The organism is Streptomyces sp. NPDC059850, assembly GCF_042731515.1.
GTDB lineage: Bacteria > Actinomycetota > Actinomycetes > Streptomycetales > Streptomycetaceae > Streptomyces.
The window spans coordinates 74970-116779 of the sequence record NZ_JBHWJI010000027.1 but is presented as its reverse complement, the minus strand read 5'-3'; the positions used below and the strand labels follow the sequence as shown (position 1 = coordinate 116779).

The 41810-nt window shown below is 71.0% G+C and carries 44 protein-coding genes, 1 pseudogene and 1 riboswitch (1 of these 46 only partly in view); of the genes and pseudogenes, 26 read left to right on the top strand and 19 right to left on the bottom strand.

Annotation, left to right across the window (positions count from 1 at the left end; genetic code table 11):
* The first annotated feature begins 176 nt into the window (after nt 1–176).
* Nucleotides 177–1661 carry a glycosyltransferase family 87 protein gene (locus ACFV9T_RS23150; protein WP_385443342.1) on the top strand — a complete coding sequence of 495 codons (1485 nt, stop codon included), beginning with the start codon at nt 177–179 and terminating at the stop codon, nt 1659–1661.
* A gap of 34 nt (nt 1662–1695) precedes the next feature.
* On the opposite strand, the gene ACFV9T_RS23145 is transcribed toward ACFV9T_RS23150, so the two are convergent.
* The 3 genes from ACFV9T_RS23145 to ACFV9T_RS23135 form a co-directional block, all read right to left on the bottom strand.
* Nucleotides 1696–2727, bottom strand: a complete 1032-nt coding sequence (locus tag ACFV9T_RS23145; protein WP_385443341.1) for an alanine racemase — start codon at nt 2725–2727, stop codon at nt 1696–1698.
* A gap of 78 nt (nt 2728–2805) precedes the next feature.
* The gene (locus tag ACFV9T_RS23140) at nt 2806–3924 is read right to left on the bottom strand and encodes a lipid II:glycine glycyltransferase FemX (protein ID WP_385443339.1); all 1119 of its coding nucleotides are present in this window, start codon (nt 3922–3924) and stop codon (nt 2806–2808) included.
* Nucleotides 3925–4041: 117 nt separating this feature from the next.
* A complete protein-coding gene (locus ACFV9T_RS23135; RefSeq protein ID WP_385443337.1) occupies nt 4042–4359 on the bottom strand; it encodes a hypothetical protein in 318 nt (105 codons plus the stop codon).
* 229 nt (nt 4360–4588) lie between these two features.
* On the opposite strand from ACFV9T_RS23135, the gene rpsF reads away from it, so the two are divergent.
* The 4 genes from rpsF to rplI all read left to right on the top strand — a co-directional run bounded on the left by rpsF (nt 4589) and on the right by rplI (nt 6361).
* Nucleotides 4589–4879 carry a 30S ribosomal protein S6 gene (gene rpsF, locus ACFV9T_RS23130; RefSeq protein ID WP_009716508.1) on the top strand — a complete coding sequence of 97 codons (291 nt, stop codon included), beginning with the start codon at nt 4589–4591 and terminating at the stop codon, nt 4877–4879.
* 81 nt (nt 4880–4960) lie between these two features.
* Nucleotides 4961–5563: a single-stranded DNA-binding protein gene (locus ACFV9T_RS23125; RefSeq protein ID WP_385443335.1), complete on the top strand. Its 603-nt coding sequence runs from the start codon at nt 4961–4963 to the stop codon at nt 5561–5563.
* Between the two features lie 96 nt (nt 5564–5659).
* Nucleotides 5660–5896: a 30S ribosomal protein S18 gene (rpsR, locus tag ACFV9T_RS23120; RefSeq protein WP_003978893.1), complete on the top strand. Its 237-nt coding sequence runs from the start codon at nt 5660–5662 to the stop codon at nt 5894–5896.
* A gap of 18 nt (nt 5897–5914) precedes the next feature.
* Nucleotides 5915–6361 carry a 50S ribosomal protein L9 gene (gene rplI, locus ACFV9T_RS23115; protein WP_385443333.1) on the top strand — a complete coding sequence of 149 codons (447 nt, stop codon included), beginning with the start codon at nt 5915–5917 and terminating at the stop codon, nt 6359–6361.
* Nucleotides 6362–6490: 129 nt separating this feature from the next.
* Here rplI and ACFV9T_RS23110 read toward each other — a convergent pair whose 3' ends face one another.
* Nucleotides 6491–7831 (bottom strand): MATE family efflux transporter, encoded by a 1341-nt coding sequence (locus ACFV9T_RS23110; RefSeq protein WP_385443331.1) that lies wholly within the window; start codon nt 7829–7831, stop codon nt 6491–6493.
* A 460-nt stretch (nt 7832–8291) separates the two neighbouring features.
* On the opposite strand from ACFV9T_RS23110, the gene dnaB reads away from it, so the two are divergent.
* The 3 genes from dnaB to ACFV9T_RS23095 all read left to right on the top strand — a co-directional run bounded on the left by dnaB (nt 8292) and on the right by ACFV9T_RS23095 (nt 11356).
* Nucleotides 8292–9785, top strand: coding sequence for a replicative DNA helicase (gene dnaB, locus ACFV9T_RS23105; RefSeq protein WP_385443329.1), 1494 nt, complete (start codon nt 8292–8294; stop codon nt 9783–9785).
* Nucleotides 9786–9879: 94 nt separating this feature from the next.
* Entirely contained in the window at nt 9880–10497 is a 618-nt protein-coding gene (locus ACFV9T_RS23100; RefSeq protein WP_385443327.1) for a TOPRIM nucleotidyl transferase/hydrolase domain-containing protein, read from the top strand.
* Between the two features lie 136 nt (nt 10498–10633).
* The gene (locus ACFV9T_RS23095) at nt 10634–11356 is read left to right on the top strand and encodes a VOC family protein (protein ID WP_385443325.1); all 723 of its coding nucleotides are present in this window, start codon (nt 10634–10636) and stop codon (nt 11354–11356) included.
* 12 nt (nt 11357–11368) lie between these two features.
* Here ACFV9T_RS23095 and def read toward each other — a convergent pair whose 3' ends face one another.
* Nucleotides 11369–11944: a peptide deformylase gene (def, locus tag ACFV9T_RS23090; RefSeq protein ID WP_385443323.1), complete on the bottom strand. Its 576-nt coding sequence runs from the start codon at nt 11942–11944 to the stop codon at nt 11369–11371.
* 93 nt (nt 11945–12037) lie between these two features.
* Here def and ACFV9T_RS23085 point away from each other — a divergent pair, with 93 nt between their 5' ends.
* The 3 genes and pseudogenes from ACFV9T_RS23085 to ACFV9T_RS23075 all read left to right on the top strand — a co-directional run.
* Nucleotides 12038–12598, top strand: a complete 561-nt coding sequence (locus ACFV9T_RS23085) for a winged helix-turn-helix domain-containing protein (protein WP_385443321.1) — start codon at nt 12038–12040, stop codon at nt 12596–12598.
* 82 nt (nt 12599–12680) lie between these two features.
* Nucleotides 12681–13283: a class I SAM-dependent methyltransferase gene (locus ACFV9T_RS23080; RefSeq protein WP_385443319.1), complete on the top strand. Its 603-nt coding sequence runs from the start codon at nt 12681–12683 to the stop codon at nt 13281–13283.
* A gap of 18 nt (nt 13284–13301) precedes the next feature.
* Nucleotides 13302–13847 (top strand): annotated as a pseudogene (locus ACFV9T_RS23075) (class I SAM-dependent methyltransferase); the annotation flags it as partial.
* A 12-nt stretch (nt 13848–13859) separates the two neighbouring features.
* Here ACFV9T_RS23075 and trxA read toward each other — a convergent pair.
* Nucleotides 13860–14198: a thioredoxin gene (gene trxA / locus ACFV9T_RS23070; RefSeq protein ID WP_385443317.1), complete on the bottom strand. Its 339-nt coding sequence runs from the start codon at nt 14196–14198 to the stop codon at nt 13860–13862.
* Between the two features lie 5 nt (nt 14199–14203).
* Nucleotides 14204–14650 carry a MerR family transcriptional regulator gene (locus ACFV9T_RS23065; protein WP_385443316.1) on the bottom strand — a complete coding sequence of 149 codons (447 nt, stop codon included), beginning with the start codon at nt 14648–14650 and terminating at the stop codon, nt 14204–14206.
* Nucleotides 14651–14749: 99 nt separating this feature from the next.
* On the opposite strand from ACFV9T_RS23065, the gene ACFV9T_RS23060 reads away from it, so the two are divergent.
* The gene (locus ACFV9T_RS23060) at nt 14750–16141 is read left to right on the top strand and encodes a serine hydrolase domain-containing protein (RefSeq protein ID WP_385443314.1); all 1392 of its coding nucleotides are present in this window, start codon (nt 14750–14752) and stop codon (nt 16139–16141) included.
* 77 nt (nt 16142–16218) lie between these two features.
* On the opposite strand, the gene ACFV9T_RS23055 is transcribed toward ACFV9T_RS23060, so the two are convergent.
* The 3 genes from ACFV9T_RS23055 to ACFV9T_RS23045 all read right to left on the bottom strand — a co-directional run bounded on the left by ACFV9T_RS23055 (nt 16219) and on the right by ACFV9T_RS23045 (nt 17821).
* Entirely contained in the window at nt 16219–16674 is a 456-nt protein-coding gene (locus ACFV9T_RS23055; protein WP_385443312.1) for a GNAT family N-acetyltransferase, read from the bottom strand.
* A 22-nt stretch (nt 16675–16696) separates the two neighbouring features.
* Complete coding sequence (locus ACFV9T_RS23050) at nt 16697–17161, bottom strand: MarR family winged helix-turn-helix transcriptional regulator (RefSeq protein WP_385443345.1); 465 nt, start codon at nt 17159–17161, stop codon at nt 16697–16699.
* A 135-nt stretch (nt 17162–17296) separates the two neighbouring features.
* Entirely contained in the window at nt 17297–17821 is a 525-nt protein-coding gene (locus ACFV9T_RS23045; RefSeq protein WP_385443310.1) for a DUF2269 domain-containing protein, read from the bottom strand.
* 113 nt (nt 17822–17934) lie between these two features.
* On the opposite strand from ACFV9T_RS23045, the gene ACFV9T_RS23040 reads away from it, so the two are divergent.
* The 3 genes from ACFV9T_RS23040 (at nt 17935) to ACFV9T_RS23030 (ending at nt 21437) form a co-directional block, all read left to right on the top strand.
* On the top strand, nt 17935–18567 hold the full coding sequence (locus ACFV9T_RS23040; protein ID WP_385443308.1) for an HAD family hydrolase: 633 nt from the start codon (nt 17935–17937) through the stop codon (nt 18565–18567).
* A gap of 352 nt (nt 18568–18919) precedes the next feature.
* Nucleotides 18920–20509 (top strand): globin domain-containing protein, encoded by a 1590-nt coding sequence (locus tag ACFV9T_RS23035; protein ID WP_385443306.1) that lies wholly within the window; start codon nt 18920–18922, stop codon nt 20507–20509.
* Between the two features lie 49 nt (nt 20510–20558).
* Complete coding sequence (locus ACFV9T_RS23030) at nt 20559–21437, top strand: pyridoxamine 5'-phosphate oxidase family protein (protein WP_385443303.1); 879 nt, start codon at nt 20559–20561, stop codon at nt 21435–21437.
* A 56-nt stretch (nt 21438–21493) separates the two neighbouring features.
* Here ACFV9T_RS23030 and ACFV9T_RS23025 read toward each other — a convergent pair whose 3' ends face one another.
* From ACFV9T_RS23025 to ACFV9T_RS23005, 5 genes are all read right to left on the bottom strand, one after another.
* Entirely contained in the window at nt 21494–21982 is a 489-nt protein-coding gene (locus ACFV9T_RS23025) for an NUDIX domain-containing protein (RefSeq protein WP_385443301.1), read from the bottom strand.
* 60 nt (nt 21983–22042) lie between these two features.
* Nucleotides 22043–22939, bottom strand: a complete 897-nt coding sequence (locus ACFV9T_RS23020) for a LysR family transcriptional regulator (RefSeq protein WP_385443299.1) — start codon at nt 22937–22939, stop codon at nt 22043–22045.
* 229 nt (nt 22940–23168) lie between these two features.
* Entirely contained in the window at nt 23169–24293 is a 1125-nt protein-coding gene (locus ACFV9T_RS23015) for a cystathionine gamma-lyase (RefSeq protein WP_385443296.1), read from the bottom strand.
* Entirely contained in the window at nt 24290–24823 is a 534-nt protein-coding gene (locus ACFV9T_RS23010) for a low molecular weight protein-tyrosine-phosphatase (protein ID WP_385443294.1), read from the bottom strand. The genes ACFV9T_RS23015 and ACFV9T_RS23010 overlap by 4 nt, the downstream gene beginning before the upstream one ends.
* A gap of 24 nt (nt 24824–24847) precedes the next feature.
* Nucleotides 24848–25228, bottom strand: a complete 381-nt coding sequence (locus ACFV9T_RS23005; protein ID WP_385443292.1) for a phage holin family protein — start codon at nt 25226–25228, stop codon at nt 24848–24850.
* A gap of 66 nt (nt 25229–25294) precedes the next feature.
* On the opposite strand from ACFV9T_RS23005, the gene ACFV9T_RS23000 reads away from it, so the two are divergent.
* From ACFV9T_RS23000 to ACFV9T_RS22990, 3 genes are all read left to right on the top strand, one after another.
* Nucleotides 25295–25612: a cupin domain-containing protein gene (locus ACFV9T_RS23000; RefSeq protein WP_385443289.1), complete on the top strand. Its 318-nt coding sequence runs from the start codon at nt 25295–25297 to the stop codon at nt 25610–25612.
* Nucleotides 25613–25770: 158 nt separating this feature from the next.
* Nucleotides 25771–25983 carry a DUF5326 family protein gene (locus ACFV9T_RS22995; RefSeq protein WP_385443286.1) on the top strand — a complete coding sequence of 71 codons (213 nt, stop codon included), beginning with the start codon at nt 25771–25773 and terminating at the stop codon, nt 25981–25983.
* A 366-nt stretch (nt 25984–26349) separates the two neighbouring features.
* Nucleotides 26350–26784: an SsgA family sporulation/cell division regulator gene (locus ACFV9T_RS22990; protein ID WP_385443285.1), complete on the top strand. Its 435-nt coding sequence runs from the start codon at nt 26350–26352 to the stop codon at nt 26782–26784.
* Nucleotides 26785–26811: 27 nt separating this feature from the next.
* Here the strand turns inward: ACFV9T_RS22990 and ACFV9T_RS22985 are convergent, their stop codons facing one another.
* Nucleotides 26812–28287 carry a YibE/F family protein gene (locus tag ACFV9T_RS22985; RefSeq protein WP_385443282.1) on the bottom strand — a complete coding sequence of 492 codons (1476 nt, stop codon included), beginning with the start codon at nt 28285–28287 and terminating at the stop codon, nt 26812–26814.
* 69 nt (nt 28288–28356) lie between these two features.
* Nucleotides 28357–28473: riboswitch (TPP riboswitch) on the top strand.
* On the opposite strand from ACFV9T_RS22985, the gene thiC reads away from it, so the two are divergent.
* The 4 genes from thiC (at nt 28466) to ACFV9T_RS22965 (ending at nt 31680) form a co-directional block, all read left to right on the top strand.
* Nucleotides 28466–30229: a phosphomethylpyrimidine synthase ThiC gene (gene thiC / locus ACFV9T_RS22980; RefSeq protein ID WP_385443280.1), complete on the top strand. Its 1764-nt coding sequence runs from the start codon at nt 28466–28468 to the stop codon at nt 30227–30229. Its footprint overlaps the riboswitch before it by 8 nt.
* Nucleotides 30230–30279: 50 nt before the next feature.
* Nucleotides 30280–30750: a hypothetical protein gene (locus ACFV9T_RS22975; protein ID WP_385443278.1), complete on the top strand. Its 471-nt coding sequence runs from the start codon at nt 30280–30282 to the stop codon at nt 30748–30750.
* A 138-nt stretch (nt 30751–30888) separates the two neighbouring features.
* On the top strand, nt 30889–31488 hold the full coding sequence (locus ACFV9T_RS22970; RefSeq protein ID WP_385443277.1) for a YdcF family protein: 600 nt from the start codon (nt 30889–30891) through the stop codon (nt 31486–31488).
* Nucleotides 31489–31518: 30 nt separating this feature from the next.
* Nucleotides 31519–31680, top strand: coding sequence for a hypothetical protein (locus ACFV9T_RS22965; protein ID WP_385443274.1), 162 nt, complete (start codon nt 31519–31521; stop codon nt 31678–31680).
* Here ACFV9T_RS22965 and ACFV9T_RS22960 read toward each other — a convergent pair.
* The 3 genes from ACFV9T_RS22960 to ACFV9T_RS22950 all read right to left on the bottom strand — a co-directional run bounded on the left by ACFV9T_RS22960 (nt 31677) and on the right by ACFV9T_RS22950 (nt 35151).
* Entirely contained in the window at nt 31677–32525 is an 849-nt protein-coding gene (locus ACFV9T_RS22960) for a hypothetical protein (RefSeq protein WP_385443273.1), read from the bottom strand. The two genes, ACFV9T_RS22965 and ACFV9T_RS22960, sit on opposite strands and share 4 nt — an antisense overlap.
* 199 nt (nt 32526–32724) lie before the next feature.
* Nucleotides 32725–33834 (bottom strand): metallophosphoesterase, encoded by a 1110-nt coding sequence (locus ACFV9T_RS22955; RefSeq protein WP_385443271.1) that lies wholly within the window; start codon nt 33832–33834, stop codon nt 32725–32727.
* A gap of 216 nt (nt 33835–34050) precedes the next feature.
* Nucleotides 34051–35151 (bottom strand): LacI family DNA-binding transcriptional regulator, encoded by a 1101-nt coding sequence (locus ACFV9T_RS22950; protein WP_385443269.1) that lies wholly within the window; start codon nt 35149–35151, stop codon nt 34051–34053.
* A gap of 405 nt (nt 35152–35556) precedes the next feature.
* Here ACFV9T_RS22950 and hisC point away from each other — a divergent pair, with 405 nt between their 5' ends.
* From hisC to cydD, 4 genes are all read left to right on the top strand, one after another.
* A complete protein-coding gene (gene hisC, locus ACFV9T_RS22945; protein ID WP_385443267.1) occupies nt 35557–36636 on the top strand; it encodes a histidinol-phosphate transaminase in 1080 nt (359 codons plus the stop codon).
* Between the two features lie 221 nt (nt 36637–36857).
* Complete coding sequence (locus tag ACFV9T_RS22940; protein ID WP_385443265.1) at nt 36858–38471, top strand: cytochrome ubiquinol oxidase subunit I; 1614 nt, start codon at nt 36858–36860, stop codon at nt 38469–38471.
* Nucleotides 38472–38496: 25 nt separating this feature from the next.
* The gene (cydB, locus tag ACFV9T_RS22935) at nt 38497–39498 is read left to right on the top strand and encodes a cytochrome d ubiquinol oxidase subunit II (RefSeq protein WP_385443263.1); all 1002 of its coding nucleotides are present in this window, start codon (nt 38497–38499) and stop codon (nt 39496–39498) included.
* 31 nt (nt 39499–39529) lie between these two features.
* On the top strand, nt 39530–41810 hold the 5' portion of the coding sequence (gene cydD, locus ACFV9T_RS22930; RefSeq protein ID WP_385443261.1) for a thiol reductant ABC exporter subunit CydD. It continues 1703 nt past the right edge of the window; only the first 2281 of its 3984 coding nucleotides appear in the window; it begins with the start codon at nt 39530–39532; its stop codon lies beyond the right edge, outside the window.

Genomic DNA, 41810 nt, shown 5'->3' with positions numbered 1-41810 from the left:
GCGCCGGAGCACCCGCTCCGGCGCGGCCGCCGTCGTTCGAGGGGCCTCCGCGGCTCTCTGCGCGCCTTACGGACGCGTGGGAGGCCCCCGGGTGGTCAGAGCCTTCCGAGGCGCTCAGCGGGCCGCTGAGACGGTCCTCACCCCTCGCGTCCGGCTCGTACGGCAGGATGGGCCCCATGAGCGTGCGCGAGGACCCACAGGCCCAGCCCGTACGGCCGACCATGGAGGATTCGGTGGCCGCGGCGGGCAGCGAGCTGATCGGCGGCCCGGTCGGGCGCCGGGCCCTGCTGGGCACGAGCTGGTGGACCCCGGTACGGATCATCGCGCTCGTCGCCATCGGGATGTTCGCCCTGGGCATGGTGCAGAAGCTGCCCTGCTACAACGGCGGCTGGTTCTACGGCGCGACCGCCCAGTACACCCACGCCTGCTACTCCGACATACCGCACCTCTACAACGGCCGCGGCTTCGCCGACGACCTCGTCCCGTACTTCGACCGGATACCGGACCGCGTCTCCGGCGGGATGGAGTATCTGGAGTACCCGGTCCTCACTGGCCTCCTGATGGAGGTCGCCTCCTGGCTCACCCCGCACAGCGGCAGCCTCCAGACCCGCGAACAGGTCTACTGGCTGGCCAACGCGGCCATGCTCATGGCCTGCACCGCGGTCATCGCGGTCTGCGTGTCCCGTACGCACCGCCGCCGCCCCTGGGACGCGCTGCTCGTCGCCCTGGCTCCCGCCTTCGCGCTCACCGCCACGATCAACTGGGACCTTCTCGCGGTCGCCCTCACCGCCGCCGCCATGCTCATGTGGTCCCGCAGCCGTCCGCTGGCCGCCGGTGTGCTGCTCGGCCTCGCGACGGCCGCGAAGCTCTATCCCGTGCTGCTGCTCGGCCCGCTGCTGGTGCTGTGCCTGCGCGCGGGCCGGTGGCGGGCCTTCTGGGCGGCGACGGGCGGTACGGCGGCCGCCTGGCTGGTGGTGAACGTGCCCGTGATGTTCACGACGCAGGGCGGGCTGCACATCCGCGAGGGCTGGAAGCAGTTCTACACGTTCAGTGAGGAACGCCCGGTCGACTTCGGGTCGCTCTGGCTGATCATCTCGCAGCGCACCGGCAACCCCATGGACGACGTCAACACCTACGCCATGATCCTCATGGTGCTGGCCTGCGCCGGAGTGGCGGCCCTCGCCCTGTGCGCACCGCGCCGCCCGCGCTTCGCCCAGCTCGCGTTCCTGGTCATCGCGGCGTTCGTGCTCACCAACAAGGTCTACTCACCGCAGTACGTGCTGTGGCTGATCCCGCTCGCGGTGCTGGCGCGGCCGCGCTGGCGGGATTTCCTGGTGTGGCAGGCGTGCGAGGTGATGTATTTCCTCGGGGTCTGGATGTACCTCGCGTACACCAACAGCGGCGATCAGCACCGGGGGCTGCCGCCCGAGGGCTACCAGCTGGCGACCGCGCTGCACTTCGCGGGAACGCTCTTCCTGTGCGCGCTGATCGTGCGGGACGCGCTGGTGCCGGACCGGGACCCGGTGCGCCGGGACGGTTCGGACGACCCGTCGGGCGGCGTACTCGACCGGGCGCCGGACGTGTTCGTCCTGGGCCAGGCGCGGCGCACGGCGCAGTACGAGGGCGCGGCGCTCACGGACTGGGGCGCCGACCGGAGGTGAGCTCCCCCGTGGGAGCCCACCCCGGCCACGGGGCTCAGCGGTCGAGCAGGCGGTCGAACTGCGTCGTGGTGTGGCGCAGATGGGCCACCAGCTCATCCCCCACCTGCGGCGCCGTGACATCGCCCGGCACGAACAGGATGCACACCTGCATGTGCGGCGGTTCGGCGAACCACCGCTGCTTGCCCGCCCAGACGAAGGGCGAGAGGTTGCGGTTGACGGTCGCCAGACCGGCCCGGGCGACGCCCTTGGCGCGGGGCATTACCCCGTGCAGCGCCTTGGGCGCCTCCAGGCCGACGCCGTGGGACGTGCCGCCCGCGACGACCACCAGGAAGCCGTCGGAGGCGGCCTTCTGCTGGCGGTAGCCGAAGCGTTCGCCCTTGGCGACCCGGGTGACGTCGAGCACCGAGCCCCGGTACTCCGTCGACTCGTGGTCGCCCAGCCACAGCCGGGTGCCGATGCGGGCGCGGAACCGGGTCTGCGGGAACTGCTGCTGCAGCCGCGCCAGTTCGTCCGCCTTGAGGTGGCTGACGAACATGGTGTGCAGCGGCAGCCGCGCCGCGCGCAGCCGGTCCATCCACCCGATGACCTCCTCGACGGCGTCGATGCCGTCGGTCCGGTCGAGGGGGAGGTGGATGGCGAAGCCCTCCAGCCGCACGTTCTCTATCGCGGCGTGCAGCTTGGGCAGGTCCTCCTCGGTGACGCCGTGCCGCTTCATGCTGCTCATGACCTCGATCACGACGCGCGCGTTGACCAGGCCGTAGACGCCGTCGACGGACGAGACCGACCGGATCACCCGGTCCGGTAGCGGCACCGGTTCCTCGCCGCGGCGGAAGGGGGTGAGGACCAGCAGATCGCCGCTGAAGAAGTCCTTCATCCGGGCGGCCTCGTAGGTGGTCCCCACGGCGAGGATGTCGGCGCCGATGCGAGCGGCCTCCTCGGCCAGCCGTTCGTGGCCGAAGCCGTAGCCGTTGCCCTTGCAGACCGGGACTATCCCCGGGAACTGCTGGATCACCATCTGCTGGTGCGCCCGCCAGCGCGCGGTGTCGACGTAGAGGGTGAGCGCCATTGGCCGGTCCCGGAACCTTTCTCGTTGCCGCGGTGTATTCGAGGTATGCAGCGTGTGCGGGGGATCAGGAAATCAGGGTCAGCGGCGGGACATGTAGATGTCGAGCGCCTTGTGGAGCAGCTTGTTGAGGGGGAAGTCCCACTCGCCGAGGTATTCGGCAGCCTGCCCACCGGTGCCGACCTTGAACTGGATCAGGCCGAAGAGATGGTCGGTCTCGTCGAGGGAGTCGGAGATTCCGCGCAGGTCGTAGACGGTCGCGCCGAGCGCGTACGCGTCGCGGAGCATCCGCCACTGCATCGCGTTCGAGGGCCGGACCTCGCGCTTGTGGTTGGCGGAGGCGCCGTAGGAGTACCAGACGTGGCCGCCGACGACCAGCATCGTGGCGGCGGCCACGGCCTCGCCCTCGTGCATGGCGAAGTACAGCCGCATCCGGTTGGGGTCCTCGGTGTTGAGGGCCGTCCACATGCGCTGGAAGTAGCTGAGCGGCCGGGGCCGGAAGTGGTCGCGCTCCGCGGTGATCTCGTAGAGCCGCTGCCACTCGCCCAGGTGCTCGTAGCCGCCCTGGACGACCTCGACGCCCGCCTTGTCGGCCTTCTTGATGTTGCGGCGCCACAGCTGGTTGAAGCTCTTGTGCACGTCCTCCAGGGAGCGGTTCTCCAGCGGCACCTGGAAGACGTACCGCGGCTGGACGTCGCCGAAGCCCGCGCCGCCGTCCTCGCCCTGCTGCCAGCCCATCCGCCGCAGCCGGTCGGAGACCTCGAAGGCCCGCGGCTCGATGTGGGTGGCCTCGACATCGCGGAGCCGCTTCACATCCGGGTTCTGGATACCGGACTTGATCGCGGCGGAGTCCCAGCGGCGGATGATGACCGGCGGGCCCATCTTCACGGAGAAGGCGCCCTGCTGCTTGAGATGCGCGAGCATCGGGCGCAGCCACTCCTCCAGGTTGGGCGCGTACCAGTTGATGACCGGGCCCTCGGGGAGGTAGGCGAGATACCGCTTGATCTTGGGCAGTTGGCGGTAGAGAACGAGGCCGGCGCCGACCATCTGGCCGGTCGCGTCGAACCAGCCGAGGTTCTCCGAGCGCCATTCCGACTTGACGTCAGCCCAGGCCGGGACCTGCATGTGGCTTGCCGCGGGCAGGCTCTGGATGTACGCCAGATGCTGCTCTCGGCTGATCGTCCTCAGGGTCAGGCTCATTGCGGGGCGCTCCTCGGCAGGTGTGTCCCCAGGGTCGGGGCTCCGGCTCTCGCGCCGAAGCCTACTGCGACAGGGACGCGCCCCGTTTGGGCCTGGTGCCAACCAGCCCGCGGGGAGTCAGCCCAGCAGCCCGCCGAAGAGCCCGCCGTGCGCCATGCCGAGGTAGAAGCCGACGCCCGACGCGACGAGTCCGATGATCAGCAGGAAGCGCTCCCCGGTGGTCGCGGAGATCAGCTGGCCCCAGGCCCCGCCGAGCATGCCGATCAGCCCGGTCCACGAGCTGACCAGGTGGAGCCCGGGGAAGTGAGCCGTGACGAAGGAGACCACACCGATCATCAGCGTCGCCATGGCGATGGCGTTCTCGACGGGATGGGACTTGCCGTCGGTGTCCAGAAAGGAGAGCAAGCCGTGCTGCGGTCGTGCTGCCTGTGCCATGGGGCACCTCCAGGTAGGCCCATATAGGCAGGGCGGCGAACTGTAACGCCGCTCACACCCGATGTGTACAGATTGCGGGCCAAGACGCCCGGATTTCAAGCGGGAGGCAGGAGGCGGGTACTGTGTACGGTCTGCGGTGGTGTCTGCACAGACGCCATGGCACAACGCATCACGACCCTCCTGCCACGGAACGACCGTGGCCGCTGAGTCCAAAGGAGGTGGGTTCCACATGCGTCACTACGAGGTGATGGTCATCCTCGACCCCGATCTCGAGGAGCGTGCTGTCTCCCCGCTGATCGAGAACTTCCTTTCCGTTATCCGCGAGGGCAACGGCAAGGTCGAGAAGGTCGACACCTGGGGGCGTCGTCGTCTCTCTTACGAGATCAACAAGAAGCCCGAGGGCATCTACTCGGTCATCGACCTGCAGGCCGAGCCCGCGGTCGTCAAGGAGCTCGACCGCCAGCTGAACCTGAACGAGTCGGTCCTCCGGACCAAGGTCCTCCGTCCCGAGACCCACTGACCGCGTAAGCGTTCAGCGGTCTCCGGGCCGAATCGCAACGAGTAGCAAGCAGCCCAGCAGTACCCGCCGAGAGGTTCCCCAATGGCAGGCGAGACCGTCATCACGGTCGTCGGCAATCTCGTCGACGACCCCGAGCTGCGCTTCACCCCCTCCGGTGCGGCGGTCGCGAAGTTCCGAGTCGCGTCCACTCCTCGTACGTTCGACCGTCAGACCAACGAGTGGAAGGACGGCGAGAGCCTCTTCCTCACGTGCTCGGTGTGGCGGCAGGCCGCGGAGAACGTGGCCGAGTCGCTTCAGCGCGGTATGCGCGTCATCGTGCAGGGCCGGCTGAAGCAGCGGTCGTATGAGGACCGTGAGGGGATCAAGCGCACGGTCTACGAGCTGGATGTCGACGAGGTCGGTGCCAGCCTGCGCAACGCCACGGCCAAGGTCACCAAGACCACCGGGCGTGGTGGCCAGGGTGGCTACGGCGGCGGTGGCGGCCAGGGCGGCGGTGGCGGCGGCTGGGGCGGTGGCCCCGGCGGTCCCGGCGGCGGTCAGCAGCAGGGCGGCGGCGCTCCGGCCGACGACCCCTGGGCGACCGGCGCACCCGCTGGTGGCGGCCAGGGCGGCGGCGGTGGCGGCGGCTGGGGCGGTGGCTCCGGCGGCAGCGGCGGCGGCTACTCGGACGAGCCGCCCTTCTAGGTCCGGACGCGATGTTTCACGCGGTTTCACGTGAAACATCGCCAGGCCTGGTCTGGGCGACCAGCACAAACTTCTTGATCACACTGGAGAGAGACAATGGCGAAGCCGCCTGCTCGCAAGCCTAAGAAGAAGGTTTGCGTGTTCTGCAAGGAGAAGATCTCCTACGTCGACTACAAGGACACGAACCTGCTGCGGAAGTTCATTTCCGACCGCGGCAAGATCCGTGCCCGCCGGGTCACCGGCAACTGCACTCAGCACCAGCGCGATGTCGCCACGGCCGTGAAGAACAGCCGTGAGATGGCGCTGCTGCCCTACACGTCCACCGCGCGATAAGGGAAGGGTGACCGAGTCATGAAGATCATCCTCACCCACGAGGTCTCCGGCCTCGGTGCCGCCGGTGACGTCGTGGACGTCCGTGACGGCTACGCCCGTAACTACCTGGTTCCGCGTGGCCTCGCGCTCCGCTGGACCAAGGGTGGCGAGAAGGACGTCGAGCAGATCCGCCGCGGTCGTCGCATCCGCGAGATCGCCACGATCGAGCAGGCCAACGAGGTCAAGGCCCGGCTCGAGGGCGTCAAGGTGCAGCTGAAGACCCGCGCCGGCGAGGCCGGCCGGCTGTTCGGCTCCGTCACCCCGGCCGACATCGCCTCGGCGATCAAGGACGCGGGTGGCCCGGACGTCGACAAGCGTCGTATCGAGGTGCAGCAGCCGATCAAGACCCTGGGCGCGCACCAGGTGTCGGTCCGGCTGCACGCCGAGGTCGCCGCGAAGGTCGGCGTCGAGGTCGTCGCTGCCTGACGCAGTGCTCGGCTGAGCTGAGCATGTGAGAGGGCCGCACTCCACGGGGGTGCGGCCCTTCGCGCTGTGCGGCCTCGCTGTACGGTCCCGCCACTGCCGTACGGACCCGTCTGCGGACCCGTGCGGTGCTCAGGTCCGGGTCGCGCCCGTGACGATCCAGCGTCCGGAGCGGGCGCGCAGCCAGAGGGTCGCCAGCCGGACCGACATCATCAGCGCCATGGTCCACCACAGGGCGGTCAGTCCCCCGCCCCACGCGGGGACGAGCAGCGCGACCGGGGTGAAGGCGGCGAGCGTGACGATCATGGCCCCGGCGAGATACGGGCCGTCGCCCGCGCCCATCAGCACCCCGTCGAGGACGTAGACCACACCCGAGACGGGCTGCACGAGCGCGGTCACCAGCAGCGCGGGCAGCAGGGCGTCCCGGACCGCGGCGTCCGTGGTGAACAGCGGGATGAACAGCGGGCGGGAGGCGATCACCAGCAGCCCGAGCACGACGCCCGCGGCGATGCCCCACTGCACCATGCGGCGGCAGGCGGCGCGCGCCCCCTCGGCGTCGCCCGCGCCCAGGTAGCGCCCGATGATGGCCTGCCCCGCGATGGCGATGGCGTCCAGCGCGAACGCCAGCAGGCTCCACAGGGTCAGCACGATCTGGTGGGCGGCGACCTCGGTGTCCCCGAGGCGGGCCGCCACTGCCGTCGCGATCAGCATCACGGCGCGCAGCGAGAGCGTACGGACCAGCAGCGGGGCCCCGGCGTGGGCGCAGGCCCGGATCCCGGCGGCGTCGGGACGCAGCGAGGTGCCGTGGCGCCGGGCTCCCCGGACGACCACCACGAGGTAGACGGCGGCCATGGCCCACTGGGCGAGCACCGTGCCCCAGGCGGAGCCCGCGATGCCGAGCCCGGCGCCGTAGACGAGGCCTGCGTTCAGCGCGGCGTTGGCCGTGAAGCCGCCGATGGCCACGTAGAGCGGGGTGCGGGTGTCCTGGAGGCCGCGGAGCACCCCGGTGGCGGCGAGCACCACGAGCATCGCGGGGATGCCAAGGGTGCTGACGCGGAGATAGGTGATGGCGTACGGGGCGGCGGTGTCGGAGGCGCCGAAGAGGTCGACGAGGCCGGGCGCGGTGGGGAAGGCGGCGGCGATGACGGCGGCGCCGAGCAGCAGGGCCAGCCAGATGCCGTCCATGCCCTGCCGGATCGCGCCGGGGAGGTCGCCGGCGCCGACCCGGCGGGCCACGGCGGCGGTGGTGGCGTAGGCGAGGAAGACGAAGATGTTGACCGCGGTGGTCAGCAGGGCGGCGGCGACGCCCAGACCGGCGAGCTGCGGCGTGCCGAGATGGCCGACGATGGCGCTGTCGACCATGACGAAGAGGGGCTCCGCCACGAGTGCGCCGAAGGCGGGTACGGCGAGGGCGACGATCTCGCGGTCATGCCGGCGGACGGTACTCCGCGCGCTCGTGGGGGCCTGTGTCATGGAGGCAATCTAATCTTCCACAGGTAAGAGACACAAGACGTCAGCAGTCCTTACATGACGGCGCTCGCGACACTCTTCTCTGCGCCGTTTGTCGTGATCTTGCATCGGGTGTGGAAGTTTTTCTTCTGCACAGCCCCTGGATAGAGAAAGTGCAGGTCAGGGCGGTGGCGCTGGGGTGATTGTGTGTTTGTCCACAGCGCTGTCCCCCGGCCCGTGCACAGGTTCGCGCGACTTCTCCACAGGATGGATCGCATCATCCACATGGCCTGTGGATAACCGAGTTGGCCGGTGGCCCCGACAGGCCTACCGTTATCCGGCGCCCGCCATCTGTTCCGGCCTCGAATCCACCAGAACTCGACGTGTCGTGAGCGGAAGCCGGGCGCCCTGTGTGTCGTAGCCGTGCCGTAAGACTGAAGGCGTCGCGGCGTGATCCGTACCGCGGACGGGAGGAGGTGGCGGGGTGAGCGTGCCCGAGCCCATGGACGACCCATGGGCGGACTCCGGCCCGCCCGACTTCCCGTCCCCCCGCTTCCGCCGGGGCGAGGGCGGCGGCCGCGGTGAGGGCGGCCGGGGCCGTGACGACCAGCATGACCGCGGCCGCGACGGCGGCGGCTCCTGGGAGGGGTCCGGCTTCGAGCGGGTACCGCCGCAGGACCTCGACGCCGAGCAGTCCGTGCTCGGCGGCATGCTGCTCTCCAAGGACGCCATCGCCGACGTGGTGGAGGTCCTCCAGGGCAAGGACTTCTACCGCCCCGCCCACGAGACCGTCTACCAGGCGATCCTGGACCTCTACGCGAAGGGCGAGCCCGCCGACCCGATCACGGTCGCGGCCGAGCTGACCAAGCGCGGCGAGATCGCCAAGGTCGGCGGCGCCTCGTATCTCCACACCCTGGTCCAGTCGGTCCCCACCGCGGCCAACGCCGAGTACTACGCGGAGATCGTCCACGAGCGCGCCGTGCTGCGCCGCCTGGTCGAGGCCGGCACGCGCATCACCCAGATGGGATACGCGGCGGACGGGGACGTCGACGAGATCGTCAACAACGCCCAGGCGGAGATCTACGCCGTCACCGAGCAGCGGACCAGTGAGGACTATCTGCCGCTCGGCGACATCATGGAGGGCGCGCTCGACGAGATCGAGGCGATCGGCTCGCGCAGCGGCCAGATGTCCGGGGTGCCGACCGGCTTCACCGACCTGGACTCGTTGACGAACGGCCTCCACCCCGGCCAGATGATCGTCATCGCCGCCCGGCCCGCCATGGGTAAGTCCACCCTCGCCCTGGACTTCGCACGGGCCTGTTCGATCAAGAACAACATGCCGAGCGTCATCTTCTCCCTGGAGATGGGCCGCAACGAGATCGCGATGCGTCTGCTGTCCGCCGAGGCCCGGGTGGCGCTGCACCACATGCGCTCCGGCAGCATGACCGACGAGGACTGGACCCGGCTCGCCCGGCGGATGCCGGACGTCTCCCAGGCCCCGCTGTTCATCGACGACTCCCCGAACCTGTCGATGATGGAGATCCGCGCCAAGTGCCGTCGGCTCAAGCAGCGCAGCGATCTCCAGCTGGTCGTCATCGACTACCTCCAGCTGATGCAGTCCGGCGGTGCCCGGCGCCCCGAGAGCCGTCAGCAGGAGGTCTCGGACATGTCGCGAAACCTGAAGCTGCTGGCCAAGGAGCTGGAGGTGCCGGTGATCGCGCTCTCCCAGCTGAACCGTGGTCCCGAGCAGCGCACCGACAAGAAGCCGATGGTCTCGGACCTGCGGGAAAGTGGCTCCATCGAGCAGGACGCCGACATGGTCATCCTGCTGCACCGTGAGGACGCGTACGAGAAGGAGTCCCCGCGCGCGGGAGAGGCCGACCTGATCGTGGCCAAGCACCGTAACGGCCCCACGGCCACCATCACCGTCGCCTTCCAGGGCCACTACTCGCGCTTCGTGGACATGGCTCAGACCTGATCCCGGTGTAGGGCTCAAATTTCGCGACACAATCTCATCTGCGGCCGTCGAATAATCCCGTGCCGTGCCACCGGTGGACGTGCAGACTCGCCCCATGGCGGTCATGAGGGCGTTCCAGGATGCGGTCACCAGCTGGGCGACTGGGGGTCCCGACGGGCCGGCACGGGATCTGGCGGAACGCCTGGGGGTACGGACCGCGGTGCTCCTGGAAGGGCTGAGCGACCTCGCGGCTGTCGAGGCGCTGGCCGCTCGGCGTGGCCGGGACCTGGCTGCCGAGGGAGTGTGTGTCGTGCCGATGGGTGGGGCGATGAGCGTCGGCCGCTATGCCAGGCTCCTCGGGCCGCCCGGCCTCGGTCTGCGCCTGACAGGATTGTGCGACGAGGGCGAAAAGGGCTTCTATGAGCGCGGTCTGACGCGGTCACAGGCACCGGTCCAGGACATCTACGTGTGCACCGCAGATCTGGAGGACGAACTCATTCGCGCGCTCGGCACGGCAGGAATCGAGGAGATCTTCCGCGCTGAGGGCGACTTCCGTGCCTGGCAGTCCTTCCAGCGTCAGCCCGCACAGCGCGACCGGCCCCGGTATCAGCAGGTGCGGCGCTTCCTCGGCACGAAGAAGGGCCGCAAGATCCGCTATGGCCGTCTCCTTGTCGAGGCTCTCCACTCGGACCGGACACTGCCCCCGCTCGATGGCCTCCTCGCGAGCCTGTGAGGGCGTGGACGGACGACGGACGGCCGCTTCGAGCGTGCTCGACGGCGGACGAGCGCGGGCTTAATCAGTTGACCGGGTGGCACCGACTGGGCAGGCTCCAGCACGAGCCGCCTGCCTCTACCGGGAGAACCTACGGATGACTTCTCGCCTGCACGCGCTCTGTTTCGATGCGCACGACCCGCTCCGTCTCGCGCGCTTCTGGGCGGACTTTCTCTGCTGGGAGACAGCCGAGGACTCCTCCGACGACATCACGCTGCTGCCCGGCGATGAGACCGGGTTCCGACTCCGCTTCCTCCCGACCCAGGAGCGGAAGACCGGCCAGAACCACATGCACTTCGATCTGACGAGCACGTCCCTCGACGACCAGAAGCAGGTGGTGGAGAGGGCGCTCCAACTCGGCGCCCGGCACATCGACATCGGGCAACGCCCGGAGGAGGGGCATGTGGTGCTCGCTGACCCCGAGGGCAATGAGTTCTGTGTCATCGAGCCGGGCAATAGTTTCCTCGCCGAGTGCGGATTCATGGGAGCGCTGGCGGGCGATGGTTCGCAGGAGGCCGGGTACTTCTGGAGCCGAGCGCTGGGCTGGTCATTGGTCTGGGACCAGGACCAGGAGACCGCGATCCGCTCACCGCACGGTGGTCCGAAGGTCACGTGGGGTGGTCCACCCCTGATGCCGAAGACGGGGAAGGAACGGCTGCACTTCGACCTCGCTCCACCGGCCGGCAGTGACCAGCAGACGGAGGTCGACCGGCTCGTCTCCCTCGGGGCAACGCGCATCGACATCGGCCAAGGGGACGTCGCCTGGGTGGTGATGGCCGACCCCGACGGTCACGAGTTCTGTGTGCTGGCTCCCCGATAGGACTCAGAACCCTTACAGGCGCGGCGCCAGGTCGGCGGCCTTGCGCGCGCGTCGCGCGAAGACCTCCTCGCGGCGCTCCTCCATCTGCCGGATCGCGTCCTTGCGGTCCCGCTGGGAGAGCCGGTCCAGGTAGGTGTGGCCGAGGAGATGGTCGGTCTCATGCTGCAGGCACCGGGCGAAGTACCCCCGTCCCTCGATGACCAGCGGGGCGCCCTCCTGGTCGAACCCGCGGACGACGGCACGGTCGGTGCGGGGAACCTCCTTGGCGGCGCCCGGCACGGACAGGCAGCCCTCGATGTCGTCGACGAGTCGGCGGTCACCCGGACCGGGCAGCTCCAGCACGGGGTTGATGACGTGGCCGACATGCCGGACGCCCTCGTCGTCCGGGCAGTCGTACACGAACAGCCGTAGGTCGACGCCGACCTGATTGGCGGCCAGGCCCGCGCCGTCGGCCACGTACATGGTCAGGAACATGTCGTCGATCAGCGCCGACAGCTCCGCGGTCCCGAACGCGGTCACCTCCCGGCACGGACGGCTCAGCACCTCCTCGCCCACGACCGTGATCCTGCGAACCGAGCCCCGTTCCATGGCGGTCTCCCCTTTTCGCGCGCTGCTTGTCGCATGCTGTGCTTGCCAAGTGCTTTGCAAAGTAGCAGGCTTTGCAAAGTGGCAGAAGATGAAGTGACTGCAGATGAAGTGACCGAAGACGACGTCAGCCTGCGCGACCACCACGTCCGCACCGACCTGCTCGACCTGCTCGCCGAGGTCGGCACCGTCACGGCGACCGAAGCCGCCGCCCGGCTGGGCTACAGCTCCGGGCTCTGCTCGTTTCATCTGCGGCAGCTCGCGCGCCACGGGTACATCGAAGAGGCCCCCCACAGCGGCGGCCGGGCGCGCCCCTGGCGGCTGAGGCAGCGGCAGACCGCCGCGGCCGCCGGGAGCGCGGAGGAGCGGTTCGGCGACCTGGCGCGGGGGCTGGAGGACGAGAGCTGGCGGCGGTGGCTGGCCCAGCGGGACGAGGCGCCTCCCGCATGGCGCCACGACGAGGCCTTCAGCGCCGTCGCCTATCTGACGCCCGACGAGATGAGCCAGGTCGCGGACGTCATACGGCGGGCGCTCGCGCCCTACCAGGACCGCGAGCAACGCCCCCTGGCCCGGCCCGAGGACGCCCGCCCGGTGGCCCTCATCACCCGGCTCTTCCCGCTGCTGCCCCACACCCCGGACGGCGCGGAACAGGGCTGAGGAGCGGTCGGGCGGAGCACCTCGTTTGCTGTTTCGGCGAAAAACTTTGTCTTGTGGTCATATGGGCGGCCACGGTGTGCGCATGGACGCACAGTTCTGGGACGACATGTATCGCAGCGCCGACCAAATCATGAGCGGCAACCCCAACGGAGTGCTCGTCACCGAGGTCACCGGCCTGGTGCCGGGGCGGGCGCTCGACATCGGATGCGGTGAGGGTGCCGACGCCATCTGGCTGGCCCGGCGCGGCTGGCAGGTCACCGCGACCGACATCTCCCACACCGCGGTGGAACGCGCCGCCGCCACCGCCCCGGACCTCTCCGGCCAGGTGACGTGGACCCAGGCCGACCTGACCGTGACGCCACCCCCGGCCGCCGCGTTCGACCTGGTGTCGGCCCAGTACTTCCCGCTCCTGCGGCGGCCGGAGCACACCGCGCTGCGCGGTCTGCTCGACGCCGTCGCCCCCGGCGGCACCCTGCTCTACGTCGGCCACGACCTCGCCGTCCTGCCCCCACGCATGCCGAACGGCATCGCCCCCGGCGACTTCTACCAGCCCCGCGAGATCGCTGAACTCCTCGGCGGCGACTGGACGGTCCTGGTCGACGAAATCCGGCCGCGCACCGCCTCCGCCCCGCCCGGCACTCCCCACACCCACGACACCGTTCTGCGCGCGCGGCGCCTGCGGTAGGCCGTAGGCTCCCCGTCCGCCGACCTAGTGCGGGAGGGCGGGGCGGCCGGGCCGGTCGCCGATCTCGGCTGCGGTCCGGGGCGGGTGACGGCGTATCTGCACGGCCTCGGGCTGGACGTCTTCGGCGTCGACCTCTCGTCGGGGATGCTCGCCGTGGCCCGGCGGGAGCATCCGGAGCTGCGGTTCGACGAGGGGTCGATGACCGGGCTGGACCTGCCGGACGGCGCCCTCGGCGGGATCGTCGCCTACTACTCCCTCATCCACACCCCTGCCGAGCGGCTGCCCGAGGTGCTGGCCGAGTTCCACCGGCTGCTGGCGCCGGGCGGCAATCTGCTGGTCGCCTTCCAGGTCGGCGACGAGCCGCTGCACCTGGCCGAGCCGTTCGGCCACCCCGTGTCGCTCGACTTCCGCCGACTGTCGCCCGACGGGATCGCCGCGCTGCTCGAAAGGGCCGGGTTCGCCGTACGGGCCCGGCAGGTGCGCGAGCCGGCGGGCAGGGAGGTGGTTCCGCAGGCGTTTCTGCTGGCCCGTAAGCCGGAAGCGCGCCCCGCGGAAACACCGTAGCCCGGCGGCGGCTCAGAGCGCGTCCGCCAGGTCCTGCAGCAGCCGCCGCTTGGGCCGGGCCCCGACCATCGACCGCACCGGTTCGCCCGCCCGGAACAGCATCAGCGTCGGCATCGAGAGCACTCCGTACGCCGCCGTCGTCTCCGGGTTGGTGTCCACGTCCAGCTGGACGACCTTGAGCCGGTGCCCCTCCTCCCGGGCGATCTCGGCCAGCACCGGCGCGATCATGTGGCAGGGCGGGCACCAGGCGGCCGTGAAGTCCACGAGCACCGGCAGCCCGGCCGTCAGCACCTCCTCGGCGAAGGTGGCGTCCGTGACCGCGGGCACTTCCCCGGTCCGAGTCCGTGTCATCTCGTTCATCCCCTCTGTCGGCCTGTGTCGTGTGGTGTCAGCTCGCAGCGCGGCTCCGGCGCCCCGCCGGGCGCGGTCGCGGCCGCCTCCAGCGCCGACCGGGCCCGCTCCGCCTGGGCGAGCTGCGCCCCGACCTGCCGCCGTACGTCGCTCAGCCGCGCGATGCAGTCGTCCAGTTCGGCCAGCTTGCGCCGGTAGACCTCCAGCGACGCCGGGCAGGAGTCACCGGCCGGATGGCCGGAGCGCAGGCACTCCACGAACGGCCGGGTCTCCTCCAGCCCGAAGCCGAAGTCCTGCAGGGTGCGGATCTGCCGGACCAGCCGGACGTCGTCCTCGCCGTACGCCCGGTACCCGTTGCCCGTGCGCCGCGCGGGCAGCAGTCCGATGGACTCGTAGTAGCGCAGGGTGCGGGTGGTGGTCCCCGCCCGTTCGGCCAGCTCTCCGATCCGCATGGCCCCGACCGTAGACCTTGCCGCCGACGTCAAGGCCAGACCTTTCCGGTCGCCTGCCATGCCGCTGACGGCGCGGAATCCGGCCCGTAGGGTGCGGGCATGACCGCATCCGAGGACTTCGCGGAGCTGCTGCCCGCCACCCGCCGCGCCCTGCTCCACCGCGTCGCCGTCGGCCAGTCAGAGGGCCGGGCGCCCTCCCTGGTGGGGGCCGTGATGCGGGAGGGGCAGCTGGTGTGGACGGGGGCGCGGGGCCGTACGGACGGGCGGTTGCCCGACGCCGACACCCAGTACCGGATCGGTTCGCTGACCAAGATGTTCACCGCCGTGCTGGTGATGCGGCTGCGCGACGAGGGGCTGCTGGACCTCGGGGATCCGCTGGCCAAGCATCTGGAGGCGCCCGAGGCGGAGGGCGCCACCATCGCCCAGCTCCTCGCCCATACCTCGGGGCTGGCCGCCGAGGCGCGCGGACCGTGGTGGGAGCGCACACCGGGCGCGCTGCGTCCCGAGACGGCGGACATCTTCGGCGAGCGCCCCCTCGTGCACCCCGCTGGACGCCGTCACCACTACTCCAACACCGGCTTCGCCCTGCTCGGCGCGCTCGTCGAGCGGCTGCGCGGCGCGGCCTGGGCCGATGTCCTCGCCCGCGAGGTGCTGGAGCCGCTGGGGATGACGCGTACGTCCACGGAGCCGCGCGCTCCGCACGCCGGGGGCTGGGCCGTTCACCCCTGGGCGGATGTGCTGCTGCCGGAACCCGCCGAGGACACCGGGCGGATGGCGCCCGCCGGAGAGCTGTGGTCGACCGCCGCCGACCTGGCCCGCTTCGCCGCGTTCCTGCTGGACGGGGACGAGCGGGTGCTCGGCGCCGCGACGCTCGCCGAGATGCGCGCCCCCGCCGCCCCGCCCGAGGGCCGGGACTGGGACGGCGGCTACGGCCTCGGGGTGCAGCTCGCGCGGCGCGAGGGCCGGTTCCTGTACGGCCATGGCGGCTCCATGCCCGGCTTCCTGGCCACCCTGTGGGTCGGCGCGGACGACCGGCTGGCCGGGATCGCGCTGGCCAACGCCACCTCGGGGCCCTCCGTCGGCTCCGTCGCCGCCGACCTCGTACGGATCACGGCGGAGCACGAGCCGCCGATCCCCGCCCCCTGGCGGCCGCTGCCCGAGGCCGATCCGGCGCTGCTGGCGCTGACCGGGCCCTGGTACTGGGGGCCGACGCCCTTCCTGCTGCGGCTGCGCGCCGAGCGCGGCCTGGAGCTGTCGCCGATCGATGGAAGGGGCCGCGGCTCGCGCTTCCGGGCCGAGCCGGACGGCACCTGGACCGGCCTCGACGGCTACTACGCGGGGGAGACGCTGCGCGTGGTCGTAGGTGCCGAGGACGGTACGCCCGGCCATCTCGACCTCGGCACCTTCGTGCTGACGCGGGAGCCGTACGCCCCGGAGGGCGCGGTGCCCGGGGGCGTCGACCCGGACGGCTGGCGGCCCCGCCCGCTGTAGCCCTCCCGCTGTAGGACGTACGGCTGGAGAGCGGGCGGCGCGGGCGGCGCGTGCGGCCCGTCACGGCGCGCGCCGGGTCAGTCGAGCGGCAGCTTGAAGCCGAGGTGACTGGCCTCGAAGCCGAGCCGTTCGTAGAAGCGGTGGGCGTCGATGCGGGTCGCGTCCGAGGTGAGCTGCACCAGCGCACAGCCCTGGCGGCGCGACTCCCCGACCGCCCACTGGATCAGCTCGGTGCCGAGGCCGTTGCCGCGTTCGTCGGAGTGGATACGGACGGCCTCGATGATCGAGCGGGTGGCACCGCGCCGGGAGAGCCCGGGCACCACGGTGAGCTGGAGGGTGCCGACCGTACGCCCGTCCCGGACGGCGACGACCAGGTGCTGGTTCGGGTCCCGGTCGAGCCGCTCGAACGCGGCCCGGTACGGGGCCGGGTCGTCCGGTGACTCCCGTTTGGCACCCAGGGGATCGTCGGCGAGCAGGGCGACGATCGCGGATATGTCCTCGGCGGTCGCGCGCCGGATCTCGAAGTCGGTCACGCCCGCGAGCCTACGCGGCCGCTCACAGCCCTTCCACGGCCGCGACCAGAGGCGCCAGTTCGGGCCGCAGGGCGGCCTCCCGGAGCGCTTCGCGCAGGGCGGCGTCGTGCGTCGGACGCGCCTCCTCCAGCAGCTTCAGCCCCTCGGGGGTGACGTTCGTATAGATGCCGCGGCGGTCGCCCGGGCAGATGTAGCGGGAGAGCAGATCGCGGTCCTCCAGCCGGGTGACCAGCCGGGTGGTGGCGCTCTGGCTGAGCACGACGGAGTCGGCGAGCTGCTTCATCTGCAGATGCCCGCCGTCGCCGTCGTGCTGGCCGCTGAGCACGTTCAGCACCGAGAACTCGCGGACGCTCAGCTCGTGCCCGGCCTGCAGCGCGCGCTCGATGTGCGCCTCGATGCGGCCGTGCAGGGAGGACAGCGCGCACCAGCCCTGGGCGAGGCCCTGCCCGGACGGCGGGGCGGCGGTGCCGTGCGGCTCGTCCGGCATGGAACCCATCCCTTCGGTTTCCTTCTGTTTCCTTCGCTTCCTCGCCCGCCGTCGATTCCTTCGGCTTCTTCGAAGGCGTCGGCGGGTGAGTCGCTCCCAGGATAATCCTGCCGCCAAAAATGCCCGCGTATGCAACTATCCAGCCACCCGTCGCGGTACGGGTCGGCGGCCGCGCGCCCGCCGCCCCCGCGCGGTCAGCCCCCACGGCTTGACCACCGAGATCGCGGTGAGGAAGGCGTAGACGCCCAGGCTGACCGACGGCGCCAGGATCAGATCGGTGGCCGCGCCGACCGCCCGGCCCGCCGTGACGTCGGCCATCGCCGCGTCGATCCGGGCGCGCAGCGCGAAGGCGGTCGCGGCGGTGGTCGCGAGCGTCAGCCAGAGCTTCACGTACACCCAGCGGTGGCGGGCCAGGCCCCAGGGCGTGCCGAGGGCCAGCACCACCCCGCTGATCAGGGAGAGCAGGCTGATCGGGATGAGCAGCCAGTCCCCGAGGACGTTCATCGACCGGTACGCCCCTTCGGCGGCCTCGGCCGACCCGGCCGTGGCCCCGGCGATGCCCAGGGCCAGCACGCCGAGCGTCAGCCCGAGCCAGCCGACGGAGACGACCACATGCACGACGAGGAGGGCCCGGCGCACGGGCCGTTTCAGCTGTTCCATGCGCTCACGGTCGCGCGCCCGGCCCCCGCGCCGCGTCTGACGGCGGGAGTATCCCCGGCTACTCCCGGGATCGGGGATGGCTTCGCGGGGGCTGGCCTCTACGCTCGATCTCCATGACCAGACTGCATCTGTTCGATCTGGACGGGACGCTGATCCAGGGGTCGGCGGCAGCCATCGAGATATCGCGTCAGCTCGGCGTGGAGCGGGAGATCGGGGAGCTGGAGCGGGAGTTCGCGGCGGGCGGGCTGGCGCCCGCGCGGTTCGCCGAGCGGGCCTGCGCGCTGTGGGGCGAGCTGACGGAGGCGCAGGTGGCGGCGGCCTTCGAGGGGGCGCCGTGGCTGAGGGGGATCCGGGAGGTGTGGGCGGACATCCGGGCGCGCGGCGAGCGGTGTGCCGTGATCTCGCTCTCGCCCGGTTTCTTCGTGGAGCGGCTGCTGGACTGGGGCGCGGACGCGGCGCACGGGTCGGCCTGGCCGTCGGTGCCGTTCCGGGAGCGGCTTGATCCGGCGGGCATCCTGAACCCGGCCGCTAAGGTGCGGATCGCCGATGAACTCTGCGGGAAGTTCGGGTTGACCAGGGCGGACTGCGTCGCTTACGGAGATTCGATGTCGGATGCCGAGCTGTTCGCGGTGGTGCCCTTCTCGGTCGCGGTGAACGCGGATCACCATGTGAGCGAAATCGCATCCAGCCGGTATAGCGGGAATGATCTCCGAGAGGCCTACGAATTGGCGGGTAACTGCACGTAACTTCGGGTAATTACGTGCGTTGCCGGGTGTAACGGATGGGTCATCAGTAGGGCTTGTGCATTCATCCGGGCCCGGTAGGGTCGGGTCAGTTCCGTACCGGGAAGCTGTGGGCGGGACCACAACCGGGCAACCCGCTCCAACCAGCATATCGGGAACACAGCCCCCGTTACCCGGACTTCGGGCGAAGTTCTCGGGGTGCGGAAGGAGCGTGGCATGCTGCCCGGAACAGAGTATGGAGCGGGCCGACAGGACCAATCTCACGTGAACCAGTCGACCAGAGCGGGGAATTGCGGGCACATTCCGCCAGCGGAAGTGCGAAGACCGACAGAAAGATGTTCGAGGCGAGGCAACCATGGACGCTCCGACCACCACATCGTCGGCCGGTAACGACGGCGGGGGAAACAGTGGCGACTGGGGTTGGTTCACCCCGAGCAGGAAACGCCCCGATGACCAGCCCCGTTCCCCCGAAACGGACGGCGCGGACGACGACCGGGCGGCCCCCCGCCCGGTGAGCCCGATACGCCGGGCCGGTACGGAGGCGGAGCGCCGCCCGGCGCCCCCCGCACCGGCCCCCGCGTCCCCGATGCCCCCCGCGTCCGCCGTACCCCCCGCGTCCGCCGTGCCTCCCGCCGCCGCGGTGCCGCCCGCCTCCCCCGTCGCCCCCGCGTCCGCCGTGCCGCCGGAGACCGCCGTGCCGCCCGAGACCGCCGCACCGCCCGAGACCGGGCGCGAGGAGCATCAGCGGCCCGACGAGGCACCGGCCCCGCAGGGCGCGCGCCCGGCCGCCGAATCCGTCTTCACCGCCCCCGAGACCGCCTCGCCCGACGCGATCCTGCTGCGCCGCACCATGGCCGAGATCGAGCCGGTGAGCGACAAGGTCACCTCGTACTTCTACGCGCTGCTCTTCGTCCAGCACCCCGAGCTGCGGCCGCTCTTCCCGGCCGCCATGGACGCCCAGCGCGACCGGCTGTTCAAGGCGATCCTCACCGCCGCCCGGCTCATCGACGACCCGGACATCCTCACCGACTTCCTCTCCCGGCTCGGCCGCGGGCACCGCAAGTACGGCACCCAGCCCGAGCACTATCCGGCCGTCGGCGAGTGCCTGCTCGCCGCGCTCACCCGGTACGCGACCAACACCTGGAGCGAAGAGGCCGAGGCGGCCTGGGTCCGGGCCTACACCGCGATCTCCCAGATCATGATCGACGCGGCGGCCGAGGACGAGCTGCGCGCCCCCGCCTGGTGGCAGGCGGAGGTCGTCGGGCACGAGCCGCGCACGGCCGACATCGCCGTCGTCACCGTCCGCCCGGACCAGCCGTACCCCTTCCTCGCGGGCCAGTACACCTCGCTGGAAACCCCCTGGTGGCCGCGGGTGTGGCGGCACTACTCCTTCGCCTCCGCGCCGCGCCCGGACGGGCTGCTGTCCTTCCATGTGAAGGCGGTCCCGGCGGGCTGGGTCTCCTCCGCGCTGGTGCACCGCGCCCGCCCCGGCGATGTGATCCGGCTGGGGCCGCCCGCCGGTTCGATGACGGTCGACCACTCGACCGACAACGGGCTGCTCTGTCTGGGCGGCGGCACCGGTATCGCGCCGATCAAGGCGCTGGTCGAGGATGTCGCCGAGCACGGCCGCCAGCGCGCGGTCGAGGTCTTCTACGGCGCCCGCAGCGACCACGATCTCTATGACATCGACACCATGCTGCGGCTCGCCCAGCGGCACCCCTGGCTCTCGGTCCGTCCGGTGGTCTCCGACGGTCCGACGAGCGGGCTCAGCGGCAGACTTCCCGACGCCGTGCGGCAGTACGGCCCGTGGAACGCGTACGACGCCTATCTCTCCGGCCCGCCCGGCATGATCCGCAGCGGCGTGGACGCGCTGATGGGCGTCGGCGTCCCGTCGCATCGCATACGGCACGACTCGATCGAAGAGCTGATGGCGGCGGCGGAGTAGGCAGAAACGCTAGAGACAGACGGCGAATTCAGAACGGGGACGAGGGACTGTGGACGACGTCGGGCACGAGCGGGCGGCCACGCCGGCACCCGGCCACCGTACGGAGCGTCTGGAGGGGCCGGGGGGACCGCGGGGAGCCGAGCGCTCGGGCCGTCCGGGGAGCGACGGCGAGCACCTCCTCCAGCAGCGGCTGGGCACGGCCGACCGCGCCGACCGCTTCTACGACGAGCAGGTGCTGGACCACCTCAACGTCCGGATGCGGGAGTTCATCGCACGCCAGGAGATGTTCTTCCTGGCCACCGCCGACCGCCACGGGGAGTGCGACAGCACCTTCCGGGCCGGGCCGCCCGGCTTTCTGCGGGTGCTCGACGGACGCACCCTCGCCTATCCCGAATACCGGGGGAACGGCGTGCTGGCCAGCCTCGGCAACATCGAGGAGAACCCCCACCTCGGCATCCTCATGGTCGACTTCTTCCGCGACCGCATCGGGCTGCACGTCAACGGCCGCGCCCGGGTGGTCGAGGACGACGCGATGCGCGCCCGCCACCCCGGTCTGCCGGTCGACGCGGTGCCCGGCCGCCGCGCGGTCGTCTGGGTCGAGGTGGCCGTCGAGGAGGCGTACATCCACTGCGCCAAGCACATCCCCCATCTGCAGAAGGTGCCCGCCCGGCGGCGCGCCCGCGCGGAGGACGGGACGGCCACCGACCAGCCCCGCGACCCGGAGCAGGGGCAGGCCTGGGGGACGGACGACGTGAAGCGCAAGGGCGGCGACTTCTTCGGTGCCGCCGCCGAGGCGCGCGAGGGGCGCCGTACGCCCCCTGCCGCCCGTCCCGAGGAGTGGCTGCAGGAGGCGGAGCGGGTGCTCGCCGAGGCGCGTCGGCGGGCGGCCCAGAAGGGACCGCAGCCGTTCAGCGGCTGGTTCCGCTGAAGTTGAACGGCGCTGATCAGTGTCGATCAAGCTAGATCGCCTCTGAGCAAGATCGGTCAGCCGAGGTCGTCCGCGAGCAGGGCGAGCACGCCCTCGATATTGGCGTCGAGGTAGGCGCGCAGCGACGGCGGCACCATCCCGACGGAGGCGATCCCCTCGCGGGTGAACGGGATCCGGACCACGTCGTACTCCCCGCAGGGCTCCTCCACCTCCGGGCCGTGCCGCCTGCTGAGGTCCATCGAGGCGAGTCGGCAGACGAAGAAGTGCTGCACCTTGACGCCGTCCGGGACCTCGCCTTCCGGGTACGGGACGGTGTCCACGAAGGCGGGGACCACGTCCGTCACCTTCGCGCCCAGCTCCTCGTCCACCTCGCGGTGCAGGGCCTCGACGACGGTGGTGTCCTCGGGCTCCACACCGCCGCCGGGAGTGATCCAGTAGGGCTGCTCACCGGGCTTGGTCCGCTTGATCAGGATCATCCGCGGGTCGGCGCCGCCGTCGAGCAGGATGGCGCGGGCGGTGCGTTTGACCACGGGTCGTTCGGTCATGCAGGACATCTGCCGCAGCCGTCCCCGGCTGAAACCCCATACTCACCAGACGACAGGGGCTCACCAGTCCACAGCGGCGCGCAGCAGCCACTCGTGCGCCCGCGCGACGTGCGGCACCGCGAGCCCGCCCGTCCGCACCACCAGGAAGTAGGTGCGCAGCGGCGGCACCGGCGGGTTGAGCAGCGCCACGACCTCCCCGGCGTCGAGGGCGTCCATGCACAGATAGCGCGGCAGTACGCCGAGCCCCGCGCCCTCCGCGACGCACGCCAGCACCGCCCGCAGATCGGGGGCGATGACCGTGCCGGAGGTGACCGGGCGGGTGTCGAAGACGGCCGACCAGTAGCGGCTGACCAGCGGCAGGCTCTCGTGCACCTCGACCACGGGCAGCGCCTCCAGCGCGCTCGCGCCCTTGACCTGGAGCACCGCGGAGCCGCCGAGCCGGGCCGCCCAGCGCGGCGACGCGATCAGCACATGCTCCTCGTCGCACAGCGGGGTGGCGGCCAGCAGCCGGCCGCGCGGCCGGGCGGTGCTGATGGCCAGGTCGTGGTGGCCCGCCCCGAGCCCCTTGAACAGCTCCTCGGAGCTGCCGAACGCGCACCGCAGCGCGAGCCCCTGGGTGACGAGCGTGGTGAGCGCGGGCAGGGCGCGCAGCGCGGTGAATTCCGGGGGACCGGCCAGGTGCAGGGTGCGCAGCGGGGAGTCGTCGTCGAGACCGGCCTCGGTGATCTCCACGAGCGCGTCGAGGTGCGGGGCGGTCTTGTGGGCCAGCTCCTCCCCGACGGTGGTGGCGATGACCCCGCGCGCCGTACGGAGGAACAGCGGCCGCCCCAGCTGCCGTTCCAGGGTGCGGATCTGGCCGGTGACGGCGGGCTGGGAGAGGCCGAGCAGCGCGGCGGCACGGGTGAAGGACCCGGCGCGGTGCACCGTGACAAACGTGCGTAAGAGGGCCAGATCCATGCGGTTCCCCTCGCGTCGACGCACCCCCGCCGCATGCCAACTATAAATATGCCGATAGGTTCATGTCGCTACTGTGATTGGACACTGACGCTGAGTCAACTAGCCTTGTTCAAGCGGTTCTCCACGAGAAGAACCGGGGCGTCTCAAGCCACGAGGGGGGAGGCTTGAGACGCCCGTCAGGCGTACCCGCGTGCGAGCGGTACGGCGAGTTTCGGCCGCCTTCCGCCCTTTAACCGCGCGCCTCATCGAGCGCGCGCAGCACATCCGCGATCAGATCGTCCGGGTCCTCCGCGCCCACCGAGAAGCGGATGAAGCCCTCGGCGACCGCGTCGCCGCCCCAGCGGCCGCGCCGCTCGGCGGTGGAGCGCACGCCGCCGAAGCTGGTGGCGTCGTCGACCAGCCGCAGCGCGGCGAGGAACCGCTCCGCGTACTCCTTGCCGGGCAGGGTGAAGGACACCACGCAGCCGAAGCGGCCGCGCATCTGCCCGGACGCGACCGGATGCGCCGGATCGTCCGGCAGCCCCGGGTGGCGCAGCCCGTCGACCTCGGGCCGGTCGCGCAGCGCTTCGGCGAGCGCGAGGGCGGTGCGGGCCTGCCGGTCGACGCGCAGCGGGAGGGTGGCCAGGGAGCGGTGGGCGAGCCAGGCCTCCATCGGGCCGGGGATCGCGCCGACGGTCTTGCGCCAGCCGCGCACGGCGGCGGCCAGCTCCGGATCGCGGCAGGTCACGTAGCCGAGCAGGACGTCGCCGTGGCCGGTGAGCGCCTTGGTGCCGCTCGCCACGGAGAAGTCCGCGCCCAGCTCCAGGGGGCGCTGCCCGATCGGGGTGGCGAGGGTGTTGTCGACGGCGACCAGCGCGCCGCGCGCGTGCGCGGCGTCGGCGAGCGCGCGGATGTCGCATACGTCGAGACCGGGGTTGGACGGGGTCTCCAGCCACAGCAGCCCGGTGGTGTCGTCCAGGGCCGTCAGCTGGGCGTCGCGCGCGGTCGGGGCGGTGCGTACCTGTACGCCGAAGCTCCGCAGCCGCTCGCTGAGCGCCGGGAGCAGCTGGTAGCCGTCGGACGGCAGGACGGCGGTGTCGCCCTGCCGCAGCTGCGACAGGAGGACGGCCGCGATCGCGCCCATGCCGGACGCGAAGACGACGGTCTCGGCGGCGGCGTCCGGGGACTCCAGCTCGCTGATCGCCCGCTCCAGCCGGGACCAGGTGGGGTTGGCGTCGCGGCCGTAGGCGAAGGGGCCGGAGGCGTCGCCGGGGAGGTGGTAGTGGGCGGCGAAGACCGGTCCGGGCAGCGCCGGTTCGTACGCCTCGGCCTCGGGAAGTCCGGCCCGTACGGCCCGGGTGCCGTCGCCGGTCATACGCGCTCCTCGGCAGGCTGGTCGGTATCGCCGGACGCGCCGTCGAGGGCCTCGGCGACCGCGTCCAGCAGTCCGCCGCTCGCGGCCTCGATCATCTCCAGGACCTCCTCGAAGCCGTCCGTCCCGCCGAAATAGGGATCCGGCACGTCCAGATCGCTCGGCGCGTCCGGGTCGTAGGAGCGCAGCAGCCGCACCTTCGCGGCGTCCCGCGCGGTCGGCGCCAGGGCGCGCAAATCCCGCAGATGGCCGCTGTCCAGCGCGATCACCAGATCGAGGTCGGCGAACCACGCGGGCTGGAACTGCCGCGCGATGTGATCCTGCTCATAGCCGTGGTCGGCGAGCACGGCGATCGCACGGCGGTCGGCCCCGTCGCCCTCGTGCCAGGGGCCGGTGCCCGCGCTGTCCCACGCGACGAGGCCGTCGAATCCGGCGTCCTCGGCATGGGCGCGGACGATGGATTCGGCCATCGGCGACCGGCATATGTTGCCGGTGCAGACGAAGCAGACACGATAGGGCGACGGGGCTCTCATACCTGTCATCATCCCCGGCCGCGGTCAGTCCTTGTCATCGGGAAGGACGACGTGCAGCGCCCAGGCGACTATGGAAACGATCAGGCCACCGAGGAAGGCGGCGCCGAAGCCGTCGACGTGGAAGCTGAGATCCAATTGCCCGGCCAGCCAGGAGGTCAGCAGCAGCATCAGGGCATTGATCACCAGGGTGATCAGCCCGAGGGTCAGGATGAACAGCGGGAACGCCAGCAGTTTGACGACCGGCTTCACCACCACGTTCACCAAGCCGAAGACCAGGGCGACGAGAATGAGGGTGATCGCCTGACGGCCGGTGTTCTCACCGGTCAGAGTGATGTCCTTGAGCAGCCAGATGGCGACGCCGAGGGCGCCGGCGTTGGCGAGCGTCTTGACGAGCAAATTCTTCATGGTTGAGATCGTCGCAGACAGGCCCGGGGACGGGCAGGGGCATGGCAGGCAGGGGTGGAGAGGCGAATGAAGGCGTTCCGGCTGGACGAGCTGGAGGCGGAGCGGGCCGCGAATGATGGCGCGTATCTGCAGTTCCTGCGTGAGCGGAACATGTCGGTCGGGCTCTACGCGCTGAACGCGGGCCAGACCGACCCGCAGTCGCCGCACGGCCAGGACGAGGTGTACCTGGTGATGAGCGGCCGGGCGTCGATCACGGTGGGCATGGAGACGACCCAGGTGGCGCGGGGCAGCGTGGTGTACGTACCGGCGGGCGTGGCGCACAAGTTCCACCACATCACCGAGGATCTGCGGATCATGGTGGTGTTCTCTCCTCCGGAACGCTGACGAGAACTGACCGGATCCCTCCGGTCCCCTACGGGTTCGCTCAGGGATGGACGGGGGATGGAAGCCCTCCGTCCGCTTCCGGCCCGCCCTAGCATCGAGGGCAGGGGACCGGTGCCGTAGGACCGGCCCCGCCAGCCAGGAGAGAGCAAGGAGCAGACGTGGCCGCGAAGGACATATTCCGGGGCTTGCCGTGGTGGGTGACGTGGATCGCGGTGCCGGTTCTCGTCCTCGCCGTCTTCGGCGGGATGATCATGAGCGTGGTCGGCTTCGTCATCGGCCTGCTCTTCAAGGCGCTGGTGCTGGTGGCGCTGATCGGCGGTCTGATCTACGTCGTACGGAAGTTCACCTCGTCCTCGTCGCGCGACTGGTGACCCCGCGCGACCGGTGACCCCGCGCGGCGGGTACGCCGCGCGAGGGATACGGCGGGGCCAAACATCGGCCCCACGGCACCTCTGTGGTTAGAGTGCGAGTCCGCGACGTTCCCCATCTCGGCGTCTGCCTCGCAACAACACCCCGGGGGTGCCTGTTGACGACAGCGAACATCGACTCGGCCGCTGAACCGGCCCTGATCGCCCGCGCACCGGGCCGGCGTCGCCCGGCCCCGTGGGTTCCACCACGGCAACACTGGCCATTTCCGTTCCCTCACATGAGGCAAAGCGACTCCGCCCCGCAATCGAGTCGCTACGCTCCAGAGTCGGCCAAGTCTGAACTACCCGGGGCGGCGAACGATGCGTGACATGCGTGACACAGTCCAGGCGGAAGTGACGATGACCTTTCTGGTCTCGCAGGAACTGTCCTTCCGGATCCCGGTCGAGCTGTCGTACGACAGCGGCGATCCCTACGCGGTCGAGATCACCTTCCACTTGCCCGGCGACGCGCCGGTGAGCTGGGCCTTCGCCCGTGAGCTGCTGCTGGACGGGCTCAGCAAACCCACCGGCGAGGGCGATGTGCGGATCGCACCGGCCTCGCCCGAAGGGCTCTCGGACGTGTTCATCAGACTGCAGGTCGGGTCCGAGAGAGCCCTGTTCCGGGCCGGGGCGGCGCCGCTGGTGGCCTTCCTGGACCGTACGGACCGGCTCGTCCCGTTCGGCGAGGAGCCCGCGGCCTGCGATCCGGTCGACGACCTCGACGCCGAACTGGACCGCATCCTGGCCGAGGACCGCTTCGCGTAGCGGTCCGGCGCACATGCGTAGCGCGGCTCAGCGTGCGCGCGCCCGGCGGCGCTTCCCGCGCCCCCGTCCGCCCCCGCTGGCCCCGGTGGATCCGGTGGACCCGCTTCCGCTCGCCGCCGTGCCGTTCTCCGGCGCGTGCGCGTGGTCCGCGGAGACCACCAGCACGGCCAGCGCCGTGGTCACCGGCACCGAGGCGACCAGCCCGATGCTGCCCACCAGGGTGCGGACGATCTCCTCCGCGACGATCTCGCTCGTCGCCACCGTTCCCACTCCGCTGTCCGCGATCGAGAAGAGGAGCAGCAGCGGAAGCGAGGCGCCCGCGTACGCCAGCACCAGGGTGTTCACGACGGACGCGATGTGGTCCCGCCCGATGCGCATCGCGGCCGTGTAGAGCTTCCGCCGGCTCGTCGAGGGGTCGGCTTCCCGCAGCTCCCACACCGCCGAGGTCTGGGTGACCGTCACGTCGTCCAGCACGCCCAGCGAACCGATGATCACCCCTGCCAGCAGCAGACCCTTGATCTCGATGCCCGGATAGAGGCCGTGCACCAGACCGGTCTGGTCGTCGGTGTTGCCGGTCAGCGACGCCCAGCCGATGAACAGCGAGCCGAGCACGCCGATCAGCAGCAGCGAGACCAGGGTGCCGAGCACGGCGACCGATGTCCGGGCGCTCAGTCCGTGGCACATATAGAGCGCGAGCAACATGATCGCGCTGCCTCCGACGACCGCGACCACCAGCGGATTCGAGCCCTGCAATATCGCCGGGAGGATGAACAGCGTCAGCACCCCGAAGCTGATGGCCAGCGCCACCAGCGCGAAGATGCCGCGCAGCCGTCCGACGGCCACGACCACGAGCGCGAACACCCCGGCGAGCAGGGCCATGGGGAACGAGCGGTTGATGTCCGAGACCGAGTACTGGAGGTTCTTCGGCGCCTTGGGCGCGTACGAGAGCTTCAGCTCCTGCCCGGCGCTGAGCTTCCGCGAGGCGTTCGGCTGGACGATCTCGGGGAACGTACGGCCCTTGTCCTTGCCCGAGGTGACCTCGATGGTGGCCTTCTCGCAGACGCTCTCGCCGCCGCCTGCTCCGCCGCCCGCTCCGCCTCCGGTGCCGCCACCGGGCGCGCCGCCGCCGGGCGCCGGGGCGCCGCCCTGCTGACCCGGTTCGGTGGGTGCCTGCGGCTGCGCGTTGACGTCGGCGCAGTCGACCTCCGCCACCTTCACCACGCGCCCGGCGACCGTCTCCTGGTCGAAACCGAGCCCGCTGCGGCCCTGCGTGGTGTGCTCGGGGCTGCCCGGCCACAACGCGACCAGCCCGGCGAGGACGGCGACGGCGAACGGGATGAGCACCGCCGCGATGACCTTGCGGAGGCGTGCGGAGACGGGCGCGGCCGGGCCGTGGGAGTGGGCGTGGCTGTGGCCATGGCCGGGGGAGCCATGGGAGTGGCCATGGGCCTCGCCGGACGGGCGGGGCTGCTCGGGCGGATGGTCCTGCTGTGTCGCGGTCACCGTCGCATCATCGCAAGAGCGGCAGGCCCCCTGTTCAGGTATGCGGGGAAACCGTTAGCGTGGGGGCACCTTTGCAATCGCGGGAGCTCGGAGCACCGGGCTGAGAGGGCGCTGACGTCACAGCTGCGCCGACCGCTGAACCTGTTACCGGGTAATGCCGGCGTAGGGAGTGGGTCTCATGACTCAGCAGGATGCACACACGCGCGAAAACGCTGGCGATTTCGGCTGGCATAAGGGATATGTCACGGGTTCCCGCCCGGACATCCAGGTCCCGGTGCGCCGCGTGCACCTCACCAATGGCCAGGACGTGACGCTGTACGACACGTCCGGCCCGTACACCGACCCCCACATCGACACCGACGTCCGCCGTGGCCTCGCGCCGCTGCGGCAGAACTGGATCATCACCCGCGGCGACACCGAGGAGTACTCCGGCCGTCCGGCCCGGCCCGAGGACGACGGGCTCAAACACACCGCGCCCCGCGGTGGCCTGCGCAACCTCGACGCGGTCTTCCCCGGACGGCCGCGCCAGCCCCGCCGGTCCCGCGACGGCGCCCCCGTCACCCAACTCGCGTACGCCCGCCGGGGCGAGGTCACCGCGGAGATGGAGTACGTGGCGATCCGCGAGAACGTCTCCCCCGAGGTGGTCCGCGAGGAGATCGCGGCGGGCCGGGCCGTACTGCCCGCCAACGTCAACCACCCGGAGATCGAGCCGATGATCATCGGCAAGCGGTTCCTGGTGAAGGTCAACGCCAACATCGGCAACTCCGCCGTCACCTCGTCCATCGAGGAGGAGGTCGAGAAGATGACCTGGGCGACCCGCTGGGGCGCCGACACGGTCATGGACCTGTCGACCGGCCGCAACATCCACACCACCCGCGAGTGGCTGCTGCGCAACTCCCCGGTGCCGATCGGCACCGTGCCGCTCTACCAGGCGCTGGAGAAGGTCGACGGCAAGGCCGAGGAGCTGTCCTGGGAGGTCTACAAGGACACCATCATCGAACAGGCCGAGCAGGGCGTCGACTACATGACGGTGCACGCGGGCGTGCGGCTCCCGTACGTCCCCCTGACGGCCCGCCGCAAGACCGGAATCGTCTCCCGCGGCGGCTCGATCATGGCCGCCTGGTGCCTGGCCCACCATCAGGAGTCGTTCCTCTACACCCACTTCGAGGAGCTGTGCGAGATCCTCGCGGCGTACGACGTCACGTACTCGCTGGGTGACGGGCTGCGCCCCGGATCCATCGCCGACGCCAACGACGAGGCGCAGTTCGCGGAGCTGCGCACGCTCGGCGAACTCAACCGGATCGCCAAGGAGCACGGCGTCCAGACCATGATCGAGGGCCCGGGCCATGTCCCGATGCACAAGATCAAGGAGAACGTCGACCTCCAGCAGGAGATCTGCGAGGAGGCCCCCTTCTACACCCTGGGCCCCCTCACCACGGATGTCGCGCCCGCCTACGACCACATCACCTCGGGGATCGGCGCCGCGATGATCGCCTGGTGGGGCACGGCGATGCTCTGCTACGTCACCCCCAAGGAGCACCTGGGGCTGCCGGACCGCGACGACGTGAAGACCGGCGTGATCACCTACAAGATCGCCGCCCACGCCGCCGACCTGGCCAAGGGCCACCCCGACGCCCAGGCCTGGGACGACGCGCTCTCCGACGCGCGCTTCGAGTTCCGCTGGGAGGACCAGTTCAACCTGGCCCTCGACCCGGACACGGCACGCTCGTTCCACGACGAGACGCTCCCGGCGGAGCCCGCCAAGACGGCGCACTTCTGCTCCATGTGCGGGCCCAAGTTCTGCTCCATGAAGATCAGCCACGACATCCGCCGCGAACACGGCGCCGCGATGGACGAGGCGGAAGCGGAAGCCGGAATGGCGGAGAAGTCCCGAGAGTTCGCCGCCGCGGGCAACCGCGTCTACCTCCCCCTCGCCGACTGACCCCGGCCCCCTGCGGCTCGGCCGTTGTGGGGCACAGCAGGATGCGAGGCATGGCAACCGAGATGGGACCGATGGCGGAACACGTTCAACGGCGGTGGCGCGAGGCACAAGCCCCCGACGGTGACGTGATCGTCTTCGGGGACGGACGGCTGTCGGTGATGCGGTTCTGCATCACCGACAGCTGGTCGCGGGCGGACGAGATCCTCCGGGCCACGGAATGGACCGCCCGCCACTGGCTGGACGTCGACGTGGTCATGGCCTCGTGCGGATACGGCGAATACCGCGCCTACGGAGGCGAATCCGCAGCCTACGGCAGCATCGGCTGGGTCGCCCTGACCCGGGACGACGAGCGGCGGACTTTGGAATGGCTCGCTGTGTGCTCCGAGTCGAACCCGTTCGCCGAGGTGGCTCTCGACGACACCTGCCTGACGGCGGTCAGCACCAGCCGCGATGTGTGGACCTTCCCACGCGACGCCCCGCAGCAGGTGGAGATCAGCCGGGTCGTCGAACGGGACAGGTGACCGCTTCCCCTGCCGGGTGAGCATGATGTCTGCGGGCTGAGGTGAGTGATGGAGGCTTAGAAGCCCTAACAGAATGCGTCCTCTGCAGGGCGGCTCGTACCCTCGCTGCCCAATGCGGCGGTGCCCTAGAGTCGCCGCATGCGACGAAGAACAGGGCTGGCGATAGTTGGGGCTGCTGCCCTGGCCTGGGGCGAGTGGTTGAACTGGCGCTGGTCCCGAGCCCTCGTGGGGGGCCGCGGGGGCGCATCAGAAGCCGTGGTCGTGTTGGGCTACCGGAACCCACAATCGACGGCGAACTTCATCAACCGCTGGCGCGTTCGTGCTGGAATTCGCTCCGTTGCCGCTGACGGTGCGCGAGGCACTCTCGTGATCTTCAGCGGTGGTGCGACCGGCAGCTACGCTGCGGAAGCCCAGCTGATGGCTGACTACGCGAAGTCGACGCTTGGGTTCGACGGCACGGTGCTTCTCGAAGACCAGAGCATGACGACATGGGAGAACATCACGAACGTGATCCCGCTGCTTGAGGATATCGACCGCATCAAGATCGTCTCCCAACCAGCTCACGCGCTCAAGGCCCGCGCGTACTTGCGGCGGCAGCGTCCTGACCTTGCTGAGAGGCTCGTGCGAGCGGATGACTACCGCCCTGGTGAGTGGATGATTGGTAAACCGCTGCTGGCTCTGTACGGGCTTCGGATGCTCCGTGGTCTCAAGGCCGAAGAGCGGAAGGTCTCGCTGTAGACAGCTCCTGTCGCGTCGGCATCACATACGGTGGCTCTTGATCAGGAGCAGACCGGGGCGGCCCTGGAGTGGCTGGTCCCGGCGGGGCCGGGGCTCGGCGCCACGGGGGCGTTCGCGGACGGCACCGCCCCTGGACCCGGGGCCGATCCGTTCACGCGAGTGCTGGCGCTCACCGGAAGAGACACCCGTTAGTCCGGCTGGTTCTCCGGGCCGCCGTATTCGGGGCTTGTGTAGTCCGGGCTGCTGTAGCGGGGGCGGGCTCTGGGGCCGTCGTCGTCGGTGCTGAAGCCCGGGCGGCTGTAGCCGAGGTGGGGGGTGCGGCCCGCTTCGGGGCGGCCGGGGACGTAGGCGGTCCAGGGGGCGGGGGCCGAGGGGTTGGCCAGGGCCTCGTGGAGGAAGGGCAGGACGCCCCGCTCCAGCAGGGCCTGCCGCCAGGCCTCTCTGGCCCGGTCCACCTCTTCCAGCTGCTCGGCCAGGGCCTCGCCGCGGATCGCGCTGGAGCCGTTGCGCAGGGCGGTGAGGAGGAGGCCGACGGCGGCGAGCAGGATGCCCGCGGCGGTGAGGGCGGCGAAGAACCAGCCCGCGGTGATCATCGGCTGGGCGATGGACGGCACGGGGTCCAGGACGTGCAGTACGTAGCCGACGAGCAGGAAGATGATCGCGGCGGTCCCGGCCAGCACCGGGGCCAGGACGGCGAGCATGGGGACCAGCCCCGCACCTGAGGCGTCCAGGAGGGTGCCGGTGAATCCGGCGGCGTGCCCGTGCTCGTCGTCGTCCTCCGGGAGCCCGGCCATGGGCAGGGGCGGGGCGGGCTCGCGGAGGCGGGCGCGGGCGACGACGTAATCCTGGTATTCGGCGGCCGCGCACGCGGTGATGGCGGCCGAGGCGCTGAGCGCCATGGTGCGCAGCTGCTCGGCGGTGAGCCGCTGTCCTATGCCCGGGAGATCCGGTCGGCGGTCCGCGGTACGCAGCACCTCGTCGAGAACTCGCTCGAACTCCGGGCGGTCCTCGGCGAACAGGTGCGGAGCGCTTTTCATGGTGCATCCCCCGATACTCCGTAAGGCCTTGGTGTCCGGGTTTCACCGGGCAGTCGGGCGGAAACGGAGGAGAGCCTGCGACGGATAAACCGATGGTAGAGCCGATCCGGCGCGAGGTGACAGCAAGTTTCGTGATTTGCTCAGCTCCGCCAGTCCCGGCAGCCCCGTCCGGCTCTTCCGTCGCGCGTCCGCGTCACCCTCACGTGTCGAGCGGCAGTTGTACGACCAGCAGTTTTCCGGCCATGGTGATGCCGCCGTCCATCGCGACCGCGAGATTGTCCGCGTAGACGTGCGGGCCCTCGACCGCGGGCGTGCCGTCGTCCTCGCCGTCCTCCGAGCCGACTTCGCCCAGCAGATACGGGATCGGGCTGTGGCCGTGGACGATGCGTTCCCCGCCGAAGGCGCCGAGCAATTCGCGCACGGCCATCGGTCCGGCGTCCTCGTCGCGGAAGGCGAAGCGCTTGGTGAATTTGCGGAACAGGTCCCAGCACTCGTCGGCGTCACTGCGCTGGAGCGTCTCGGTGACGCTGTCGTTGACGGCTTCGATCGAGTCGCCGTAGTCCAGATAGGCGGTGGTGTCGGAGTGGACGAGGAGATGCCCGTCCTCCTCGGCCATCGCGTCCAGCCGTGACATCCACTGGAGGTGATGGTCCTCCAGCCGCTCCATGTCGGTGCGCTGGCCGCCGTTGAGCAGCCAGGCGGCCTGGAAGGAGGCGGTGCCCGCCCCGGAGTTGACGGGGGTGTCGCCGAACCGCTTGGCGCCGATGAGGAGCAGTTCGTGATTGCCCATCAGCGCCTTGCAGTAGCCGCCCGCGGCCGCGGCCTCGGCGGAGAGCTGCATCACCAGGTCGATGACGCCGATGCCGTCCGGGCCGCGGTCGGTGAAGTCGCCGAGGAACCACAGCCGGGCGTTCCCGGCCGCCCAGCTGCCCTTGTCGTCGATCAGGCCCTGGGCGGCGAGCGCCTCGCGCAGCTCGTCGTGGTACCCGTGGACGTCGCCCACGACGAACAGCGGGCCCGGGCCCTCGTCGTCGGCGAGTTCGGCCTCCGGATCGGTCACCGAGGCGAGCGCGATCGTCGGGCGGTCCTGCGGGGGCACCAGCCGGGTGTCCGCGATGGTGTGCCCCGGGCCCACGACCGGCAGCTTCTCGGTCGGTGTGTACCCGTCCGGCATCGGGGCAGGCGCTGCTGCGGGAGGCACCGGTCCGGGCGGCGTGGACGCCCCGTACGCGGGCACGTGCGGATGTGCCGCCGTGGTCCCTGCCGTGGCTTCCAGACCGGCCCCCTGAGTCATCGACCCCTCCACCATCGCGCCGCCGTGCCACCTTGTGGACCTTGCCTGGTCGACGGCGGTCCGCGGTGTCGTCCGCCCATCATAGGAATGACCGTGAGGGCTTGTGACGCACCAGGGTGCCGTCAATCGGTGCTCGGCCCTGCTTGGACGGTCTTTTATCCCGGATTGGACCGGTAGGGGAAGCCCCACGGGCTCGAGTCCTCTTCCGGTCATCCTTGAGTCTCTCTCAGATCATCCTCCAGCGCGGCTGCGCGGCGGGCTGACCGTCGTACGCGGCGGACGGCGCTGGGACGACGTCCGCACGATCAGTTCGGTAGGTATCACCTGCTCGACGGGGCGGTCGCTGTCGAGCCCTTCGATGGCGTCGATGAGCAACTGCACCACTGCGGTGCCGATCCGGCGCGGTTTGAGCGAGAGCGTCGTGACGGGCGGCTCGGTGGTCCGGTAGACCGTGGATTCGCTGCAGCACACCAGCAGCAGGTCCTCCGGGACGCGCATCCCGTAGCGGCGGGCGGCGGCGAGCAGGTCCGTGCCGTTGGGGTCGAAGAGCCCGTAGACCGCGTCGGGGCGGTCCGGACGGGCGAGCAGCCGGTCGGCGGCGACGGCCCCGGCACGGGGGTCGTGGGCCGGGTACGCCTCGTACACCGGGTCCTGGCCCACCCGCTCGCACCAGTGCAGATACGCCTCGGTCGACAGCCGGGTGTACGTGTCGGTGGTGGTGCCGGTGAGCAGCCCGATACGGCGGGCACCGGCCTCGGCGAGATGGTCCAGGAGGCCGAGCACGGCCGCCTCGTGGTCGTTGTCGACCCAGGCGGTCACCGGGAGGGTGCCCGCCGGTCGGCCGTCGCTGACCACGGGCAGGCCCTGGCGGAGCAGCTCGGCGACGACCGGGTCGTGGTCGGACGGATCGATCACGATCGTGCCGTCGAGCGCGACGTTGGACCACACGTCGTGGCGGGAGGTGGCCGGGAGGATCACCAGGGCGTAGCCCCGGGCCAGCGCGGCGGAGGTCGCGGCCCGCGCCATCTCGGCGAAGTACGCGAACTCGGTGAAGGTGAAAGGTTCATCCCCGTACGTGGTCACGGTCAGGCCGAGGAGGCCGGACTTGCCGGTACGGAGGGTACGGGCCGCGGCGGACGGGCGATAGCCCAGCCGCTCGGCGACCTCGCGGACGTGGCGGCGGGTGGCATCCGGGAGCCGTCCCTTGCCGTTGAGCGCGTCGGAGACGGTCGTGATCGAGACCCCGGCGGCGGCGGCCACATCCCGGATGCCCGCCCTGCCTAACCGGCGGCCGGCCGACCGGCTCACCTGGTGCTTCCCTGCTGCTGTCATGGCCAGCCGATAGTAGGGCCCGAGCGCCCGGTCTGCGCGATTCCGCCATCGGTATTCGGAAGGCACGTTTCTGCATGAGCGCTCAGGCCAATTCCCTTGGAAGTGAAGCCAGTTGGGGTGTCGGGGAGGGGTCTGGTCGCCTCTGGCATATCCACGCCTGGCGATTGCTCGATGTCTCGAAGAGGTCTCAACTCACCTGCACGAGTGATGCGCGCTACGGCGCTCGCCACCGGCGCGCGCGAATGAGCGGGGCGCTCCCCCCTCGCGGGCACGCGGGCGCCGCCGGCGGGTACGCGGGCGCCCCGGCGGGTGACGCGGGGCGGGGCAATCCTCATAAGGTGTGCAGTATTGCCGTGCGCGAAGCCTGCGCATGGAGCCGAAGGGACGGGCCGAGGAGGACTGCCGGTGAGTGAGAAGAACCCCAAGCTGCGCGCCGCGCTGGACGGGATTCCTACGTACAAGCCCGGTAAGCCGGCCGCCGGGAACGGACCCAGCTCCTTCAAGCTGTCCTCCAACGAGAATCCGTATCCGCCGCTGGCCGGGGTGCTGGAGACGGTGGCGAACGCCGCCGCGTCCTTCAACCGCTACCCCGACCTCGCCTGCACCGCGCTGATCGCCGAGCTGGCGAGCCGGTTCGACGTACCGCTGGAGCATCTGGCCACCGGGACGGGTTCGGTCGGGCTGGCCCAGCAGATCGTCCAGTCGACGGCCGGGCCGGGGGATGAGGTGATCTACGCCTGGCGGTCCTTCGAGGCATATCCGATCATCACTCAGATCGCGGGCGCGACCGCGGTGCGGGTCCCGCTGACCGACGCGGAGGTCCACGACCTGGACGCGATGGCGGATGCGATCACCGACCGCACCCGGCTGATTTTCGTCTGTAACCCCAACAATCCGACCAGCACGGTGGTGCGCCGGGCGGAGCTGGAGCGGTTCCTGGACCGGGTGCCGTCCGATGTGCTGGTGGTGCTGGACGAGGCGTACATCGAGTTCATCCGGGACGACCAGGTCCCCAATGGCGTCGACCTCTACCGCGACCGGCCGAACGTGTGCGTCCTGCGCACCTTCTCCAAGGCGTACGGCCTGGCCGGGCTGCGGGTCGGCTTCGCGATCGCCCATGAGCCGGTCGCCGCGGCGCTGCGCAAGACCGCGGTCCCCTTCGGTGTGAGCCAGCTCGCCCAGGACGCCGCGGTCGCCTCGCTGCACAGCGAGGACGCGCTGCGCGAGCGGGTCGACGCGCTGGTGGCCGAGCGGGCGCGGGTGGCCGGGGCGCTGACCGGCCAGGGCTGGACGGTGCCGGACGCCCACGCGAACTTCGTCTGGCTGCGGCTGGGGGAGCGTACGGCCGACTTCGCGGCGGCGTGCGAGGCGGCGGGCGTGGTCGTACGGCCGTTCTCGGGCGAGGGGACGCGCGTGACGATCGGCGAGCGGGAGGCGAACGACCTCTTCCTGCGGGCCGCCGAGGAGTTCCGCAAGGAGCTGTGACGCCGGGCTGCCGCGCGACGTGAGGGCGGCGGTTCCGGGCTGCCGCTGAGCGGCGAAGGATACCCAAGCGTGCCCCATTCGCCCCCTCCCACCCCCAGGTGGGAGGGGGCGAAGGCGTGTGCGTATTATTGCTTGTGAATGTGAATACGTTCACAAGCTCGCTTCGGGGAGCGGCACGGCACGACCGTGCGGGCACGGCAAGACCGTAAGGAGAGATTCACGTGGAGCTGGCTCTGGCGCCGGAGACGCTGGCGCGATGGCAGTTCGGGATCACGACCGTCTACCACTTCCTCTTCGTCCCCCTGACGATCTCTCTCGCGGCGATCACCGCCGGGCTGGAAACCGCCTGGGTCCGCACGGGCAAGGAGAAGTACTTCCACGCCACCAAGTTCTGGGGCAAGCTCTTCCTGATCAACATCGCGATGGGTGTCGTCACCGGCATCGTCCAGGAGTTCCAGTTCGGCATGAACTGGTCCGACTACTCGCGCTTCGTCGGTGATGTCTTCGGCGCCCCGCTCGCGATGGAGGCGCTGCTCGCGTTCTTCTTCGAGTCCACCTTCATCGGCCTGTGGATATTCGGCTGGGACAGGCTGCCGAAGAAGATCCACTGCGCCTGCATCTGGATCGTCTCGCTCGGCACCGTCCTGTCCTCGTACTTCATCCTCGCCGCCAACTCCTGGATGCAGCACCCGACCGGCTACGCCATCGACAAGGCGACCGGAAAGGCCCGGCTGACCGACATCTGGGCGGTGCTGACCCAGGACACCACCCTGGTCGTGGTCTTCCACACCCTCACCGCCGCCTTCCTCACCGGCGGCGCCTTCATCGTCGGCATCGCCTCCCTCCACCTGTGGCGGGCGAAGCGCAAGCAGCTGCGCGGCGAGGAGCCGGGCGAGAAGGACAGGAAGCAGATCGGGGCGATGCGGGCCAGCCTGCGGGTCGGTCTGATCGTGGCCGTCATCGCCGGAATGGGCACGGCGATCAGCGGTGACTCGCTCGGCAAGGTGATGTTCGAGCAGCAGCCGATGAAGATGGCGTCGGCGGAGGCGCTGTGGGACACCAAGGCGCCCGCGCCCTTCTCCGTCTTCGCGGTGGGCGACGTCAGCGAGGGGCACAACAGCGTCGAGCTGGAGGTCCCCGCGGCGCTCTCCTTCCTCGCGCACAGCAACTTCACCGACGCCGTCCCCGGCATCAACGACATCGCCCAGAAGGAGGCCGCCGCCTACGGGGGCCAGCCCGAGGACTACATCCCCAGCATCTTCATGACCTTCTGGGGCTTCCGGCTGATGATCGGCTTCGGCATGACCTCGTTCGCCGCCGGTGTCATCGGACTGTGGACGACCCGCAAGAAGCGCTGGCTCGACCCCGCCTTCCGCACCGCCGACGACGAGGTCCCCCGGCTCATGCTCACCAAGAAGCGCGAGATGAGCCCGCTGCTCACCAAGTGGTCCTGGCGGATCGGCATCCTCACCATGGGGTTCCCGCTGATCGCCAACTCCTTCGGCTGGATCTTCACCGAGATGGGCCGTCAGCCCTGGGCGGTGTACGGGCTGATGAAGACGTCCGACGCGGTCTCCCCCGGCGTCAGCCAGACCGAGGTACTCATCTCCCTCGGCGTCTTCACGCTGCTGTACGGCGTGCTCGCCGTGATCGAGGTGCGGCTGCTGGCCAAGTACGCCAAGGCCGGGCCGGACACCGACGAGAAGCCGCCCGCCGTGGACCCGAAGCTGCGGCTGCCCTCGGGCGGGCCGGGCGGTCCTGGCGGTCCCGGCGGCCCCGGTGGCGGGTCCGCCGCGGAGGACGACGCCGACAAGCCGCTGACCTTCGCGTACTGACGCGTCACGACGGCCGGAGAGACTCATGCACCTTCACGACTTCTGGTTCCTGCTGATCGCCTTCCTGTGGACCGGCTACTTCTTCCTCGAAGGCTTCGACTTCGGTATCGGCGTGCTGACCAAGCTGCTCGCCCGGGACCGCACCGAGCGCCGTGTGCTGATCAACACCATCGGACCGGTGTGGGACGGCAACGAGGTCTGGCTGATCACCGCCGCCGGTGCCACGTTCGCCGCCTTCCCCGACTGGTACGCGACCCTCTTCAGCGGCTTCTACCTGCCGCTGCTGGCCATCCTGGTCTGCCTGATCCTGCGCGGTGTCGCCTTCGAGTACCGGCACAAGCGCGGTGAGGAGCGCTGGCAGCGCAACTGGGAGCACACGATCTTCTGGTGCTCGCTGCTCCCCGCGTTCCTGTGGGGCGCGATCTTCGCCAACATGGTGCACGGGGTGCCGATCGGCCCGGACAAGAACTACGCGGGCGGCCTGGGCGATCTGATCACCCCGTACGCCCTGCTCGGCGGCGTCGTCACGCTCGTGCTGTTCACCTTCCACGGGGCGGTCTTCGCCGCGCTCAAGACGGCCGGGGACATCCGGGTGCGGTCGCGCCGGTACGCGGCCTGGCTGGGCCCCGTCGCGGCCGTGGCCGCGCTCGCGTTCCTCGGCTGGACCCAGGCCGACAGCGGCAACGGGCGCAGCCTGGTCGCGGTGGTCCTCGCGGTGGTGGCGCTGGCCGCGGCGCTGGTGATGAACGCGCGCGGGCGTGAGGGCTGGGCGTTCGGCCTGTCCGGGGCGGCCATCGCGGCGTCGGTCGCGATGCTCTTCCTGGCGCTCTTCCCGGACGTCATGCCGTCCTCGCTGAACCCGGAGTGGAGCCTGACGGCGGCGAACGCGGCCGCCAGCGCCTATCCGTTGAAGATCATGACGTGGGTCGGGGTCATCATGATGCCGCTGATCATGGCCTACCAGGCGTGGACGTACTGGGTCTTCCGCAAGCGCATCGGGACCCAGCACATCCCCGCCGCGCACTGACGCGACTGCTGCCTCAGGTGGTGTGTTTCACGTGAAACCAATCGATCCGCGACTGCTCCGGTACGCGCGGGCGACCCGGTTCTTCCTGGCGGCCTCCGTGGCGCTGGGGCTCGCCGGGGCCGGGCTCGTCATCGCGCAGGCCATGCTGATCGCCGAGATCGTGGTGGGTGCGTTCCAGCGGGACGAGGGTGTCGGCGCCCTGACCGCACCGCTGATCTGGCTGGCGCTGGTCGCCGGGGGCCGGGCCGCCATCTCCTGGCTGACCGAGCTGGCCGCCCACCGGGCGAGCGCGGCGGTCAAGTCGGAGCTGCGGCTGCGGCTGCTGGACCGGGCCGTACGGCTCGGGCCCGGCTGGCTGGACTCCCAGCGCACCGGCGAACTCACCACCCTCGCCACCCGGGGCATCGACGCGCTGGACGACTACTTCGCCCGCTATCTGCCGCAGCTGGGGCTGGCGGTGGTGGTTCCGGCGGCCGTGCTCGCCCGGATCGTCACCGCGGACTGGGTCTCGGCGGTGGTCATCGTCGCCACCCTGCCGCTGATCCCGCTGTTCATGATGCTCATCGGCTGGGCCACCCAGTCGCGGATGGACCGCCAGTGGCGGCTGCTGTCCCGGCTGTCCGGCCACTTCCTCGACGTCGTCGCCGGGCTGCCGACCCTCAAGGTCTTCGGCCGCGCCAAGGCCCAGGCCGCCGCGATCCGCTCCATCACCGCCGACTACCGGCGGGCCACGCTGAAGACGCTGCGGCTGGCCTTCCTGTCCTCCTTCGCCCTGGAGCTGCTGTCCACGCTGTCCGTCGCGCTGGTCGCGGTCGGCATCGGCATGCGGCTCGTCCACGGCGAACTGGACCTCTACACCGGGCTGATGGTGCTCGTCCTCGCGCCCGAGGCGTATCTGCCGCTGCGGCAGGTGGGCGCGCAGTACCACGCGGCGGCGGAGGGGCTCGCCGCGGCGGACGAGGCGTTCGCCGTGCTGGAGCGGGAACCGGCCGCCGCCGGTACGTCGCCCGCGCCCGACGCCCGGGGCGCCGCGCTCACGGTCGACGGGCTGACGGTACGTCACCCCGGGCGCACCGCCCCCTCCCTGCCGCCGGTCTCGTTCGAGGTCCGCCCCGGCGAGACGGTGGCGATCACCGGCCCCAGCGGCGCGGGCAAGACAACCCTGCTGAACGCCGTGCTGGGCTTCGCCGAACCGTCCGGGGGCCGGGTGCTCGTCGGCGGCCGCGACCTGGCGTCGCTCGACCCGGAGAGCTGGCGCCGCCAGATCGCCTGGGTGCCGCAGCGGCCGTATCTGTTCGCCGGGAGCATCGCGGACAACGTACGGCTGGCGCGGCCCGACGCCGACGACACCGCCGTCCGCGAGGCCCTGCGCCAGGCCGACGCGCTCGGCTTCGTCTCCGCCCTGCCGGACGGGGCCGAGACCCGGCTCGGCGAGATGGGCGCGGGCCTGTCCGCGGGCCAGCGCCAGCGCATCGCCCTGGCCCGCGCCTTCCTGGCCGACCGCCCGGTCCTGCTGCTCGACGAGCCCACCGCGAACCTGGACGGCGCGACGGAGGCGGCGGTCGTCGACGCGGTACGGCGCCTGGCCGAGGGCCGTACGGTCCTCCTGGTCATCCACCGCCCGGCCCTCCTGCCCCTGGCCACCCGCGTCATCCCCCTATCGGGCCCCGCAGCCCCCTCCGGCCCTGCGGCCAGCCGCAGCCACCGCGCGATCGGCGGGGGCCGGGCCGAGCCGGGCGACGCTGCGCGCGTTGTGGCGGACATGGGTGCCCCGGGGGCCGGGGCCCTGTCCGTGCGGCGCGCCGACGGCGGGGCTGCCGCAGGCGTTGGGGCGTCGGCGCAGGCTGCCGGAGGCGGTGCGCTCGGGCGAGCCGGTGGCGCCGTGTCGGCCGCACGGACGGCCGAGCCCGTGCGCGCCGAGGCGCGAGTGGTGACGGACGACGCGCCTGCGTGTGGCGAGGCGCGCGGTGCGGCGCCGGGGGCGTCGGCGGAGGACGGTCCGGATGGCGCGGGGGAACGGCCCGGCGCGGGCCGGTCCGGGGCCGGTGATCCGGCGCGGCGCGCGGCAGACGGCGAGTCCGAGGCCGGGGCCGCTGGGGTCGGTGGTGGCGCCGAGGGCGCCGTGGCCGCCGCGCGGGCGGCGGGACCTGCGCGCGCCGAGGGTGCGGTGGCCGCCGCACGGGCGGCCGGAGCTGTGCGTGGCGAGGCGCGCGGTGCGGCGGCAGTGGACGCGCCTGCGCGTGCCGGGGCGGCGGGGGCGCCCGGGGTGATGGGTCGGGTTCGGGGGGCTGCTCGGGGTGGGCGGGGGCGGT

Coding starts and splice junctions, on each gene's coding strand:
- ACFV9T_RS23140 (WP_385443339.1), bottom strand. CDS start 3,924: ATGAGCCTGACCCTGAGGACGATCAGCCGAGAGCAGCATCTGGCGTAC.
- ACFV9T_RS23040 (WP_385443308.1), top strand. CDS start 17,935: ATGACCAGACTGCATCTGTTCGATCTGGACGGGACGCTGATCCAGGGG.
- ACFV9T_RS23125 (WP_385443335.1), top strand. CDS start 4,961: ATGGCAGGCGAGACCGTCATCACGGTCGTCGGCAATCTCGTCGACGAC.
- ACFV9T_RS23100 (WP_385443327.1), top strand. CDS start 9,880: ATGGCGGTCATGAGGGCGTTCCAGGATGCGGTCACCAGCTGGGCGACT.
- ACFV9T_RS23010 (WP_385443294.1), bottom strand. CDS start 24,823: ATGAGAGCCCCGTCGCCCTATCGTGTCTGCTTCGTCTGCACCGGCAAC.
- ACFV9T_RS23065 (WP_385443316.1), bottom strand. CDS start 14,650: ATGCGGATCGGAGAGCTGGCCGAACGGGCGGGGACCACCACCCGCACC.
- ACFV9T_RS22955 (WP_385443271.1), bottom strand. CDS start 33,834: ATGGTGGAGGGGTCGATGACTCAGGGGGCCGGTCTGGAAGCCACGGCA.
- def (WP_385443323.1), bottom strand. CDS start 11,944: ATGGAACGGGGCTCGGTTCGCAGGATCACGGTCGTGGGCGAGGAGGTG.
- ACFV9T_RS23005 (WP_385443292.1), bottom strand. CDS start 25,228: ATGAAGAATTTGCTCGTCAAGACGCTCGCCAACGCCGGCGCCCTCGGC.
- cydB (WP_385443263.1), top strand. CDS start 38,497: ATGCACCTTCACGACTTCTGGTTCCTGCTGATCGCCTTCCTGTGGACC.
- thiC (WP_385443280.1), top strand. CDS start 28,466: ATGACTCAGCAGGATGCACACACGCGCGAAAACGCTGGCGATTTCGGC.
- ACFV9T_RS23000 (WP_385443289.1), top strand. CDS start 25,295: ATGAAGGCGTTCCGGCTGGACGAGCTGGAGGCGGAGCGGGCCGCGAAT.
- ACFV9T_RS23045 (WP_385443310.1), bottom strand. CDS start 17,821: ATGGAACAGCTGAAACGGCCCGTGCGCCGGGCCCTCCTCGTCGTGCAT.
- ACFV9T_RS23025 (WP_385443301.1), bottom strand. CDS start 21,982: ATGACCGAACGACCCGTGGTCAAACGCACCGCCCGCGCCATCCTGCTC.
- ACFV9T_RS23080 (WP_385443319.1), top strand. CDS start 12,681: ATGGACGCACAGTTCTGGGACGACATGTATCGCAGCGCCGACCAAATC.
- rpsF (WP_009716508.1), top strand. CDS start 4,589: ATGCGTCACTACGAGGTGATGGTCATCCTCGACCCCGATCTCGAGGAG.
- ACFV9T_RS23050 (WP_385443345.1), bottom strand. CDS start 17,161: ATGCCGGACGAGCCGCACGGCACCGCCGCCCCGCCGTCCGGGCAGGGC.
- ACFV9T_RS23110 (WP_385443331.1), bottom strand. CDS start 7,831: ATGACACAGGCCCCCACGAGCGCGCGGAGTACCGTCCGCCGGCATGAC.
- rplI (WP_385443333.1), top strand. CDS start 5,915: ATGAAGATCATCCTCACCCACGAGGTCTCCGGCCTCGGTGCCGCCGGT.
- ACFV9T_RS22975 (WP_385443278.1), top strand. CDS start 30,280: ATGGCAACCGAGATGGGACCGATGGCGGAACACGTTCAACGGCGGTGG.
- ACFV9T_RS22990 (WP_385443285.1), top strand. CDS start 26,350: ATGCGTGACACAGTCCAGGCGGAAGTGACGATGACCTTTCTGGTCTCG.
- trxA (WP_385443317.1), bottom strand. CDS start 14,198: ATGACACGGACTCGGACCGGGGAAGTGCCCGCGGTCACGGACGCCACC.
- ACFV9T_RS23150 (WP_385443342.1), top strand. CDS start 177: ATGAGCGTGCGCGAGGACCCACAGGCCCAGCCCGTACGGCCGACCATG.
- ACFV9T_RS23145 (WP_385443341.1), bottom strand. CDS start 2,727: ATGGCGCTCACCCTCTACGTCGACACCGCGCGCTGGCGGGCGCACCAG.
- ACFV9T_RS23060 (WP_385443314.1), top strand. CDS start 14,750: ATGACCGCATCCGAGGACTTCGCGGAGCTGCTGCCCGCCACCCGCCGC.
- ACFV9T_RS22960 (WP_385443273.1), bottom strand. CDS start 32,525: ATGAAAAGCGCTCCGCACCTGTTCGCCGAGGACCGCCCGGAGTTCGAG.
- ACFV9T_RS22970 (WP_385443277.1), top strand. CDS start 30,889: ATGCGACGAAGAACAGGGCTGGCGATAGTTGGGGCTGCTGCCCTGGCC.
- ACFV9T_RS23015 (WP_385443296.1), bottom strand. CDS start 24,293: ATGACCGGCGACGGCACCCGGGCCGTACGGGCCGGACTTCCCGAGGCC.
- ACFV9T_RS23035 (WP_385443306.1), top strand. CDS start 18,920: ATGGACGCTCCGACCACCACATCGTCGGCCGGTAACGACGGCGGGGGA.
- rpsR (WP_003978893.1), top strand. CDS start 5,660: ATGGCGAAGCCGCCTGCTCGCAAGCCTAAGAAGAAGGTTTGCGTGTTC.
- ACFV9T_RS23135 (WP_385443337.1), bottom strand. CDS start 4,359: ATGGCACAGGCAGCACGACCGCAGCACGGCTTGCTCTCCTTTCTGGAC.
- ACFV9T_RS22950 (WP_385443269.1), bottom strand. CDS start 35,151: ATGACAGCAGCAGGGAAGCACCAGGTGAGCCGGTCGGCCGGCCGCCGG.
- ACFV9T_RS23095 (WP_385443325.1), top strand. CDS start 10,634: ATGACTTCTCGCCTGCACGCGCTCTGTTTCGATGCGCACGACCCGCTC.
- ACFV9T_RS23020 (WP_385443299.1), bottom strand. CDS start 22,939: ATGGATCTGGCCCTCTTACGCACGTTTGTCACGGTGCACCGCGCCGGG.